Source organism: Sphingomonas sp. CFBP 13706 (genome assembly GCF_014842355.1).
Taxonomy (GTDB): Bacteria; Pseudomonadota; Alphaproteobacteria; order Sphingomonadales; family Sphingomonadaceae; genus Sphingomonas; species Sphingomonas aerolata.
This window is the reverse complement of sequence record NZ_JACYVM010000001.1, coordinates 631,964-688,622: the sequence shown is the minus strand read 5'-3', so window position 1 is coordinate 688,622 and position 56,659 is coordinate 631,964. Positions and strand designations below refer to the sequence as shown.

Genomic DNA, 56,659 nt, shown 5'->3' with positions numbered 1-56,659 from the left:
CGGCCTGGGTACCGAGCTGGGCGAGGGCATCGGCGTAGAGCGGGACATAATCGGGCCGCGCGATGCCGATGAGCTGACGCGTCGTTCGCGCGGGATTGGCGAGCGGCCCCATCAGGTTGAATATCGTCCGCCTGGCGATACGCTGACGGATCGGGGTGATCCGCTTCATCGCCGGATGGTGATTGGCGGCGAACAGGAAGGCGATGCCGATGTCGCGCAGGCTGGCCTCGGCCGTCGCACCCGCGCGGTCCATGTCGAGGCCGAGGACTTCGAGCGTGTCGGCGGCGCCGGCCTTGCTCGAGGCGGCACGGTTGCCATGCTTCGCGACGGGCACGCCGCAGGCCGAGACGACGAGCGCGACGGCGGTCGAGACGTTGAGCGTGTGGTGGCCATCGCCGCCGGTGCCGCAGACGTCGATCGCGCCCGGCGGCGCATCGATCGGGATCATCCGCTCACGCAGCGCACGCGCGGCCTCGGCGATCTCGATACTGGTCTCGCCACGCTCGGACATGGCGATCAGGAATGCGGCGATCGCGTCTTCGCTGGCGCGCGCGTCGAGGATGTCGGCAAACGCCGCACGCGCGGTCTCGCGCGACAGCGGCATCGTGGGATCGGGCAGGAGCACGGTGGTCGTCATCGATCGAGCCCCTCGCGCAGGCGGTCGGGCAGCTGATGCGCAATCCCCGCCAGCGTCAGGAAATTGGCGAGCATCGCGTGGCCGTGTTCGGTCGCGATGCTCTCGGGATGGAACTGCACCCCGTGGATCGGCAGCGTCGCGTGGCGGAACCCCATCACGCTGCCATCCTGCGCGGTCGCGTTGACGACCAGCGTATCGGGGACCGCGTTGACGATCAGCGAGTGATAGCGCGTCGCGATAAACGGCGAAGGGAGGCCGGCGTAGAGGCCGGTGTCGTCATGGACGACCGGCGACGTCTTGCCGTGCATCAGCCCGCCACGTTCGACCTTGCCGCCGAAATGCTGCCCGATCGCCTGATGGCCGAGGCAGACGCCGAGCAGCGGCCTGCCGGCATCTGCGCAGGCGGCGACGAGGTCGAGGCTGACGCCCGCTTCGGTCGGCGTGCAGGGGCCGGGGGAAATGAGAAACGCCTCCGCGCCGGACGACAGGGCCTGTCCAGCGGAGATCGCATCGTTGCGGACGACCTCCACCTCGACACCCAGTTCCATGAGATAATGGACGAGGTTCCAGGTGAAGCTGTCGTAATTGTCGACGACCAGGATCATGCGTTCGCCATAGACGAAGTCGAAGACGGTGCAACGGGGATGCGCATCGGGCGACGCTGCACATTATGTCGGCCATAATCGGTGCAGGGCAAAGCGCGGGGCATGCTATTCAGCACGGAGCAACCTGCGGCGGCAGACGTTGTGCGTATGCAAGGAGTTTTCTACCAATGTTCCGTCTCACCGTCCTCGCCGCGCTGATCGCGCTTCCCGCCCTCGCTTCGGCGCAGGAGCAGACGGCCGAACAAGGCCAGCCCCCGCAGCGCATCCGCAGCGTCACGCTGGGGGCTGGGCAGAAGTGCCCGACGTCGACCAATGGCGAGATCGTCGTCTGCTCGACGCTCGACCAACCCTATCGTATCCCCAAGGAACTGCGCGATACCGCACCGATCGCCGCGCAGAACCAGAGCTGGGTCAACCGGGCTGCGACCGTTGACCAGGTCGGCCGCGTCGCGGGCGGGTTGCCGGATACCTGTTCGCCGGTCGGTACAGGCGGACAGTCGGGATGTGCGCTCGCGCGTGCCCGCGCCTATTCGGCCGAGCGTCGTGCGCAGGCTGCAGGGCAGGCGATCGATCCCTGACGCCACAGCGAGCACCATCGGGATCTTAGGCCGCGGTCGTCACCTGACGCCCGCGGCCTTTTACTGTGTTTGTCGAACGATGGCGGGATTACTGCCCGTAGGCCGTCCCGCCGGCGCGCGCGACCGCTTCGCGGGCGGCGGCGAGGATCGCCCCGGCCTTGGCCTCGCATTCGCGCTGTTCGGACTCGGGATCGCTGTCGGCGACGATTCCCGCCCCGGCTTGTGCATGGATTATCCCGTCCTTCACGACGGCGGTCCGCAATACGATGCACGAGTCCATCGATCCGTCAGGGGAGAAATAGCCGACGCCGCCGGCATAGGCGCCACGCCGTTCGGGTTCGAGTTCGGCAATGATCTGGCACGACCGGACCTTGGGGGCGCCGCTGACCGTGCCGGCCGGGAACCCCGCGAACAGCGCGTCGAGCGCGTCGCTGCCGGGCGCGAGCGACCCGACGACGTTCGAGACAATGTGCATGACATGACTGTAGAATTCGACGCCGTAGCTCGCCGTGACGCGGACCGATCCCGGCGCCGATGCCCGTCCGACATCGTTGCGGCCGAGGTCGAGCAGCATCAGATGCTCCGCGCGTTCCTTCGGATCGGCCAGCAGGCTGGTCCGGTTCGCCTCGTCTTCCGCAGCACTGCGGCCGCGCGGGCGGGTCCCGGCGATCGGGCGGATCGTCACCTCGTCGTCGCGGACGCGGACGAGGATCTCGGGTGAGGATCCGATCAGCGCGAAGCCGGGAAGATCGAGGTGATAGAGGAAAGGCGACGGATTGATCCGCCGCAGCGAGCGATAGAGCTCGAACGGCGGGAGCGTGAACGGCGTGCTGAAACGCTGGGCAAGGACGACCTGGAAGATGTCCCCGGCCACGATATAGTCCTTCGCGCGCGCGACCATCGCGCCGTAGCGATCCGGTGACAGCGCCGGCGTATAGGACGGCTCGGGTGAAACTGCCCGGACCGGCGCCGGCACCGGCGTGGTCGTGAGCGTCGCGGCGACGGCGTCGAGCCGCTCTTCGGCACGCGCGACGATCGTGTCGGGATCCATGGCGGGATTCGGCCAGGCGGGGGCGACGAGAAACAGCGCGTCGGCGAGCCGGTCGAAGACGAGAACCACCGAGGGACGCACGAAGATCATGTCGGGCAGGCCGAGCGGGTCGCTGTCGGGCTGCGGCAAGGCCTCGACCAGGCCGACCGTCTCATAGCCGAAATAGCCGACCAGGCTGGCGAGCGCGCGCGGCAGCTCTTCCGGGACGTCGCTGCGGCATTCGGCGACGAGAGCGCGCAGGGCATCGAGCGTGGGCAGCGCGCAGGGCTCGAACGCCTCGCGATCGGTCGACCAGTGACGGTTGATCTCGGCACGATGACCCGCGGCCCGAAACAGCAGATCGGGCGCGAGGCCGATCAGACTGTGCCGTCCACGCGTTGCGCCGCCCTCGACCGATTCGAGCAGGAAGTCGCCACGCCCCGGCTCGATGAGCTTGAGGGCGGCGGCGACCGGCGTCTCCGTGTCGGCGACCTGCCGTCGCCAGACAAGGGCAGGGCGTCCGGCGGCGAGCGCCGCGCGTGCGAGCTCAGTTATTGGAACCACCCTGTGCCAGCAGTTCGGCCCGGACACGGGCAACCGCCTTCGGATCGGTCTTCACGCCGACCTGCGCGCGGACGGCCTTGACGAACTGGTCGACATATTCGCGGCCCACGCTGCGCGCGATCGAACCGCGAGCGGCCTGGATCGCCGCCTGGTTGCCTGTCGCGTTGCCGCGATCGATCTTGTCGAGCTTGACCACGAACCAGCCATCGGGGCCGGCGATCGTCTTGGCAGTACCCTGCGCCATGCTGAACATCAGGCGCAGCACGGGTGAGGTGTTTTCGGGGTTCTGCATGATCTGCGCGCGCGACGCCGTGACGGGACGCGCGGGCGGGACCGGGAAGCCCGACTGCCCCAGCGCCTGCTGCAGCGGCATGCCCTTGTTGATCCGTGCAAGCGCGGCATTGGCGTATTTGCGGGCAGCCTGACTGGCGCGGTCAACCATCAGGTCGCGCATCACGGCAGGACGGACCTGTGCGAGCGGACGGGGTGCGGCGCGAACGACGCGGCCAAGCGCGACGACTGCGAAGCTGCCGTCCGACCCGGTCTGGACCATCTGCGGCGCATCGCCTTCCGCGGCCTGGAACGCGGCGCTGACGATCGGCGCAAGCGCGGCGTCGGGCTGCGTGCCGGGCGTGTCGGGGTTGGTGCCGTTGGCGACGAGGCCGGGCGTGGTGATCGCGGTCAGCTTGCGGTCCGCGATGATCTCGTCGAACGTTGCATTGTCCGACAGGCCATCGTCGATCGCGTCATGGATCTTGCCGAGCGCTGCCTGCGCCTTTTGCGCGCTGAGTGCGGTGGCGATCTCGCCGCGTGCCTGTTCGAGGGTCTTGGCGGGGACGTTCTGGATCGAATCGATGCGAGCGATCGTCCAGCCGAGCGGCGTACGGACGGGGCCGACGACCGCGGCATTCGCTGCCGCGAACACGGCATCCGCGACCTGCGGGCTGGTCGTGCCGGCATAGGCGGTCTTTTCGACACCCGTCTGGGTCGATGCCTCGAGCCCGGCGGCGCGGGCGGCATCGGCGATCGCGGTTCCGGCCTTCACCTTGGCAGCGATCGCGGCTGCACCCGCCTGATCGGCAACGACGACCTGCGTGATCGTACGCTTCTCCGTCGGGGCGTAGCGCGCGCGATCCTGCTGATATTGCGCGGCGATTTCGGCGTCGGTCGGGACGGCCTGCGCCTTGACCTGTGCCGCGTCGACGACGGCGTAGCGGATGACGCGGCGTTCGGGGATCGTGTAGCGCGCGACGTTGCGACGATAGAAGTCGTTCAGTTCGGCGTCGGTCGGCGCAGGGCCGGCGGGCACCGCGGCGGTCGGGATGAAGCCGACCAGACCGCTGCGCTTCTCGAGCAGCAACGACGCGAAGGGGAGGGCGAGCTGGCTCGGGACCTGCGACGCGCCGCGCGTCGGCAGGATCAGCTGCTGCGCATAGGTGTCGCGGACGATGTCGGCGCGGATCTGCGCGTCGGTCAGCTTCCGTTCGACCAGCACGCGCTGATACAGGGACGGATCAAACTTGCCGGTCGGGCCCTGCAGTGCGGGGATGCTGGCAATCTGCCCGTCGACCGCGCGCTTGCTGACGACCATGCCCTGCTGCCGGCCGAACTGCTCGAGTGCGAGGCTCGCCGTGATGCGGTCCAGCGTGCCGTCGAAGCCGCCCTGCTGGACATAGCTCGCCATGTCGAGCGTCGGCTGCTGCTGGCGGAACCCTTCCATCTCGGTCTGGACACGCGTGCGAAGCTCGTTCGCCGTCACGTCCGCCTTGCCGACCGTGGCGACGTCGTCGGCGGCGATGCCGCTTGTTCCGCCGCCCAACCCGGTCATGTCACCCGCCGCGAAGGCGAGTGCGATGACGCCGAGGAGGCCGAAGGTGATGATCACGCCGAACCTCGACTGGGTGAGGCGGCGGAAGAAACTGAGCATGAATGGCCGATCGACAGGGACTGAGTTCCTTCCGCTTTACGGTGCGCATCGGCGCGCTTCAAGCTTGTGCCGTTCGGTGTCGGCGCTATCCGGGACCGATGATGATCGGGAGAGTGCGATGCGGCGCAAGTTGGTAGCGGGAAACTGGAAGATGAACGGGTCGCGCGCGGCGCTGGCCGAACTCGACGCGATCGCGGCGGCGGCGGCGGCAGCGCCGGACGTCGATGTGGAAATTGCCGTGCCCTTCACGCTGATCGCCGCGGCGGCTGATCGCGCGCCGGCCCTCGCGATCGGTGCCGAGGATGTGCACGAGGCCGATTCGGGCGCGCATACGGGTTGCGTGTCGGCGGGGATGGTGAAGGAAGCGGGTGCGCGCTTCACGATCGTCGGTCATTCCGAACGCCGTGCTGACCAGCACGAAACCAGCCACGACGCCTGGGCGAAGGCGGCGGCGGCGCGGCGGCAGGGACTGCGCGTCATCCTGTGCTGCGGCGAGACCGAGGCCGAACGCGATGCCGATCGGGCCGAACGTGTCGTGCAGGCGCAGATCGAGAAGTCGGTGCCCGACAATGCCGACGGCAGCTGGTTCACGCTGGCCTATGAGCCGCGCTGGGCGATCGGTACCGGGCGCACCCCGACGCTCGACGAGATCGCCGCGATCCATGCGATCGCGCGGGCGAAGCTGCGTATGCTGATCGGCGATGCGGCAGCGGGCGTGCGGATCCTCTATGGCGGGTCGGTGACGGGCAGCAATGCCGCGGCGATCCTAACGACCGCGAATGTCGACGGCGCGCTGGTCGGTGGCGCCAGCCTGACTGCGGACAAGTTCGTCCCGATCATCGAGGCCGCGGCGAGCATCGACAGCGTCGGCTGACCCGCCGAGAGCGCGGCACGCCCTATCGTCGGGCGTGCCGCGTCAGGCCTTTCGTCAGGGGGTGCCGTACCGCGTGCTCAGCATCGCGAAGGCGGCGCGCAGGGCATAGGCCTCGCCCCCCTTGGGGCGGCCGGGCTTCGCAGTCGGGCGCCAGGCGAAGACGTCGAGATGCGCCCAGGCGATGCCGGGCGGCACGAAGCGGCGCAGGAACAGCGCCGCGGTGATCGCGCCGGCAAAACCGCCATCGGGCGCGTTGACCAGATCGGCGATGTCCGACTTGAGCATGTCGTCATACCCGTTCCACAACGGCATCCGCCAGAGCGGGTCGGCTTGGTCATGGCTGGCGGCGATCAGCTCGGCCGCGAGCGTCTCGTCGTCGGTGAACAGCGGCGGAAGATCGGGGCCGAGCGCGACACGCGCCGCGCCCGTCAGCGTCGCGAAGTCGAGGATCAGCGCGGGCCGGTGCTCGACCGCGCGCGTCAGTGCGTCGCCAAGAACGAGCCGCCCCTCGGCATCGGTATTGGTATTCTCGACCGTCATGCCCTGTCGCGTGTCGAGCACGTCGCCCGGGCGGAAGGCATTGCCGGCAATCGCGTTCTCGACCGCGGGGATGAGCAGGTGGAGCCGGACGGGGAGCTTCGCCCCCATCACCAGCCCGGCCAGTGCGAGCGTGTGCGCGGCGCCGCCCATGTCCTTCTTCATCAGCCGCATGCCGGCCGATGGCTTGATGTCGAGGCCGCCCGAGTCGAAGCAGACGCCCTTGCCGACCAGCGCGACGCGCGGGTGCGTGGGGTCGCCCCATTCGAGCTCGATCAGCCGGGGCGCGCGTGCCTCCGATGCTGCCTGGCCGACTGCGTGGATCATCGGATAGCCGCTGGCGAGCGCGTCGCCGCGCGTCGTCGTGACGGTTGCGCCATGCCGGGCGGCGAGCGTCTCTACCGCCGCCTCGAGCTCGGCGGGGCCGAGATCCGATGCGCCGGTGTTGACGAGGTCGCGGACCATTGCGGTCGCCTCGGCAAGACGGATCGTCGGCTCGATCGACGCGACCTCGCTCGTCAGCAACACGCGCGCGGGCTTGCCGACGGGTTTGCGATAGCGATCGAACTGATGCTGTGCGAGCATCCAGCCAAGTCCGGCACCCCCCACGTCGCCCTCTGCGAGGCGGTAGGTGCCCGCGGGAAGCGAGGCACCGAGCGAGGCGATCCGCCACGGCGACGACATCGCCTCGTCACAGACGAGCAGCATCGACCATGTGTCAGGGGCGTCGCCGGGCAGCACGGCGCGGTCGCCGGGCTTGCCGGTCAGGCCATGCGCCGCAACCGCGGTGCGGATGCGCGACGGCTGAGCACCGAGCCAGCTCGCAAACTCCTCCGGTCGGACGACGTGGATCGGCGTGGCGGGCTGGCCGTGGTCGGGCTGAAGCAGGGAAGCGAAATCGGTCATTGCGTGCCAGTTACTGAGAGGGAGCCACGAGGAATTGTTCGTACCGGCCGTTCGCACCGGGTTCGGCATAGGTGCTGAGCGAGAGCGTACGGTCGGGATAGGTGATGCGATAGGTGCGGTTGACGAAGCCGCCGCGCAAGCGGGCGCGGCCGGTTTGCGCAAAACCGGTCGGTTCGCCGAGCGCGCCGAGGCTCGACTTATAGTCCGCGAGCGCGACCGGCTTGAAATAGAAATTGGCGTCCTCGGTCAGGCGGCTGCGGTCGAGCGTGCCGGTGCGGAGCTGATCGTAGACTGCGCGTGCCCTGGGCAGGGCGGCGGCATCTTCTCCGTTCGCGGCGGGGGGTGGCAGGACGATCTTCGCGATCCCGCTCGAGATGCGGCCGACCGCATCGCTGAACCAGCTGTTGGTAAGCACGACGATCGCCGCCTGATCGTCGGGATACACGATGTTCTCGGACAGGAAGCCGACCGCCTCGCCGCTATGCTCGACATAGCGACGCCCGTTGGCGGTGCCGGTCGAGACGCCGAGGCCATAGCCATTGGTCGATCCGTCGACGAGCCTGACCGGGGTCTCCTGCGCCGCCCAGTCGTCTGCGGGCAGCGTGGTTCGGGTAAGGCGCGCGACGTCCCATTTGGCGAGGTCCCGCGCACTCATCGACAGCTCGCCCGCGGCGTACAGCCAGCCGGGCGCACTCGGCGTCTCGGGACGGACGGGCCCGAGCGCGAAACGGCCATAGCCTTGCGGAAAGCCCTTGCCGATCGCCTTGTCCTGATCGAGCGCGCGAATGTCGAGCGGCTTAAAGATGCGCTGCTGCAGGAAGTCGAGCAGCGGTTGTTTCGCGATCTTCTCGACGATCAGGCCCGCGACGACATAGCCGGTGTTGGAATATTGCCACTGCGTGCCCGGCTCGAAATCGAGCGGCTTCTTCCCCCAGCGATCGACGATCTGCTGCGGCGTGACGGGGGTCGCCATTGCCGCAAAGCTGTAATCCTGCGGCCAATAGTCCTGCAGGCCCGAGGTGTGGCTGAGCAACTGGCGGATCGTGATGCGGTCGCCGCCGGTCACGCCGGGGACATATTTTGCCACCGTATCGTCGAGGCTCAGCCGGCCCTCATCCTCGAGCAGCAGGATCGCGGCGGCGGTGAATTGCTTCGAAATCGACGCGATCTGGTAGGGCAACGCCGGATCCGCCACGGCGATCGTTTCCGACGGCTTGCCATAGGCCTTGGCGAATATGATCCGCCCGCCGCGCACGATCGCGATCGATGCGGACGGGACGCCCGTATCGCGGAGCGAACCGGCAACGAGCGTATCGATCTGCGAGGTTTCCGCAGGCGTGAGCGACTGGGCGATGGCGGGCAAGGGAAGCGCGAGCGCGGCGAGCGTGAACAGGCGAAACGGCATGGCGACATCGAAGCAGAAGGCGGGTGGCGGTGCAACGCCGCAACTTAATGTCGAGCCAGCTGAGGAGCTTAACCCATATCAGGTTAAATGGCGGAACACGCCCGCGCACGGGGACGTTTCAGCGGCATCGATCACGTCATCACAACAGATTGGGAACTGCCATGCTCTGGACCATCGCCGTCATCTTGCTCGTCCTCTGGCTTGCCGGTTTCGCCTTCCACGTCGCGGGCGGGTTGATCCACATCCTGCTGGTGATCGCGGTGATCGTGGTGCTCGTGAAGCTGTTCACCGGTCGCAACGTCGTCTGAACGCGTGTGCCCCAAGGTGCAGGTATTTTCGCCTGCACCTTGGGGTAGTATCGTTGCGTCAAGACCGACGCAGGCGCGTCAGACCGGCACGCCGTACAGATCATGGTCGTCGGCATCCTCGATCGTCACGGGTACGATATCGCCGACCGTCAGGTGACCCGCATCGCGCAGGAAGACCTCGCCGTCGATCTCGGGCGCATCCGCCTGTGAGCGACCCGTCGCCCCCTCGTCGTCGACCACGTCGATGATCACGTCGAGGGTCCGGCCGATCTTGGCCTGCAACTTGGCCGCGGAAATCGCCGCGGTCTTTTCCATGATCCGGGCGTAGCGCTCTTCCTTGAGCTCCTCGGGCACATGGTCCGGCAGCAGGTTGGCCGCCGCGCCCTCGACCGGTTCGAACCGGAACGCGCCGACGCGGTCGAGCTGCGCCTCGTCGAGCCAGTCGAGCAGATACTGGAAATCCTCCTCGGTCTCGCCGGGGAAGCCGACGACGAAGGTCGAGCGGATCGTGATGTCGGGCGCGATCTCACGCCATTTGTGAATGCGCTGGAGCACCTTGGCATCATTGCCGGGGCGCTTCATCCGGCGCAGCACCGATGGCGCGGCATGCTGGAACGGAATGTCGAGATAGGGCAGCACGAGGCCCTCCGCCATCAGCGGGATGACGTGATCGACGTGCGGATAGGGGTAGACGTAATGCAGCCGCACCCACGGCGCGATCTTGCCGAGTTCGCGCGCGAGATCGGTCATGTGCGCACGAACCTCGCCACCACCCTTCAGCGGCCAGACCGAGTGGCGCAGGTCGACGCCGTAGGCCGACGTGTCCTGGCTGATGACCAGCAACTCCTTCGTGCCCGCGGCGACGAGCTTTTCGGCTTCGCGCAGGATCGCGTCGGGACGACGGCTGACGAGATCGCCGCGCAGGCTCGGAATGATGCAGAAGGAGCAGCGATGGTTGCAGCCTTCCGAGATCTTCAGATAGCTGTAGTGGCGCGGCGTCAGCTTGAGTCCGGCGTCGGGGATCAGGTTGAGGAATGCGGAGGGCGGCATCGGGGCGGCTTCGTGGACCGCGCCGACGACCTGCTCATATTCATGCGCACCGGTGATCGCGAGCACCTGCGGGAAGCGCGCGCGGATCGCCTCGGCTTCCTTGCCCATGCAGCCGGTGACGATGACGCGGCCGTTCTCGGCAATGGCTTCACCGATCGCCTCGAGGCTTTCTTCTTTCGCCGAATCGAGAAAGCCGCAGGTATTGACGAGGACAATGTCGGCACCGGCATAGTCGGGCGACATCTGATAGCCGTCGCCGCGCAGCTGCGTGAGAATCCTCTCGCTGTCGACGAGGTTTTTCGGACAGCCGAGCGAGACCATGCCGATCTTGGGCGGAGTGGGGAGTATGGTTGCCATGGGAGCCGCGCACATAGGCGCAAAGTTCGGTTTTTTCTAGGCGGTCGAGATGCGATCCGTCATGGCCGGGTCTGAGGACAGGGAAAGGGACCCAAAATGCTGGCGATTGGATTGATGTCGGGGACATCGCTCGACGGGATCGACGCCGCGCTGATCGAGACCGATGGCGAGGCGATGGTCCGCCCCATCGCGTTCCGTGGGGAGCCCTATTCGGATGCGGCGCGCGCGGAACTGTCCGACGCGACACGTATGGCGCTGACGTTCGATCGGCCGCGCGCCAGTCCGCCGATCGTCGCCGCGGGCGATCTCATCACGCGTACGCATGTCTTCGCAGTGCACAAGCTGCTGGCGGATGCCGGTGTCGCCGCAGCGGAAGTAGACGTGATCGGGTTTCACGGACAGACGATCGCGCATCGACCCGATCGGGGCTGGACCTGGCAGATCGGCGACGGCGCGGCGATGGCACGCGCCACGGGGATCACGACGGTATCCGATTTCCGGTCGGCCGATGTGGCGGCGGGGGGGCAGGGCGCGCCACTGCTGCCGGTCTATCATGCGGCGCTGGCGTCCACGCTCGACGGGCCGGTCGCGGTACTGAACCTGGGCGGGGTCGGCAACATCACCTTCGTTCCCGGCGCGACAAATGGCAACGACTCGCTGGTCGCGTTCGATACGGGGCCGGCGAACGGCCTGATCGACAGTTGGGTCGAGGCGGAGACGGGCGCGCGCTACGACAAGGGGGGCGCGCTGGCGGCGGCGGGGCGTGTCGACGAGACGGTGCTGACGGCGATGCTCGATCACCCGTTCTTCGATGCACCGCCGCCCAAGTCGCTCGATCGCAATGACTTCACGATTCAGCCGGCACGCGGGCTGTCGGCGGCGGATGGCGCGGCAACGCTGACCGCATTTACCGCGGAGACGGTTGCGGACGCGGTCCGGCATCTGCCCGCGCGACCCAAGCGGCTGCTGGTCGCGGGCGGTGGACGTCATAATCCGACGATGCTGGCCATGATCGCCGCGGCGACCGGGCTGCGGGTTGAGGCGACTGACGCGCTCGGGTGGAACGGCGATGCGCTGGAGGCGGAAGGTTTCGCCTATATGGCGGTGCGGACGCTCCGCGGGCTGCCGATCAGTTTTCCGGGCACAACGGGGGTGCCGGCGGCGATGATGGGCGGGATCGTTCACCCGGCCTGAGCCCGCCAAGATACAAAAGACTATGGCCCACCGTTGCCGGCGGGCCACACATTTCGCTCAGTGAGCCTTTTTCGGCTTGCCGGCCTTCTTGGGCGCGGGCTTTGGCGGGGTCTTCTTTTCGGGTGCGTCCTTGGCGCGCAGCGCAGGTGCAGCGATCGCGGCGGCAATGCCGGCGACCAGCGTGGCGCCGACCGCGATCGCGGTCTTCGGGTGCGACTTCACCGCGTCGGTGGCGGTGGCTATGCCGGCCTTTGCAGCGTCCGTCGCATCGTCCATCCAGTCGCCCTTCGCCGCGGGGGCCGGCGCGGCGTCATCGTCATGCTTGACCTTGGCATGCGGCATGGCGGAATTCGGGATCGACGACATAAGCTATTCCTCGCACAGGGATGATGCACGCTAAACCGACCGGGTCCATGACGGTTCCGGTACGGGATCGCGCAGGCGGGGCGTTAGCGCTTGCGAGTAAGCTCACGCATCGCGTCGTCGAGACCGGCGAGGGTCAGCGGGTACATGCGGTCGGTCATCAGTTCGCGCATGATGCGGACCGATTGCGAATAGCCCCACTGCGCCTCGGGCACGGGGTTGAGCCATGCCGCAGACGGATAGGTGGTCGTCAGGCGCTGCATCCACACCGCGCCCGGCTCCTCGTTGAAATGCTCGACCGAGCCGCCGGGATGGGTGATCTCGTACGGGCTCATCGATGCGTCACCGACCAGCACCAGTTTGTAATCATGGCCGAACTTGTGGAGCACGTCCCACAAGGGCGTGCGCTCGGCAAAGCGGCGCGTGTTGTCCTTCCACACACCTTCATACGGGCAATTGTGGAAATAATAGAATTCGAGGTTCTTGAATTCGGTGGTCGCGGCGGAGAAGAGCTCTTCGCAGAGCTTGACGAAGGGATCCATCGATCCCCCGACATCGAGGAACAGCAGCATCTTGATCGCATTGCGGCGTTCGGCGCGCATGACGATGTCGAGATAGCCCTGGCGCGCGGTGCCGGCGATCGTGCCGTCGATGTCGAGTTCGTCCGCGGCCCCGTCGCGTGCGAACCGGCGCAGGCGGCGCAGCGCGATCTTGATGTTTCGCGTGCCGAGTTCGCGGGTGTTGTCGAGATTGCGGAACTCGCGCTGGTCCCAGACCTTGAGCGCGCGCTTGTGCCGGCTCTCGCCGCCGATGCGGACGCCTTCGGGGTTGTAGCCGCCATTGCCGTACGGAGAGGTGCCGCCGGTACCGACCCATTTGTTGCCGCCCTGATGGCGTCCCTGCTGTTCCTCGAGCCGCTTCTTGAGCGTCTCCATGATCTCGTCCCACGAGCCCAGCGACTGGATCGCGGCCATCTCGTCCGGGGTGAGGAATTTCTCGGCGACCGCCTTCAGCCAATCCTCGGGGATGTCGGTCGGCGTCGTGCCACAGCTCGTGGCGAGGCCGCGGAAGACCTTGGCGAAGACCTGGTCGAAGCGGTCGAGCATCCCCTCGTCCTTCACATAGACCGCGCGGGAGAGGTAGTAGAATTCCTCGGGCGTCCGCTCGATCACCTCGGCGTCGAGCGCCTCGAGCAGGAGCAGATGCTCCTTGAGGCTGGCCGGGATGCCCGCGTTACGCAGCTCGTCGAAAAAATTGAGAAACATCGCCCTATCCTGCCTCTCCAGCCCCGCGAAGTCGAGGGGCGAGTCGAGGATCGGGTATGCGCGGTCAGCTGCCCGGGACGTATGCGTCGATCAGCGCGCCGACATAATCGGGATTGCGACTGGTCAGTTCGGCCGCGGGTCGCGCATCGCCGTGGATGAAGCCGTAGACGGGGTAGATGCCGCCGCCGAGGCCGTCGACATCCTTGTACCAGACCTTGACGCGGCTCCAGTCATTGGCTGGCGAGACGTCGAACAGCGTGACGTCCTGTTCGGCATGACCGCGTTCGCCGTTCTGGCGCGACCAATTGGCATGGGTCAGCATCACGACGCGCTTCTCGACGACGCGGCTGATGACCGCGACATGCCCCATAGGCAGGCGGGCCGTCTTGGCGAAGACGATGACGGAGCCCGTCTTTGGTCGGTGCGTCCGCTCGTACCGGCCATCGGCCTGACGCCACCAGGTCCAAGCATCGCCATAGATCTCGATCCCCGAGGCCGCCCGCGCAAACGGAACGCACTGGCCGACATAGTCGAGCAGCGATGCCTGTGCAGCAGACCCCGCGCCGATCGTGAGGACAGCGGAGAGAAGGGCGCGACTGAAGCGATTCATCCCGTGATCCTAAAGGCCGTCCCATGACCGCCATGTTGCCGCCTGTGGTTAATGGCATGGCGATGCGCCAGCCTCAATATGGATTAGTCGACAAGGCGTTGCGCGCGCGCGGTAGTCCGTAAAGCGCCCAGTCGGTTCCCGACAGCATCCCCCGGCGGCGCACCGTCCGAAGCGTATAGACGCGTCCGCAGCGTCGCGTCGTGGCCGTCGCTGCGCCGCCGTCGTCGAGATCGACGAAGACGAATTGCACAGGTCGGCAGTCGCTTGTCAGCACGAGCGGATAGCGCGCCGCTGAGGCGGCGACCCGAAGCGGGGCAACCGGCTGAAGGTGATCGACATGAACGCGCGCGCCGCCCGGTGCTTCGATGCGGACGCCGGCGATGGCGGCATCGATATCGCCGCGTCGTCGCGCGATGTCCTGCGCGATGTCGTGGTTCATGCCGATCGCGAGGAGAGTGAGGGCGAGCGCGGCCAATATCTTTGACCGGGGGCCTTTCGTCAGCGCGGTGGCGATCAGGTCGGTCAGGAGCAGCAGTACAGCCACGCTGGAGAGCAGGAAATATCGCGGCATTCCTGTGTTGGCGACGTGAAGCGTGGCGAGGGCGATCGGCAGTCCGGCGATGGCGAGCATTGCCAGCCACGCCATGGGTCGTCGTTGCGCCACGGCGATTCCTGTGACGACGAGTGTCGCCAGCGCGAGCATTGCGATTGACCACCGGGCCAGGCTGGACGCGCCGAAAGTCGTCGCCAGCATGACCTGCAGCGCATTGACGAGGCTCGCGAACGAGAAGGGCACAAAGTCGCCGACCTGCATGCCGCCAGGGCTTGCAGCGGCAGCGCCGAAGACCAGCGTGAAGACAAGCATGACGGCAACGACGCTCGGCAGCATCAGCCGCGCGGTCATCGCAGCGGCCGTCCCTGTGGCAACCCGCTGGCGCAGCGTCAGCGCGACCCAGCCGGCGATCGCGACTACGAAGAACAGCATCGTCAATTGCGACAGGAGTCCGAGAATGGTCAGCAGCGCAAGCAGCCCCGGCGCATGGCGGGGCGCAGGGCCAGGGGCGTTGAGCCAGCGTGCGGCGACCAGGATCGCACCCACCGCGCACAGCAGCATTGGCGCATAGCCGCGCGCTTCGCTGCCATAATTGACCAGGATCGGCGACAGCGCGAACAGCGCTGCGCCGACCAGCGCATGCGCCGTGGAGCGCCGCGCACCGATCGCGGCGACGACCAGCACCGTGGCGGCACCGGTGACGATCGATAGCGCGCGCAGGGCCAGCGGCGGCGCGGCATAGCCGACCGCCTGCATCCACAGGCTGTTCAGATGGTGGTTGTTGTCGTGATTGATCGAGGTGAACACGGCCCAGGGTGTGTCCGCCCTCGCCACCAGCACCGCAGACCACGCCTCGTCGACCCACAGCCCGCCATGGGCCGATAGGATCCGGACCCAGACCGCGACGCCCAGGATCGCAAGCAGAGCGTATGCCGCGGGGAGGGACAGGTTGTGACGCACCCCCGGAGCATTAGCGCGCAACTGATTAAAACCGCGTTTTCAGCGTCGCTCAGGCGGACCGTTCCGGCCGCGGCTGTCTCGTCGCTCCCGAAGCTACCCCTGGTTCTTCTGCCGCTTCGCCATGAAGGCGAGGCGTTCGAACAGCATCACGTCCTGTTCGTTCTTGAGCAGTGCGCCGTGCAGCGGCGGGATCGCCTTGGTCGGATCACGGTTCTGCAGCGTCTCGAGCGGCATGTCCTCGTGCAGCAGCAGCTTAAGCCAGTCGAGCAGTTCGGAGGTCGAGGGCTTTTTCTTGAGGCCGGGGACGTCGCGGACGTCGTAGAACAGGTCCATCGCGCGCGAGACGAGCATGCGCTGGATCCCGGGGAAATGGACGTCGACGATCGCCTGCATCGTGTCGCGGTCGGGAAACTTGATATAGTGGAAGAAGCAGCGACGCAGGAACGCGTCGGGCAGTTCCTTCTCGTTGTTGCTGGTGATAATGACGATCGGACGCTCGACCGCGCGGACGGTCTCCTTGGTCTCGTAGACGTGGAACTCCATCCGATCGAGTTCCTGCAGCAGGTCGTTGGGGAACTCGATATCGGCCTTGTCGATCTCGTCGATCAGCAGGACGGGCGGCGCCGGCTGGGTAAACGCCTCCCAGAGCTTGCCCTTGCGAATGTAGTTGCCGATGTCGTGGACGCGCTCGTCGCCGAGCTGGCCGTCGCGCAGGCGGGCGACCGCGTCATATTCGTACAGCCCCTGCTGCGCCTTGGTCGTCGACTTAATGTTCCATTCGATCAATGGCGCGCCGAGCGCCTTGGCGATCTCATAGGCGAGCACGGTCTTGCCGGTGCCGGGCTCACCCTTGATCAACAGCGGGCGGCGTAACGTCACCGCGGCATTCACCGCGACCTTGAGGTCGTCGGTCGCGACATAGCTCTGCGTGCCTTCGAAGCGCTTCATGCCCATTCCCGTCAGAATCGAATTCCCGGTACGGATAGAAGCTGTTGGGCATCCGACGCAACCCGGACGATGGCGACACCGACAGCGATCGGGTTTCGTTGCAAGGCCTGGACGGTGTACCGAGCATCCGCGCGGCGAAACGACGCGGCTGGAGGAGGCATCACGATCATCATGCTGAACAGGCGGGCTCTCCTGTCAGGCGTTTCCGCAACGCTCGTTACGCGTCCGGCCTTCGCACGCAGCGAGGCTCCTCCGCCCGGCGTCGCCGACTATGAGACCGCGAGTGGCGGCCATGTCGGGCTCTACGCGCGCAACCTGACGACGGGGAGGGCGATCGCCTGGCGTGCCGATGAGCGGTTCGTCATGTGCAGCACGTTCAAGGCGTCGCTCGCCGCGTGCGTGCTGAACCGGGTCGATCGCGGCCGGGCCCGGCTTGCGGACAGGATCGCGCTATCGCCCGCAGACCTGCAGGACTGGCACGCACCCGTTGCCCGTCAGAATCTGGCGCGCGGCGAGATGTCGCTTGGCGAGATGTGCCAAGCGGCAGTCGAGCAGAGCGACAATAGCTGCGCCAACATCTTGTTGCAGCGGATCGGCGGACCCGCCGCGCTCACCGCCTATTGGCGGGGTCTCGGCGACGATGTCAGCCGGCTCGACGATATCGAGCCGTTCCTGAACCGTACGCCGCCGGGTGGGTTGCGCAACACGACGACGCCGAGGGCGATGGCGGCGACGATCGGACGGATGACGCGTGGTCCGGTATTGTCGCCCTCGTCACGCGCGCTGCTCATGCTGTGGCTTCGGCAATGCCGGACCGGCGCCGCGCGGTTGCGGGCCGGTCTGCCGCGCGGATGGGCAATCGGCAACAAGACGGGGAACAACGGCAAGGACGCGGCCGGCGACATCGGGCTGTTGTGGCGCGATCCCGACACGCCGATTATGATCAGTGTCTACACGCGCGGCGGCACGCCGACCGAGGCGCAGTTCAAGACGTTGTTTTCAGAGGTTGCCCGGGGAGTTGCTACGATACTGGCCTAGGCTGCGAGTGCAATCCGTTCAGAGATCGCCGCGCGCGCTGGCGCGGGCTTCGAGCAGCGACCAGAGGCCGCGATGCTGGGCGTAGAGCTGCTGCGCCCCGAAGGTGATGGCGCGCCGTGTACCAGGCGTCGCACCCAGCGTCGCCAGCGCCTTGGCGCTGACGTCAGCGGGCGGGAGCGCGCGCGGCGGCGCGACGATGCCGAAGCGGGTCGCGGCAAGGTCGAGCACATCGCGCGTCACCGCCCAGTCGTGGAGCAGCGCGGCCACCGCCCCCGTGGCGCAACCGGCGCGCTCCGAACCGGACAGGATCTCCAGCGCGTTGCGCACGCCGGCGAGGGCGGCCTCGGTCGCCGCCTGACCCGGTGTCGAGGGCAACGGCCCTACGGCCGCGGTCAGCTGGGCGAGATAGCCGCGTTCGATCGCGAACCCGGTCGCTGCGGTTTCGAGCCAGGGCAGCGAACCCAACTGTGCGCCACGCAGCAAGGCGTCGTCGATCATCCCGGGATGCCGTCCATAGACGTCGCAGAACGCGTGCACCGCATCCGACAGGTTGCGCTGGGCGGGGGCGGATTGGATCAGTCGCGTCGCGTGAGGGTGCGCGACAGCACCGTCGACGGCGCCAAGGCGCGCGACGACGTCCCAGGCGCCGGGCCGTGTTTCGTCAATGGATGCCGTCGTCGAAGCCATTAGTCCCCGGTCATGTCTGGGATGCCCGCGCGCCATATGCGTGCGGACGTCCGATCGCAGGTCCTTGCACGTCACGTGTAAAGACCGCGTGCACATGACGTTAACCGGCTGCTAACCATCCGCCGGCGGGTCCGGTCGGCCTGGGCTTGACGGCTTGGCCGCGGGCGAGCGCATCACGCGGGGTTTACGGCTTTACGGGGGCGGGACGCGCCGCGATAACGCGCGCGGCACCGGCACCGCGCTGGAGCCCGTCCATCGGAGACTATAGGATGCGTACATGGTTGCTTGGGCTTGCACTTGCTTCGGTCGGAACCGCCGCGATGGCTGCTGACGGCGCGTCCGCGCAAACGGCAGGCGCCGCCGACGGCGTTGCCACGCCGAGCGATCCGGCTGCGGCTCCCATGGCGGCTGCAGCCCCGGCCGGCGATCTGACGCTGGCGCGGGTGTTCGGCAATCCCGACCTGTCGGGCCCGCAGCCGCGCGCGGTACGGCTGTCGCCCGACGGTGCGCTGTTGACCTCGCTGCGCAACCGGGCGGACGAGAAGGAGCGGTTCGATCTCTGGGCGGTCGATACCGCCACGGGCCAGGAGCGGATGCTCGTCGATTCGAAGAGTGTAGGCAGCGGCGCCGAGCTGAGCGAAGCCGAGAAGATGCAGCGTGAGCGCGCGCGGATCGCCGGGTCGAAGGGTATCGTCGCCTATGACTGGGCCCCCGATGGCAAGTCGATCCTCGTGCCACTCGACGGCGACCTGTACATCGCGACGCTCGACGGCAAGGTCCGGCGGCTGACTGATACACCGGGTGGCCAGCTGAACCCCGTGATCAGCCCCAAGGGTGGGTTCGTGTCCTATGTCCGCGACCAGAATCTGGTCGTCCAGCCGCTCGCGGGCGGCGAGGCGCGCGCGGTCACCAAGGGTGGCGGCGGCACCGTTCATTTTGGCGAGGCGGAGTTCGTCGCGCAGGAGGAAATGGATCGCCGCACGGGCTATTGGTGGTCGCCCGACGAGCGCTATGTCGCGGTCGAGCGGTTCGACGAGGCGCCGGTGCGCATCTTCACGCGTGCATCGATCGGCGCGACGGGGACCAAGGTCTATGATCAGCGCTATCCCGCCGCGGGCACGCCCAACGCGCTGGTCGACCTGTACGTGATGAAGCCCGACGGGTCGGGACAGGTGAAGGTCGATCTGGGCACCAATCCCGACATCTATCTCGCGCGGGTCGACTGGACGCCGGACGGGACGATGCTGCTGGTCCAGCGCCAGAGCCGCGACCAGAAGCTGCTCGAGATGCTGCGCGTCGACCCGGCAACGGGCAAGTCGACGATCCTGTTCACCGAGAAGTCGGGGGTGAAGAGCTGGCTGAACCTGTCGGACGCCTACCGCGTGCTGAAGGACGGCAGCCTCATCTGGCGGTCGGAGCGCAGCGGCTATGGCCATCTCTACCGGTTCGCGGCAGGGCGCTGGACGCAGCTGACCAAGGGCGATTGGGTCGTGACCGGGCTGGTCGGCGTCGACCAGGCCAAGGGGCGGTTGTTCTTCACGGGCAACAAGGATGATGTGCTCGAGCAGCAGCTCTATTCGGTCGATATCGCCAAGCCGAACGCGATCACCAAGCTGACCGAGAGCGGCTGGTGGAACAGCGCGTCGATGGACGGCGCGGGGACGCGGTTCATCGTCTCGCGCTCGAACCCCTCACAGCCGACCCAGGTCTATCTGGCTGATGCGACCGGCAAGCGGATCTCGTGGATCAACGAGAATGCGGTGAAGGAGGGGCATCCCTATTACCCCTATGCCGCCAGCCATCAGCAGACCAGGTTCGGGACGCTGAAGGCCAAGGACGGCACGACACTCTATTACGAGATGATCACCCCGCCGATCGAGCCGGGCAAGAAATATCCCGTCTTCTTCCAGCATTATGGCGGTCCGGGCACCGGCCAGCAGGTCACGCGGGGCTGGCAGGGGCCCCTGCCGCAATATCTGGTCGATCAGGGCTGGATCTTCTTCCAGATCGACAATCGCGGCTCCTACAACCGCGGCAAGAAGTTCGAGGACGCGATCTATCACGCGATGGGCACGGTCGAGGTCGAGGACCAGCTGGCCGGGGCGGAGTATCTGAAGACGCTGCCGTTCGTCGAGCCGAGCAAGATCGCGACCTATGGCTGGTCCTATGGCGGGTACATGTCGCTGAAGATGCTGGAGAAGACGCCGGGGGTCTATGCCGCCGCGGTGTCGGGCGCGCCGGTCACCGACTGGCAGCTTTACGACACGCATTATACCGAGCGGTATCTGGGCGATCCCAAGACCGATCCGGCGAGCTATGCCACGTCGGCCGCGGTCGAGGATGCGGCGCTGATCAAGGATCCGCTGCTGCTGATCCACGGCATGGCGGACGATAATGTGTTCCTCGACAATTCGACCAAGGTCGCAGCCAAGATGCAGGCGACCGCGACGCCGTTCGAGATGATGTTCTACCCGGGCTATACGCACCGCGTTGCGGGGCCGGGAATCAGCGAACATGTCTGGGGGACGATCCTCAACTTCCTCGACCGGACGGTGAAGGACAGACCGGTTCCCGGCGAAGGGACGAGCTTGCCCGCGACGAAATAAAGTTATCTGGCAGGGCGCGTCGGAGACGTATACGGACGCGCCCGAATGAAAATCAGCAATGTCGCGATCGTTTCGCGGCGGCATCAAGGGACGACATAATGGGTTATCGGATCGTGGTTGCAGGGGCGACCGGCAATGTTGGGCGCGAAATGCTCAACATCCTGGCGGAGCGTGAATTTCCGGCGGACGAGATCGCCTGCGTCGCATCGTCGCGCAGCCAGGGCGAGATGGTCGATTTCGGTGACACCGGCAAGCAGATCAAATGCCAGAATATCGAGAATTTCGACCCCACCGGCTGGGACATGGCGCTGTTCGCGATCGGGTCGGAGGCGACTGCGGTTTATGCGCCGAAGTTCGCTGCGGCGGGCTGCACGGTGATCGACAATTCGTCGCTGTACCGGATGGATCCGGACGTGCCGCTGATCGTGCCCGAAGTGAATGCGGACGCGATCGACGGCTACAAGGTGCGCAACATCATCGCCAACCCGAACTGCTCGACCGCGCAGATGGTCGTCGCGCTCAAGCCGCTGCATGACGCCGCCAAGATCAAGCGCGTCGTCGTCGCGACCTATCAGTCGGTGTCGGGCGCGGGCAAGCAGGGCATGGACGAGCTGTTCGAGCAGAGCCGCAACATCTTCGTCGGCGACCCGGCCGAGGCCAAGAAGTTCACCAAGCAGATCGCGTTCAACGTGATCCCGCACATCGACAGCTTCCTCGACGACGGGTCGACCAAGGAAGAGTGGAAGATGGTGGTCGAGACGAAGAAGATCCTCGACCCGAAGATCAAGGTCACCGCGACCTGCGTCCGCGTGCCGGTGTTCGTCGGCCATTCGGAAGCGATCAACATCGAGTTCGAGAGCGAGATCTCGGCCGAGGAGGCGCAGAACATCCTGCGCGAGGCGCCCGGGGTCATGCTGATCGATAAGCGCGAGGATGGCGGCTATATCACGCCGATCGAATGCGTCGGCGAGTTCGCGACCTTTATCAGCCGCGTGCGCGAGGATTCGACCGTCGAGAACGGCATCAACCTGTGGTGCGTGTCGGATAATCTGCGCAAGGGCGCGGCGCTGAACGCGGTGCAGATCGCCGAGCTCCTGGGTCGTCGGCATCTGAAGAAGGACGCGTAAGCGGGGGAGCGGGAGGGGGAGCCTCCTTCCGCTTATCCGACGTCGAGCGCGGGATGACGTATCGCGGGCGTCATCCTGCGTGGGCGGACACGGGCAAAGCCCGTGTCGTCGACCGGCGCTGAGTGCGCCGTCGGCCGATCTTGCCTATGCGATCCTGCTTCGCTGGATCGTCTTATGGCTGCGATCAGTGACCGATATACCGTCCCGGCCTATGCCAGGCGATCAGGATCAGGCTGATCGCGGCCGCGCTTAGGACTGACCAGCCGAACTGACCCGCGCTGACGACAGGGATCGCGGCGGCTAGGATTACCACGTCGAGTGCGATCTGCGTGCGGCCCGCATTCCATCCCCGCGTGCGCTGCAGCCACAGCGTCACGACCCCGGTGCCGCCGACCCCGGCCTGATGCCGCGCGAGGACGAGGATGCCGAGCCCGATCACCGTGCCGCCTACGATCGCGGCGAAGAACGGGTGCATCTGGTCGACGTGCATCGATCCGCCCGCGAAGGTCGAGAAGGCGGCGATCCCGGCATTCACCAGCATCGTCTTGATTGCGAAGCGGCGGCCCATCGCGTAATGCGCGAACAGGAAGAAGGGCAGGTTGATCAGCGTGAACAGCACGCCGGTCGGCAAGGGCACCAGATAGGACAGGAGCAGCGCGATCCCGGCGATCCCGCCGGTGACGAGCCCCGCCGCCTTCAGGAAGACCAGCCCGATCACCAGCAGGATACAGCCGATGACGAGCGCGTAGAAATCCTCCGCGATGCTGTGCGGGCGTCCCAGGGGAAGGGTGGCTGAGGGGAGGGTGGCGTCGGCAGATGGCGGCATTGCGGGTCCTTGGTCGGGCCCTTCGCGCATCCTCGGTGAATCGTCCGACGCGATCCTTGCCCCTTAGCTAGAGGAGTTTGCGTGCCACACTACCCCTTTTTGTGATCGCGTCGTGCGTTGCGGGGTTTAGCGCCGGTCCCGGTCCCGGTCCCGGTGGCGGTTGACAGCACGGTGTCGTGTGTCGGACGGGGGCGACGACATCCTACGATTATAGGGATCTGGATCCGTGGCACATTCCCCGACCGAGACGCAGTATTTCGAGAGCTTTGACGGCACGCGGATCGCGTGGCGCGAGGTCGGCGAGGGGCGGCCGGTGGTGCTGATCCACGGCTATTTCTCCGACGCGAAGACCAACTGGATCCGCTACGGCCATGCCGCCAAGATCGCGGCCAAGGGGTTCCGCGTGATCATGCCCGACCTGCGCGCGCACGGCGAGAGCGGCAAGCCGCATGGGCTGGAATTCTACCCCGCGGATGCGCTGACGCTCGACGGCCATGCGCTGGTCGATCATCTCGGGCTCACCGATTATGATCTCGGCGGCTATTCGCTGGGCGCGCGAACGACGTCGCGGATGCTGGCGACGGGCGCGACCCCCAGGCGGGTGATATTTTCCGGGATGGGGCTCGCCGGGCTGACCGAGACGTCGCGGCGCGCGGGGCATTTCCGCAATATCCTCACCAATCTGGGCGAGCATGTCCAGGGCACGCCGGAGTGGCTGGCCGAGGCGTTTCTGAAGACTACGGGCGGCGATCCGGTCGCATTGCTCGGGATCCTAGAGACCTTTGCGGATACACCGATCGAGGCGGTCAAGGCGATCGAGCAGCCGGCACTGGTGGTGTGCGGTGCGGAGGACGAGGATAACGGGTCGGCACCGGACCTCGCCGCAGTCCTGCCGCAAGGTCGTTATGTCGCGACGCCGGGCGGGCATATGAGCGCGGTGGTGAAGCCCGAGCTTGGCCAGGCGATCGCGGACTTTCTTGCTGAATAGCCCCCGTCATCCTGACGAACGTCAGGACCCGCAGCCAAGCAGCGCCGTCCCCGGTAACCCTGGGTCCTGACTTTCGTCACGATGACGGGAGGGCGTGGCTAGCGGGTTGACCATCCGGCGGCGGATCATCCATCAGGGCCTCACGATAAGGGGATGATGATGGTTCGGTTCAGCGTTTCGATGTTTGCTCTCGCCGGCGCGCTGTGCGCCGTGCCGTCGGTGGCCGGTGCTCAGGCCACCGCTGCTGTGCCCAGCCCGACCGCCGCGCAGGCGGATGCGTTCGTCGCCGAGGCGGAAAAGGTCTTTGCCGCCAAGTCGGTCGACGCCTCGCGCGTGGCGTGGGTGAACGCGACCTACATCACCGACGATACCGATGCGCTGGCGGCGAAGTCGGGCGCGGAGATGACCGATCTCGGCGTGAAATATGCGCTGGGCGCGGCGAAATACGCCAATGTCCCGGGCCTGTCGGTCGACACCAAGCGCAAGCTCGACCTGCTCCGCGGGGGGCTGACGCTGCCCGCCCCGACGCGGCCGGGCGCATCGGACGAACTGTCGATGCTGACGACCAAGATGTCGTCCTCCTATGGCAAGGGCATGGGGACGCTCGACGGCAAGCCGATCAACGGCTCCGACATCGAAGCGGCGATGGGCGAGAGCCGTGATCCCGCCAAGCTGCAGGAGATGTGGACGAGCTGGAACGACGCGGTCGGCGCACCGATGCGCGGCGACTATGCCAAGATGACCGCGATCTCGAACGAGGGCGCGCGCGAGCTCGGTTACAAGGATGTGGGCGCGCTCTGGCGGTCGGGCTACGACATGAGCCCCGAGCAGTTCGCCGCGCTGACCGACAAGATCTGGAAAGAGGTCGAGCCGCTCTACATGGCGCTCCACACCTATACGCGGTGGAAGCTCAACGAGAAATATGGCGATGCGGTCCAGGCGAAGACCGGGCCGATCCGCAGCGATCTGCTCGGCAATATGTGGGCGCAGGAATGGGGCAATATCTATGACATCGTCGCCCCCAAGGGGGCTGGCGATCTCGGCTTCGACACGGGCGAGCTGCTGAAGGCCAAGGGCTATGACGCGGTAAAGATGGTGAAGCAGGGTGAAGGCTTCTACTCGTCGCTGGGCTTTGCGCCGCTCCCCGAGACCTTCTGGAAGCGGTCGCAGATCACCAAGCCCGCGGACCGCGACGTGATCTGCCATGCCTCGGCGTGGGATATCGACAACCAGGACGATATCCGCATCAAGATGTGCACCAAGGTGAATGCGGACGACTTCGTCACCATCCACCATGAGCTCGGCCACAATTACTATCAGCGTGCCTACAAGGCGCAGCCGATGCTGTACAAGAACGGCGCGAACGACGGCTTCCATGAGGCGATCGGGGATACCGTCGCGCTGTCGATCACGCCGGATTATCTGGTGAAGATCGGACTTCTCGACCAGGCGCGCGTGCCGAGCGCGGACAAGGATATCGGCCTGTTGCTGCGTCAGGCGATGGACAAGGTCGCGTTCCTGCCGTTCGGGCTGCTGATCGACAAATGGCGCTGGGGCGTGTTCTCGGGACAGATCCCGACGACCGGCTATCAGGCGGCGTGGGACCAGATGCGGCTGCAATATCAGGGGATCAAGCCGCCGGTCGCGCGCGACGAGACGAAGTTCGACGCGGGCGCGAAATACCATATCCCGGCGGCGGTGCCCTACACGCGCTACTTCCTCGCGCGCGTGCTGCAGTTCCAGTTCTACAAGGCGGCGTGCGAGCAGTCGGGGTGGAAGGGGCCGCTCCATCGCTGCTCGTTCTACGGCAACAAGGCGGTCGGCACGAAGCTGAACGCGATGCTGAGCATGGGCCAGTCCAAGCCTTGGCCCGACGCGTTGCAGGTGTTCACGGGCAGCCGCGAGATGTCGGGCGCGGCGCTGGTCGAGTATTTCAAGCCGCTCAAGTCGTGGCTGGACGTGCAGAACAAGGGCAAGCCGACCGGCTGGTGAGGCAAGGCTGTCATTCAACCGCCCCATTTCCCCGCGAAAGCGGGGATCCAGGGCTGCGAGCGCGTTTCGGGTTTTAGCTGGGCCCCCGCGTCCGCGGGGGAACAGTCCCGCACCTCCCCGGTCTTAGCCGGGGGGGAACCGGTCGCGCGGTCCCGGGGACGATTATTCCGGGATCGTCCCTTCGTCGGCAATCCCGGCCTCGAACGACTTCGACGAATCCGTTCCGTCCGCCTGATGCGCATGCTTGCCAGCGGGTTTGGGCGTCTTCGGCGTGCTGCCGCGTAGGGTCAGCAGCGCTGCGGCGGCGCCGAGTACCGCGACGCCGCCCGCGATTGCGGCGGCACCCCATTTGCCGCCGACCTTGTCGATCGGCTTGGCGACTGGCGGCGGCGTCTTGCGCGCCGATATCGGTCGCGGCGTGCTGCGCTTGGTCGAGCGGGGCTTCGGGGCGGGCTTGGGCTTGCGCGAGACGGGGACCGCCTTTTCGGATGTCGGCTTGTCGGGTGCCGGCGCGGCCGACCCAACCACTGGCTTTGCCGGCTTGGGTGCACTGGCCTTGCGCGGCGCGCGGCGGCGCGTGACGACGGGCTTCTTGGCGTCCGTTTCAGGCGGGTCGGTGTCGGCCACGGCTATGCTCCCTCACAAATGGTCCCGCGGGCGTAACGCATCGGCATGCGATGCGCTCCGAAAATCGCGCGACAGGCGTTACCGGAACGGCGGCTCGTCGAACGCCCGCAGCTTGCGGCTGTGCAGCTTGGCACCCTCCTGGCGAAGCTGCTCACAGGTTTCGATCCCGATCCGCAGATGCTCGCTGATCGCGCGTTCGTAGAAGCGGTTGGCCTGACCCGGCAGCTTCAGCTCGCCGTGGAGCGGCTTGTCCGAGACGCAGAGCAGCGTGCCGTAGGGAACGCGGAAGCGATAGCCCTGCGCGGCGATCGTCGCCGATTCCATGTCGATGCCGACCGCGCGCGACAGCGAGAACCGCAGCGCCGATTTCGAATAGCGCAGCTCCCAGTTGCGGTCGTCGGTGGTGACGATCGTGCCCGTCCGCAGTCGGCGTTTCAGGTCCTCGCCGGACTGGCCCGAAACGATCTCGGCAGCCTTGGCCATCGCCACCTGGACTTCGGCAATCGCGGGGACGGGAATCTCGGGCGGAAGCACGTCGTCGAGGACATGGTCGTCGCGGAGATAGGCATGCGCGAGCACATAGTCGCCGATCCGCTGGCTGGGGCGCAGGCCGCCGCAGTGACCGATCATAAGCCAGGCTTCGGGACGCAGTACCGCAAGATGGTCGCAGATCGTCTTGGCGTTGGACGGGCCGACGCCGATGTTGACGAGCGTGATCCCGGTACGGTCGTCCGCCATCAGGTGATAAGCGGGCATCTGGTGCCGCCGCCATGCGCTGTCGGAGATGATCTTGTCGATATCATCCCCTGACGAGATCGTGATCCCGCCCGCACCCGACAGCGTCGTGAACCGGCTGCCTTCGCCGAGCTGCGTGCCCGCCCAGCGAACGAATTCATCGACATAGCGGTGATAGTTCGTAAACAATACGAAGCGTTGCGCGTGTTCGGCGGGTGTGCCCATGTAATGGCGCAGCCGTGCGAGACTGAAATCGGTGCGCAAGCCATCGAACAGCGCGAGCGGACGGGTGTCGTCCTGCGCCACCCACAGCCCGTCGGCGATCTCGTCGCCGATATGCGCGAGCTCGGTGGCGGGAAAGAATCGTGCGAGCTCGGTCGCGGAGACCTCGTCGAGGCTCAGCGCGTGGCCGGGGTCGATGACATAGGGGAAGGGGATCTCCTGCCGCCCTTCGACGGCTTCGACCTCGACGTCATAATCCTCGATCAGCAGGGTGAGCTGTTCGGTCAGATAATCGGCGAAAATTGCGGGCTTGGTCACGCTGATCCGGTATTCCCCGGGATTCACCATCCGCCCGAACGAGCGGAGCGGCGTGGGGCGGTCAATGCCGCCTTTGTAGATCAGCCGGATTTCTGGATAGGCGAACGAGCCATCGCTGCGGCTTGCCGGATCGGGCACGGTGCCGTCGGCGATGTACGCACTCATGGCGGACTGGAGCCGCGCGACGGAGGCGCGGTAAAGGCGGTCGAGTTCGGCGACCAGATCGGATGCGATTGTCATCGCCCAGTGTTACGCGGGCGAGATTACGGAGGCAAGACTGGCGCGCGTGCTACGCCCGCTCCGTCATTCCCGCGTGCGCGAGGATGACGGAACGCGACGTTCAATCAGGCACGCGACGCGATCAGATCTCGCTGAGCAAATGCTCGGCGGAGCTTACCTTGAACTCACCGGGGGCCTCGACGTTCAGCCGCTCGACGACGCCATCATTGACGATCATCGAATAACGCTGGCTGCGCGTGCCCATGCCGAAGCCCGAGCCGTCCATCGTCAGGCCGACCGCCTTGGCGAAATCGCCATTGCCGTCCGCGAGCAACGTAATGTCGCCGGCACCGGCGGACTTGCCCCACGCGTCCATCACGAACGCGTCATTGACCGATGTGCAGGCGACCTCGTCGATGCCCTTGGCCTTCAGCGCGGCTTCCTTTTCGACGAAGCCCGGCAGGTGCTTGGCGGAGCAGGTCGGGGTGAAGGCGCCGGGGACCGCGAAGAGCGCGACCCTGCGGCCCGCGAAGAAGGTCTCGGACTCGACCTGATCGGGGCCGTCCGCGGTAGCCTTGACGAGAGTGGTGTTGGGAAGCCGGTCGCCGACGCTGATCGTCATGGAAATTCTCCTGTCGCCGCGAGATCGTCCCGGGCGGACGGTACCTCGTATGGGAGGCGCGCGATTTCAAGCGTGGCGGCGGGGCCGTCGCGACGCTATGGTCTAGGGCATGGACAAGACGGCTTTTCTTTCCGGGCAACTCCTTCTGGCAATGCCGGGGATGAGCGATCCGCGGTTCGCCCGCGCGGTGATCGCGATGTGCAGTCATGATGAAAACGGCGCGCTCGGGATTGGTCTCGGCGCCACCGTCGACGGTCTCGGCTTTCACGACCTGCTCGAACAGTTCGAGATCGCGCCCGGCGACGCGCCCAATGCACCGGTGCACTTCGGCGGACCGGTCGAACCCCGTCGCGGCTTCGTAATCCACTCGTGCGACTGGGGCGGGCAGGATACGATCGAGGTCGCAGGGCTCTGGGCCTTGTCGAGCACGATCGACGTGCTCCGCGCGATCGCGGAGGGGAAGGGACCGTCGCGATGGGTCGTCGCGCTCGGCTATGCGGGATGGGATAGCGGGCAGATCGAGGGCGAACTCGCACGTCCCGGCTGGTTCAACGTCGCCGGCGCCGCCGATCTGGTGTTCGACACCAACGCGGATGAGCGCTGGAGCAGGGCGTTCGAGCGGGCCGGCGTCGACCCGCGGCTGCTGGTGGCGGATACCGGTACGGCCTGACGATCGCGGTGCGCATCCGCGGGTCAAGATGACATTCTAGCGCGGCGAGGACCGTTCCGGGCGTCATATAAAGATATCTTTATATTTGATTTGGGCGGCCCGTTCCTCTATGCGGCCCTGCATCCGGCACGGGCATGAGGCCCGCCGATCAAAGATTTCCAGGAGATATCCTCGTGGCCACCACGCTCGCGCCCCAGAAGACGGACGGCAAGACCGATTACGTCGTCGCCGACATCAGCCTTGCCGATTTCGGCCGCGCCGAGATCAACATCGCCGAAACCGAAATGCCGGGCCTGATGGCGCTCCGCGAGGAATTCGGCGCAGCGCAGCCGCTGAAAGGCGCGCGGATCACCGGTTCGCTGCACATGACGATCCAGACCGCGGTGCTGATCGAGACGCTGACCGCACTCGGCGCCGACGTCCGCTGGGCGACGTGCAACATCTTCTCGACGCAGGACCATGCTGCCGCCGCGATCGCCGCGACGGGCGTGCCGGTGTTCGCGATCAAGGGCGAGACGCTCGCCGATTACTGGAACTATGTCGGCGACATCTTCTCGTGGGATCGCGACGTCGAGGGCCAGACCGCCAACATCATCCTCGATGACGGTGGCGACGCGACGATGTTCGCACTCTGGGGTGCGAAGCTCGAAGCCGGCCACACGATGCCTGAGCCCGAGAATGAGGAAGAGGTCGAGATGCAGCGTGCGCTCAAGGCGTATGTCGCAAAGAACCCCGGCTACCTCACCGAGACCGTCAAGAACCTGAAGGGCGTTTCGGAAGAGACCACCACGGGCGTCCACCGCCTGTACGAGATCGCCAAGAAGGGCGAGCTGCCGTTCCCCGCGATCAACGTCAACGACTCGGTCACCAAGTCGAAGTTCGACAACCTGTACGGCTGCAAGGAGTCGCTGGTCGACGCGATCCGTCGCGCGACCGACGTCATGCTCGCGGGCAAGGTCGCCTGCGTCGCCGGTTTCGGTGACGTCGGCAAGGGCTCGGCCCAGTCGCTCCGCAACGGCGGCGCCCGCGTGATGGTCACCGAGGTCGATCCGATCTGCGCACTGCAGGCGGCGATGGAGGGCTTCGAAGTCGTGACGATGGAAGAGGCCGTGACCCGCGCCGACATCTTCTGCACCGCGACCGGCAATGCCGACGTCATCACCGCCGATCACATGAAGGCGATGAAGCCGATGTCGATCGTCTGCAACATCGGTCACTTCGATTCGGAAATCCAGATCGCCGCACTGTCGAACTATGACTGGACCGAAGTGAAGCCCGGCACCGACCTGGTGAAGTTCCCGGACGGCAAGCAGATCATCATCCTGGCGAAGGGTCGCCTCGTGAACCTGGGTTGCGCCACCGGCCACCCGTCGTTCGTGATGTCGGCCTCGTTCACCAACCAAACGCTCGCGCAGATCGAGCTCTGGACGAAGGGCGAGAACTACAAGAACGAAGTCTATGTCCTGCCGAAGCATCTCGACGAGAAGGTCGCAGCGCTGCATCTCGAGAAGCTGGGCGTGAAGCTGTCGCAGCTGACCCCGAAGCAGGCCGGTTACATCGGCGTGCCCGTCGAAGGCCCGTTCAAGCCGGATCACTATCGCTACTGATCGCCCACGCGATCTGAAGCGGAAAAGGCCGCGTCTACCGAAGGGTGGACGCGGCCTTTTCTTTTGGATCTGACTGTTGCGTGTCGACTGGTATGCCGGTCTTTCCGTTACATCTCGGTCGCTTGTGGTGCTTTCCTGACGTCCGGCTTCAACGCCGGGGCTGCGGCCGCCGCTGGCGTGGCGGGCGTCTTGCGTCGCACACCGTCGAGCTCCTGTGGCGCATCCGCCGGGGGTGCAGCCTTGTCCGCCGCCGCGGGGGCCGCGCGCAGCGTTTGTCGCGCGCGCATGCACTGCGAGGGATCGGGCCGGCGGACCTGCTGGCAGTTCCACAACGCCTTTTCGTAATCAGCCGAACGATCGCGCAGATAGCTGAACGTGATCGCCGCGCTCTGCACCGGCGTCAGCGGCGTGGACGTTGCGGCCTTGGTTTTGTCGGCCCATGCCATGAACCGACAAAAGGCACGGTCGCCGCAGGCGATCGTCGCGAGCGTCGGGTAGGCGTTGGGCAGCACGCCCGGCGAGAAGGTCATCAGCACCGTATCGCCCTCGGCCGTCGCAAAGGGCGTCGAGGCGGCGTTCGCGGCGTCACCGGCGACCGTATCGTCGCCCAACACGAAGCCGAGCGCGGCGGATGCCTCGGCTATCGCGGCGTCGGCTTCAGACAGCGCGGCGGCGGTGCGGTGCGCATCCGAAATAGGCGCGAGCTGCGCGATGACCGGTTCGCCCTGCTCGGGCGCACGCCGGAAGGCTGGGGGCGTGCCCCACCAGCCCGACCAGCGGAAGAACAGGTGTGACCCGACCGCGACGATCTTGTCGAGGCTCGACTGCCAATAGGGGACGACCCAGTCGGTGTGGTAATGCGTGGCATAGCCGACCGGTCGATAGACATTGCCCGACAATGCGGCGGTCGCGACGCTACGCGCCCGGCGCCATGCGTCCTCGGAGGGCTTCCAACGAAGCAGCGCGCCGTCGCAGCTGAAGCTGAACTGGCATCCCGTCGCGCGCGTCTCGCCCTCGAATACGACCCCGCAGACGGTTTTCGGGAAGGCGGGATGCCGTAGACGGTTCAGCACGACCTGCGCGACGGCGCGTTCGCCGACCGTGTCGTCCCCCGCCTCGTACAGCGTGCCGGCCGCGAGGCAGTCGGTTGCGCGTGCGAGGTCGTCTGCGGTACCGGCGAAGCGGAACGGCCGTGCAGCGGGGTTCGGATCGGTCGAGAACGGCACCGTGGCGTTGAACGCCCGCGCATCCTCGGGCGCGAGGTCGACAAACCGGACCGGCTCGACGGGGGGCAACTCCGCCTGCGGCACGACGCGCTGCTTCGGCATCGCGGCGCGGGCCGGGTGCGGTAGCGCCGGGGGATTGGTCACGACGAGCGTCGGCCCGACGATCGCCGCGGCCGCGATCGCGAGTACCGACACGCGCAGATAAACGGCGCCACGCGCATCGGTCATCGTCGTCACTGCTCCGGAAGGAAGTCCGGCACGGACAGATAGCGCTCGCCGGTATCATAGTTGAAGCCGAGGACGCGGACGTCGTCGGGAAGATCGGGCAGCTTCTGCAGGATCGCGGCCAGCGTCGCGCCCGAGCTGATCCCGACCAGCATGCCCTCTTCGGCCGCCGATCGGCGTGCCATGTCCTTTGCGACCGCGGCATCGACCTCGATCACGCCGTCAATCGCCTGGGTGTGGAGATTGGCGGGGATGAACCCTGCGCCGATGCCCTGGATCGGATGCGGGCCTGGCTGGCCACCGGCGATCACGGGCGAGGCGGCGGGCTCGACCGCATAGACCTTGAGCTCGGGCCAGTGCGCCTTCAGCGCCTCGGCGACGCCCGTGATGTGGCCGCCGGTGCCGACGCCCGTGATGATCACGTCGATCGGCGTATCCCGGAAATCTTCGAGAATTTCTTGTGCCGTCGTGCGGACATGCACGTCGATGTTCGCAGGATTTTCGAACTGCTGCGGCATCCAGGCGCCGGGCGTTTCGGCGACGCGCTCGCGCGCGCGTTCGATCGCGCCCTTCATGCCCTTCTCGCGCGGGGTCAGGTCGAAGGTCGCACCATAAGCGAGCATCAGACGCCGACGTTCGACGCTCATGCTCTCGGGCATCACGAGGATCAACTTGTAGCCCTTGACCGCTGCCACCATCGCCAGGCCGACGCCGGTGTTGCCGCTGGTCGGTTCGATGATCGTGCCGCCGGGCTTGAGGTCGCCGGCCTTTTCGGCGGCCTCGATCATCGCCAGCGCAATACGGTCCTTGATCGAACCGCCAGGATTCGACCGTTCGGATTTCACCCAGACTTCGGAATCGGGGAAGAGCTTCGACAGGCGGACGTGCGGCGTGTTGCCGATCGTGTCCAGGATCGAGGAGGCTTTCATGGCTTGGCTTCTCCGTGCTGTGGTTCGGTCTCTAGGATCTCGGGGGGATCAAAGGTCTTCGCCGCCCCGAGTTCCGGGAACAGGCGCGCCCAGCCGATCGTGACGGCAATAGCACCAACCCCGCCGAACACCACTGCGCCGACCGGGCCGAGCAGCGATGCCATCACTCCGCTTTCGAATTCGCCGAGCTCGTTCGAGGCCGAGATCGTCAGCTGCGACACCGCGCTGACCCGGCCGCGCATCACGTCGGGCGTGTGGAGCTGGATCAGCGACTGGCGGACATAGACCGAGATCATGTCCGCCCCACCCGCGACGATCAGCGCGACGAGGCTGAGGACGAAGGCAGGATGAATGGGGAACCCCGCAACCGTGCCGGGGGTGAGCCCGATCAGCTCGACGATCGGCGTTGCGACCCCGAAGGTGAGGATCGCGATACCGAACACGATCACCGCGACCAGCATCTTGACCCCGACATTGCGCGACATCGGTCGAATCGAGAACCAGATCGCAGTGACCGCGGCACCGATCCCCATGCCCGCGGCGAGCACGCCGAGCCCCTGCGACCCGACATGCAGGATATCGCGGGCATAGACCGGCAGCAGCGACGTGGCTCCCGCCAGCAAAACCGCGAACAGGTCGAGCGTGATCGTCGCGAGCACGAGCCGGTTGCGGCGGACATAGGTGAAGCCCTCGATGATCCGCGCGAGTGGGCGATGGTCGGTCTGCGCGGCGGGCTGTGCCACCGGGCCGATCAGGAACATGAACACGAGCGCGACGAGGAAGAGCAGCGTGGCCACGCCGTAAGCGACCTCGGGATGGATCGCGTAGAGCAACCCACCGACGCTGGGGCCTGCGATCGTTCCGACCTGCCACGCGATCGAGCTGATCGCGATAGCGGTGGGGAGCACAGCCCGGGGCACGAGATTGGGCGCGAGCGCCGAATAAGCCGGGCCGGAAAAGGCTCGCGCGACGCCGAAGGCGACCGCGGCGGCGAACAGTGCGCCGAGCGTGAGATGGCCGGACCAGGTCAGCAGCCAGAGCGTCGCGGCGGTGAGCACCAGCAGCGTGGTCGTGCCGCGGACGATCCAGCGCCGGTCGAAGCTGTCCGCGACGAGCCCGGTGATCGGGGTCAGCAGGAACAGCGGCACGAACTGCGCAAAGCCGATCATCCCGAGCATGAACGCCGCCTGGCGGATGTCCATCGTCTCGCGCGCGAGGTTGTAGACCTGCCAGCCGATGACGATCGACATCGCGCTGACCGCGATCGTGCCGGCGAACCGCGACAGCCAATAGGCGCGAAAATTGGCGATCCGGAAGGGATGCTGATGCGGGTCGATCGTCGGGTTCATTGTCCCGGGCTTTAGGAGGTCGGGCGCGGGAAGGGCAACCGGAGCTTTGCTTGGGGCGGGGATAGGGGCGGGGGCGACGGTCCGCGTGTCGGGCACGACGGATCGAGGCTCGCGGGACAGTCGCAAAATCGCATACCCCAGACGGGAATTGATGTTCGGCCCCGTCCGCGCCTATAGGCTGCGGCAACTCCCCTACGGAAAACGAGGTTTCCCACATCGTGGCCAAAGCCCCCCCAGCACGTGCAATCGCCGAGCCCCCGATCACCAACCGTGAACGGCCGGCCGAACCCAAGCCCTATGAGGCCAGCAAGGACGAGCTGCTCGCCTTCTACAAGCAGATGCTGCTGATCCGGCGTTTCGAGGAAAAGGCGGGCCAGCTTTACGGTCTCGGCCTAATCGGCGGCTTCTGCCACCTGTACATCGGCCAGGAAGCCGTTGCGGTCGGCCTGCAGTCCGCGCTCGACGGCGAGACCGATTCGGTCATCACCGGCTATCGCGACCACGGCCACATGCTCGCCTACGGGATCGACCCGAAGGTGATCATGGCCGAGCTGACCGGGCGCGGCTCGGGCATCTCGAAGGGCAAGGGCGGGTCGATGCACATGTTCTCGACCGAGCATAAATTCTACGGCGGGCACGGCATCGTCGGTGCTCAGGTGTCGCTGGGCACCGGCCTCGCGTTCAAGCACAAATATTCGAACGACGGCGGCATCTGCATGGCCTATTTCGGCGACGGCGCCGCGAACCAGGGCCAGGTGTATGAGAGCTTCAACATGGCCGAGCTGTGGAAGCTCCCAATCATCTTCGTGATCGAGAACAACCAGTACGCCATGGGTACGAGCGTCAATCGCGCCTCGGCCGAGGACCAGCTCTATCGCCGCGGCGAATCGTTCCGCATTCCTGGCATCCAGGTCGACGGCATGGACGTGCTGGCGTGCCGCGGGGCCGCCGAAGAGGCGATCGCCTGGGTCCGCGCGGGCAAGGGCCCGGTCATCCTCGAGATGAAGACCTATCGCTATCGTGGCCACTCGATGTCCGATCCGGCGAAATACCGTACGCGTGACGAGGTCCAGGCGGTCCGCGACAAGTCCGACCCGATCGATCACATCAAGAAGTTGCTCGACGAGCAGGGCGTTACCGAGGCGGACCTGAAGTCCATCGAACAAGAGATCAGGAAGACCGTGAACGAAGCCGCCGATTTCGCCGAGCAGACCCCCGAGCCGGATGTCGCCGAGCTCTACACCGACGTTCTGGTGGAGTCGTACTGATGGCGATCGAGATCAAGATGCCCGCGCTCTCCCCGACGATGGAAGAGGGCACGCTCGCGAAGTGGCTCGTCAAGGAAGGCGATAGCGTCAAGTCCGGCGACATCATGGCCGAGATCGAGACCGACAAGGCGACGATGGAGTTCGAGGCCGTCGACGAGGGCACGATCGGCAAGATCATGGTCGCCGAGGGTACCGACAATGTGAAGGTCGGCACCGTCATCGCGACGCTGCTCGAAGAGGGCGAAAGCGCCGACAGCGCGCCGACCGAGGCGCGTGCGGGCGAGGCCGCCAATGCCGCGCCGAAGGAGACGCCGTCGGACGACAAGGCGCCGCCGGTGCCCGAAGGCGCGTCGCCTGCCAAGGCCGAGAGCGGCACGCAGCAGCTCGTCGCCTCGGCCGAGAAGGTCGGCAAGGCGGACCCCGCGATTCCCGAGGGCACCGAGATGGTCAAGACGACCGTCCGCGAGGCGCTGCGCGATGCGATGGCCGAGGAAATGCGCGAGGACGACCGCGTCTTCGTGATGGGCGAGGAAGTCGCGCAGTATCAGGGCGCGTACAAGGTCACGCAGGGGCTGCTCGACGAGTTCGGCGAGCGTCGCGTTATCGACACGCCGATCACCGAATACGGCTTTGCCGGCATCGGTGCAGGCGCGGCGATGGGTGGCCTCCGCCCGATCGTCGAGTTCATGACCTTCAACTTCGCGTTGCAGGCGATCGATCACATCATCAACTCGGCGGCCAAGACCAACTACATGTCGGGCGGCCAGATGCGTTGCCCGATCGTGTTCCGTGGTCCCAACGGCGCGGCGTCGCGCGTGGGTGCGCAGCATTCGCACAACTTTGCGGCATGGTATGCGAGCGTCCCCGGCCTGATCGTGATCGCGCCCTATGATGCCGCGGATGCCAAGGGCCTGTTGAAGGCGGCGATCCGCACCGACGATCCGGTCGTCTTCCTCGAGAACGAGCTGATGTACGGCCGCAGCTTCGACGTCCCCAAGCTCGACGACCATGTCCTGCCGATCGGCAAGGCGCGGATCGTCCGCGAGGGTAAGGACGTGACGATCGTCAGCTATTCGATCGGCGTGGGCATCAGCCTCGAAGCCGCCGAGAAGCTCGCCGAGGAGGGCATCGACGCAGAGGTCATCGACCTGCGCACGCTGCGCCCGCTCGACACCGACACGGTGCTGAAAAGCCTCGCCAAGACCAACCGCATGATCATCGTCGAGGAAAACTGGGCAACCTGCTCGATCGCGTCCGAGATCGTGTCGGTGGTGATGGAGCACGGCTTCGACGACCTCGACGCGCCGGTGCTGCGCGTGACCAACGAGGACGTGCCGATGCCCTATGCGGCGAACCTCGAAAAGCTCATGCTGGTCGATGTTGCCAAGGTCGTCGATGCGGCGAAGAAGGTGACGTACCGGTAATCGGGTGAGCCGTTGCTGATCGCTCCGACCGGGTTCACCGGTCGGAGCGATCATGCTGCGTAGGTCGAGCACAGACTCGGCGTGACTCCCGCAACGGCGGCCAGGGTCTGGTCGTTGCGTTCGCGCACATTGTAAACCGCTTCAGCACGCAGGACCGGGGCGCCGAAGAATCGCTGCGAGACGAGCGGCTGATACTTGTAGGTCACCTCGATGAAGATCAGCGCGGTTCCGGGGGCCGCCGCAATCTTGCGACTGGCCAGTCCCATATATTGCAGGCTTGCATCGGCCTTGCCCTTGTCCTGCAGGCCATAAGCCGGCTGCGAGGCACTTGTGTTCAGCGCCCCCGTGCACCGCTGCCAACGGATCCACTGTCCCGCCTTCGTGCCGGTCTGACCATTGGGTTCGACGCTCGAAATCACGACGCGGCCGTTATCGGCAAAGTCGATATCGGTCCCTAGCAACTTCGGGCTGAGCAGGACCTCGTTGACATCGGCCTCGTTGATCGAATCCCGCACGCGTGCGACGTTGTCGGACGCGGTCGTGGCGATCTGGTTGACGCGCATCTTGGCGATCGACATGTGCGTCAGTTCGGCGCCGGCGAGACCCAGTGTCAGCAGGAACGGCGCAACGATCGCAAATTCGATCATCGCGAGGCCGCGCGTGTCCGCGAGAACCCTTGGCCTTGCGGTGCGGTCCGTCCTCGTCATGGCTTGGTACATACGACCGTCGGTGCCGCACGCGAGGTAAAGGGCTGGTTACGTACCAGCGTCGTTTCCGTGACTGTCCGGGTGCGCGTCCAGCCCATGAGCGGTCCGACCGGCGTCAGATTGGGGTATTTCACGGTCGCCGTGTAGAAGATGACGTCGTCCGCGCTACCAACACCGTCATCGCCCGGCGTCGCGTCGTAAATGCCGTTGTTGTTCGCATCTTCGAAACAGTCCCCGAGATTGAACGTGCCGCGCGGGTCCGTGTCCGACGTGATCTTCTCGGGCTTGCCGACATTCGAGAAGTTGTAATAGCGGCGCGTCGACACTGTGACATATTCTGCCGGGACGACGGCGCGGACCTCGGCCTTGATCGTTGCGCTCACGTTGGCGGCGGTCGTATTGCCGACCGTGGTCAGCCGTGATGCCTTTGCGAGCGCGCCCTGTACCATAGCCTCGACATAATTCTGATACCCGACCTCCAGGATCATCATCAGCAACCCGATCAGTAACGGTACGATCAGGGCGAATTCGACGATTGTTGCGCCCGCGACGTCTGCCGCAATGCGCCACCTTGCCGGCGCTAATCGCGCGATCACTGGCTCACCCGTAGCGATCCGACCTTGGTACCGATTTCCTTAAACTTCTGGATGAGCGCGGCGGACGTGGTGATGCCTGACGCCATGGAAGGCTGTGTCGCGCAATCCCGCATGTCGTTGGTCAGCGTGGTCGAAAACGCAATGACGTACAGCTGGATACCCTGCGCCCTGGCAGCATTGCAGGCCATGCGAAATCGCTGGAGATGGCGCGACAGCTGCGCTGCGGCGAGCTGGGTGGTATTGCCCGTCGTCGTTCCCAGCACGCGCTTGTCGCGCTCCTCCGCGCCATAGGTCGTGTAGACGTCCAGGTATGGCGACAGGTCGCCGTCGGTCATGAAGATCATGAACTTCCTGACCGAGAAGCCGCGAAGCTTTCTTGGATTGTCCGGATCGCTCTGATTGTTCGTTTCGGGCGTTGCCGATGCGAAGATGCCGTCCGACGAGATAAACCTGGCGCCCCATATCATGCCGATATCATGATAAGTGCCGCCAAGAGGTTGCAGGTCATTGAGGTATTTCATGAAGCCGGCCTTGTCGCCGTAATATTCCTTCAGGCGGCTGGCCTCGCTGGCACAGTATTTCGGGTCGGTATAGATGGCGCGCCGGTCGGGATCGAATTCCGTCTCGGGCCACCACGGCGCCCAACGGCTGGCGTCCGAGTTCGGCAACCGGTTGATGTCGAGGTCCCACGCGTCCGACGGTGCCGTCGTCAGCGATCCGCCGTCGATCGTCGTGTTGTTGGTCTGGCGCTCCTCGATGCACCCGGCCCATTTCGATGTCGCCGTGCTGGGCGATCCGCCAGGCGTCTGTACCGATGCGCCCGTCTTGAACGTCGCGGTGTTCAGCGTCGCCTGCTGGTAGGTCCAGTAGTTCGAGCAGACCCCCCAATAGCTTGAATAGCTGCCGTCATACGCGTTGCACCAGTTCAGCGAGCTGTAGATAGGTCCGCCGGTCCGGGCCCGCGTCTGATAGGGTGCGCTGTTGCGGATATAGCTCGCATCCTTGGCATAGACGAGCCTGCCGACATTGACCGTCGCATTATAGGGCACAAAGCCATAGCGAAGCCTGAGGTTGTTGTTGTGCAGTTGGTTCTGTGCAGACTCCAAGGTGTCATAGAGGGACTCGGACGCATCGCGCAGCGCCTGCATCTTCGATCCGGATTGTTCGATCTCGCCGCAGGCGTCATTGGGGCGGCTCGTCGGGCAGTTCATCGATCCCGACATGTCGAGGACGAGCACGACGTCCGTACCGACGAAATCCTGCGTCGCCGCGCAGGTGATCGACAGGGGCAAGGTGTTGAACCCGAAGATTTTCATCACCGTGGTCGGTATCGCGGTCGTCGCGGTGATCCGGACGGTACCAACGGCGGGAACGGTGACCACGGGAGTGAACGGGGTCGTGTCGAAGGCCCCGCTGGGGAAGTTGAAGTTAAAATAGTTTCTGGCTTCGGTTTCGACGTCGCTCGTCAGCGTCGGGCCCGCCAGCAGGCGGCGCGCCGCCAGCGAGCCCGCGTCGCAGGCCTGCTGCAGCCGGTCACGCGCGACATAGGCGCGTGACATGTCCAGCCCGGACCCGACCATGGCCAGCAGCGGCATGATCGCGAAGGCGACGATCACCAAAGTGTTGCCTTTGACGTTCCGTCGCAGACGCGCGAGGAACGTCAGCGCTGCAAATTTCGGGGCAATCGTCTTGGCCATGAATGTCCCACTGGATCTTGATCGCGCACCCATGCCCGGCAATCCGGTAAGCCCGGCTCAAGAGATATGGTTAACGAGAGCGGGGGCGTGCCCTGCGGCGCGTTCGCAGCTATGGCGGCGCGATGGTCGACCCTGCCAACTTACCCAATCCCGAGCGCGCGCTTGCCCTGAGCTACGCCCCCGCCTCGACCCGGCCCGGGCTCGAGGCGCTGTTCGCGCTCGACACGGCGCTCGGCACGATCCTCAAGACGACGCGCGAGCCGATCGTCGGGCAGATGCGGCTGACCTGGTGGTACGAGGCGCTCGGTCGGCTCGATACGGCGCCGCCGCCGGCCGAGCCCGTGTTGCAGGCGCTCGCACGCCATGTCGTGCCGCAGGTCGGCGGCGCCACGCTCGCGACGATCGCCGAGGGGTGGGAGGCGCTGCTTGAAACGCCGCTCGACGATGCGGCGGTTGAACGCTTTGCCCGTCTGCGCGGCGGACAGCTGTTCGCGGCGGCGGCATCTTTGCTGGCGGTGTCGGACGATCGCATCGCGGCGGCGGGCGAGGGATGGGCGCTGGCAGATCTGTCGCTGCGGCTGTCGGATCCGGCACGCGCGGCAGGCGTGGCTGCTATGGCGAACAAACGACTCGACATGGCGCTCCACGGCCGCTGGCCACGACGCGCCCGATCGCTCGGCGCACTCGCACTGCTGGCGCGGGCCGATCTTACCGCGCCGGAGCAACCGGCCGGCAGCCCTAAGCGGGTCGGCCGTCTGCTGCTGCACAGACTGGTCGGATACTGACCGGTTCGTTTGAGATCGGCGCGCTGCGGGACTAGCCTTGCGCCCGGACGGGGACGTCCGGGGGCGGGGGGAGACCGGGGATGTGGCGATACCTGACGGGTGGCGCGGCGCTGATCGCGCTGATCGGTGCAGCGATACTGGGCTTTGGCGGCAAGGTGCGATCCGGGCCAGTGCTGGCACCACAACCGACCGCGCAGGCGCAGACCCAGGCACAGGCGGACGGCGGGACCGATCCTTTGCCACGCATGGCACCGCGCGCGACCGATGCAACGCGCGAACAGCGGCGATTTCAGCGGTATGACAAGGATCGCGACGGCGCAGTGACGCGCGACGAATATCTGGTCGCGCGGCGCAAGGCCTATACGAAGCTCGACGCCGATGGCGACGGGCGGCTGTCGTTCGACGAATGGGCGGTCAAGGCGACGACCAAGTTCGCCGGTGCGGATGCGGACAAATCGGGCGCGATGACCGCGCCCGAATTTGCCACCACCGCGGTCAGGCGGAAGCCGTCGTCTCGGGCTGCCTGTCCGCCGGTTCCGCCGTCGTCTGAGGAGAGTTGAGCCACGCCGCCAGCGCCGCGCGGCCGCGATCGGTGTACATCCGCTTGCGATCGGTCTTCTTGGTGCGGCCGGGGATCGGCGGGAACAGCCCGAAATTGACGTTCATCGGCTGATAGGTCTCGGCCTCTGCGCCACCGGTGATGTGGCCGAGCAACGCGCCGAGTGCGGTCGCAAAGGGTGGCGGCGTCAGCGTCTGGCCGGTCAGTTCGGCGGCGGCGAACCGGCCCGCGAGCAGGCCGATGCCGCAGCTCTCGATATAGCCCTCGCAGCCCGTGATCTGCCCGGCGAAGCGGATGTTCGGCCGCGATTTCAGCCGCAGCGTCGCGTCAAGCAGCTCGGGCGAGCGGATGAAGGTGTTGCGGTGCAGGCCACCCAGCCGCGCGAACTCCGCATTCTCGAGGCCGGGGATGGTCCGGAACAGCCGGACCTGATCGGCATGCTTCAGCTTGGTCTGGAAGCCGACGATGTTCCACAGCGTGCCCTGCGCATTGTCCTGGCGCAGCTGGACGACCGCATAGGGCCAGCGCCCGGTCTTGGGGTTGTCGAGCCCGACGGGCTTCATCGGGCCATAGCGCAGCGTGTCGACGCCGCGCTCCGCCATCACCTCGATCGGCATGCAGCCGTCGAAATAGGGCGTGTCCTTTTCCCAGTCCTTGAACGGCGTCTTCTCGCCGTCGACCAGGCCCTGATGGAAGGCGAGATACTGGTCCTTGTCCATCGGGCAGTTGATGTAGTCCTTGCCCTCTCCCTTGTCCCAGCGCGAGGCGAACCACGCGGTGTCCATGTCGATCGAGTCGCGGTGGACGATCGGCGCGAGCGCGTCGAAAAAGGCGAGCGCCTCGCGGCCGGTCTCGGCGCCGATCCCGGCGGCGAGCGAGGCGGCGGTGAGCGGGCCGGTGGCGATGATCGTCGGGCCGTCGGGCAGCGCGTCGATACGTTCGCGGACGAGCGTGATGTTCGGATGCTGGTCGATCGCCTCCGTCACGCTGTTCGAGAAATTGTCGCGGTCGACCGCGAGCGCGGAGCCGGCGGGGACGCGGTGGATATCGGCCTGACGCATGATCAGCGAGCCGAGCGTGCGGAGTTCCTGATGGAGCAGGCCGACTGCGTTGCTCTCCGCATCGTCCGAGCGGAAGCTGTTCGAGCAGACGAGCTCGGCGAGGCCGTCGGTCTGGTGCGCGGGCGTGGCTTCGCCGCTGCCGCGCATTTCGGAGAGGCGGACCTTGAGGCCGGCTTCGGCGAGCTGCCAGGCGGCTTCGGATCCGGCGAGGCCGCCGCCGATAACATGGATGTCGTGGGTCATTCCCGCCAGATAGCGCCGGACGCTTGCCGTGTCAGCGGTCCAATCCCACTTCGTTCTCATGAAGATCTTCACGATCGGCTATGAAGCCACCACGATGACGGACTTTCTTGCGGCGCTGACGCAGGCCGGGGTCGAGCGGGTGATCGACGTCCGCGCGCTGCCGCTGTCGCGTCGGCCGGGATTCTCGAAGACGTCGCTTGCGGCGTCGTTGCGCGAGGCGGGGATCGATTACACGCATCTGAAGGCACTGGGGACGCCGAAGCGCGGGCGCGATGCAGCGAAGAAGGGTGACGTCGCGACGCTGACCGCGGTGTATGACGAACAGCTCAAACTGCCCGAGGCGCAGGCACAGGCGGCGATCATGCTCGCGCTCGCGGCGGAGAAGCCGAGCGCGCTGCTGTGTTACGAGCGCGACCCCTGCCATTGCCACCGGACCCTGCTGTTGCAGGCGGTGGGCGAGGGGGCCGAGGTGGTCGACCTGTTTACGTGATTTTCGCTCATCCCAGCCCTCCGTCATCCTGACGAAAGTCAGGATCTAGAGCCAAGAGCGAAGCGGTTTAGTAACTCTGGATCCTGACTTTCGTCAGGATGACGGGGGCGTCAGGATGACGGGGGCGTCAGGATGACGGGGGCGTCAGGATGACGGGGTTGTGGAGGAAGCGTGGCAGACCGTGTTGCAATGCAGCACCGTATCCGCTAGCAGGCCCGCATTCGCTTGGACCCGGTGCAATTCCGGGTGGCTATTCCGGCCGCCGATCCGCCGGACAACGCAACGACGCCATTGTGAACACCCGCGACCGAAAGCGTCGCCGCGGTTCGTGCGTCCTATGCGGACACATCCATGACAATTTCTGCTTTTTCTCGTTACCGCGCCGAGTGGTATAGCGGCCCGACGGCCGCGCGGCGTGACATTCTCGCCGGCATGGTCGGCACCTTCGCGCTGATCCCCGAGGTCATCGCCTTTTCCTTCGTCGCCGGCATCGATCCCGAAGTCGGCCTGTTCGCCTCGTTCGTGATCGGCATCGTCATCGCCTTTGCGGGCGGGCGCCCCGCGATGATCTCCGGCGCGGCGGGCTCCGTCGCGCTGGTCGCTGCCGCGCTCGTTCATGCGCACGGGCTGCAATATCTCCTCGTCGCGACGATCCTCGCGGGCATGCTCCAGATCGCGTTCGGGCTCGCCAAGCTCGATGTGCTGATGCGGTTCGTCTCGCGCTCGGTCCATGCGGGCTTCGTCAACGCGCTCGCGATCCTGATCTTCTCGGCGCAGGTGCCGCAGATGGTGGGGGTCAGCTGGCAGGCCTATGCGATGATCGCGGGCGGGCTTGCGATCATCTACCTCGTGCCGCGGATCTCAAGTGCGATTCCGTCGCCGCTGATCTGCATCGTCGTGCTGACCGCAATCGCGATGTGGTTTCCGATGCCGCTGAAGACGGTCGGCGATCTCGGGCGGCTGCCCGATTCGCTGCCATCGTTCGGCTTGCCCGATGTGCCGTTCAGCTGGGATACGCTGCGCATCGTCGCCCCCTATGCGTTTGCGATGGCGGCGGTTGGGCTGCTCGAATCGATGATGACCGCCAATGTCGTCGACGAGATGACCGAGACGCGCAGCTCCAAGGCGCGCGAATGCACCGGGCTTGGGCTCGCCAACATCGCTGCGGGCGCGTTCGGCGGGATTGCCGGGTGCGGGATGATCGGCCAGACGGTCGGCAATGTCCGCTATGGCGGCACCGGACGGCTCTCGACGATGGTCGCCGGCGTGTTCCTGCTCGTCGTGATGGTGCCGTTGCGTCCCTGGGTCGCCCAGGTGCCGGTCGCGGCGCTGGTCGCGATCATGATCATGGTGTCGATCAGCACCTTCTCCTGGGGGTCGTTGCGCGATCTGGTGCGGCATCCCAAGGTGTCGAGCGTGGTGATGCTGGCGACGGTCGTTGTCACCGTCGCGACCCACGACCTGTCGCTCGGCGTCGGGGTGGGCGTGCTGCTGAGCGGCGTATTCTTCGCGTGGAAGGTCACGCGGATGATGGACGTGGCGGTCGAGTACGACGCGACGAGCGATACGCGCATCTACAGCGTGACGGGGCAGGTGTTCTTCGCCAGCGCCGATATCTTCGCAGACCGGTTCGACCTGCGCGAGGAGGCCAAGCATGTGCGGATCGACCTGACGGGCGCGCATCTCTGGGACGTCACCGCCGTCGGCGTGCTCGACGATGTAGTCGCCAAGCTGCGGCGGCATGGTGCGGTGGTCGAGGTCGTCGGGCTGAACCAGGCGAGTGCGGTGCTGGTCGACCGGCATGCACCGTTGATGCGCGATCTGGCGGCGTGATCGGGTAGCGGGGGGCGGATAAACGACGGTCGTCGTTGTCGCCCCTCCGTCACACTTTGCCTGCCACCTCCCCCTGGCGGGGGAGGATGGTCAGGGCTTCAGCCGGCTACGGGAAGCTTCACCTGGCCGGCATCGTCGCGTTCGAGCGGGCCGTAGGACAGCACCGTCTCGAGCAGGAGCGGGCCGTTATAGATGTGCGGGAAGAGCTGGCCGCCGCGCGACTCTTCCCATGTCACGTCGTCGCCGATCGCTTCGAGATCGACTGCGGCGACGTACAGGTCGGACTGGCCGGTGAAATGCTTGTCGACCGTCTCGGTCAGCTGCGCCGCGGTCGACAGGTGAATATACCCATCGGCCAGATCGACCGGCGCGCCGGCGAAGCTGCCGCTTTCCAACGACGCCAGCTGCTCGCCCGTCAGCACCTTGTAGGCGATAGGATCGCGGCTCATTCGCCGTCCCCCTGGCCTTCGGTCGGATCGCCCGCTGCCGTGTCCTCGCCGATCGTCGCGCCGGTGTCGGGCGCCAGCTCTGGCGTTGCGTCGGCCAGGTTCACTTCGGCGTCTTCCTCGGTCTCCTCGATCCGCGCGGCCGAAACGACATGCTCGCCCTTCGCCACGTCGAACAGCTTCACGCCGGCCGAATTACGGCTGATGACGCGCAGCGATGCAAGCGTCGTGCGGATCAGCTTGGCCTGGTTGGTCACCAGCATCAGCTGATGGCCCTTGGCCGCGGCGAAGCTCGCCACGACCTGGCCATTGCGCGCGATATTGTCGATGTTGGTGATGCCCTGACCACCGCGACCCGTGCGGCGATAGTCGTACGCGCTCGACAGCTTGCCATAGCCGTTCTCGCAAACCGTCAGGATGAACTGCTCGCGATCCTTGAGATCATTGTAGCGTTCGTCACCCATCCCGTGATCACCCTCGCGCTCGCCCTTCCAGGGGGCGAACTTCAGGTACGTCTCGCGTTCTTCCGGAGTCGCGCCGACACGGTGAAGGACCGACAGCGAGATGACCTCGTCGTCGCCCTTCAGCGTCACGCCGCGCACGCCGGTCGATGTGCGGCTCTGGAACTCGCGGACGTCGTCGCCGGCAAAGCGGATCGCCTTGCCGAGACGTGTCGCGAGCAGGACGTCGTCATGCTCGGTGAGCAGCGCGACGCCGATCAGCTTGTCCTCCGAACCCTCTTCGAAGCGCATCGCGATCTTGCCGTTCGACGGCACGTTGGTGAACGCATCCATCGCGTTGCGACGGACGAGCCCGCGCTGCGTCGCGAACATGACGTGGAGGCGGCTCCACTCGCTGAGATCCTCCGGCAGCGGGAGCACGGTCGAGATTGTCTCGCCCGGCGCCAGCGGCAGCAGGTTGATCATCGGGCGCCCTCGGGTTGCTGGGCCACCCTCGGGCAGGCGCCAGACCTTGTAGCGATAGACCTTGCCGAGGTTCGAGAAGAACAGCACCGGCGTGTGCGTCGAGGTGACGAACAGCTCGGTGACGACATCCTCGTCCTTGGTCGACATGCCCGCGCGGCCCTTGCCGCCACGTGCCTGCGCACGGAACGTGTCGAGGCTGGTGCGCTTGATATAGCCCTGCATGGTCACGGTGACGACCATGTCCTCGCGCTCGATCAGATCCTCGTCGTCGATGCCGTTGGCGGCAGCGGCGATCTCGGACCGGCGCGGGGTCGCGAATTCGTCGCGGATCGCGATCAGCTCGCCGCGCATCACCTCGTACAGCTTGGCGCGATCGGCGAGGATGTGGAGCAGTTCGGCGATCGATGCCGCGAGCGTCTTCAGTTCGTCGCCGATCTCGTCGCGACCCAGCGCGGTGAGGCGGTGGAGGCGAAGGTCGAGGATCGCGCGGACCTGAGGCTCGGACAGCTTGTAGATGCCCTCCTGCTGCTTGTCCTCGACCGCCTCGACCAGCGCGATGTACGGCGCGATCTCTGCGACCGGCCATTCGCGCGCGAGCAGCTTTCCGCGTGCTTCGGCGGGGCTCGACGATCCGCGGATGATGCGGACGACTTCGTCGAGATTGGTGACCGCGATGACGAGGCCGAGCAACAGATGCGCGCGCTCGCGCGCCTTGGCGAGCTCGAACTTCGAGCGGCGCGTGATGACCTGTTCGCGGAACGTGATGAACGCGCCGATGATGTCGCGCAGGTTGAGCAGCTCGGGACGGCCGCCGCGGATCGCGAGCATGTTGGCGGGGAAGCTCGACTGCGCGGGCGTGTGGCGCCAGAGCTGGTTGAGCACCACGTCGGGGGTCGCGTCGCGCTTCAGATCGATGACGATGCGGACGCCCATGCGGCTCGATTCGTCGCGAATGTCGCTGACACCCTCGATGCGCTTGTCCTTGGCGGCTTCGGCGATCTTCTCGACCAGGCCGTTCTTGCCGGTCTGGAACGGGATTTCGGTGAGGACGATCGAGCGACGGTCGCCCTTGCCTTCCTCGACGACGTGGCGCGAGCGGACGATGATCGAGCCGCGGCCGGTCTCGTAGGCGGACTTCGCCCCTGCGCGGCCGAGGATGATCGCACCGGTCGGGAAATCGGGACCGGGGACGATCTCGAACAGTTCCTCGGTCGTGATCGCGCCATTGTCCATATAGGCAAGGCAGGCGGCGATCACTTCGCCGAGGTTATGCGGCGGGATGTTGGTCGCCATGCCGACCGCGATGCCGCCTGCGCCGTTGACGAGCAAATTGGGGAAGCGCGCCGGCAGCACCGACGGCTCGCGCTCCGACCCGTCATAATTGGGCGTGAAGTCGACCGTATCCTTGTCGAGATCGCCGAGCAACGCATTGGCGACCTTGCCGAGGCGTGCCTCGGTGTAGCGCATCGCCGCGGGCGGATCGGGATCCATCGAGCCGAAGTTGCCCTGACCGTCGATCAGCGGCACGCGCATCGACCAGTCCTGGGTCATGCGGGCCAAGGCGTCGTAGATCGAGCTGTCGCCGTGCGGGTGATATTTACCCATCACGTCACCGACGATACGCGCCGACTTGCGATAGGGCTTGCCCGCGACGAAGCCGCTCTCGTGCGCGCCATAGAGGATGCGGCGATGAACGGGTTTCAGGCCGTCGCGGACGTCGGGGAGCGCGCGCGCGACGATCACGCTCATCGCATAGTCGAGATAGCTCGACTTCATCTCGTCGACGATCGAGATGGTGGCAATGCCGGCTGGCTCGCCGCCGGTGGGTTCGGCGAGCATGGTCTCGTCGGTCAAATCTGAAGGCTTTCGGCTTGTTTCGGTACGATGACACACCTTAGCCGAGGGGGGACCACCTTACTACCCCCGCGCACGCGTACGCGCGGGGAGAGGAGAGGTTTCATCGGTATCTGCGGGTGATTGTGGGTTGTCGGCGCGACGCGTCATACCAACTGTCGCCGGGGTAACGGACCTTGGGGCGGGCGCGGCCCCGGGTCAGGGGGTAATCTCGACCCCGTCCCAGGCGAACAGCTTCCCGCTGTCGGGCGCGCGGAGGCCGTCGATCACGTCGAGCAGCTGGACCGCCGCCCGGTCGGGCTTGAACAGCGTGCCGGGCGTCACGTTGCCCTGGAACGGCTGCGACAGGCCGGTGTCGACAGTGCCTGGATGGAGCCCGACGACGATGCCGCTCGAATTGCGCCGCTTGTCCTCGATCGCGATCGTCCGGACGAGCTGGTTGAGCGCCGCCTTCGACGCGCGATAGCCGTACCAGCCGCCGAGCTTGTTGTCGCCGATGCTGCCGACCCGCGCCGAGAGGACCGCGAACACGATCCGCCCCGCCTTGGGCATCGTCGGCAGGAAATGCTTGGCGACCAAAGCGGGACCGATCGCGTTGATCGCGAAGTTGCGCGCCATCCACACCGGATCGAGATCGCGCATCGCCTTTTCAGGCCCCTTGTCGCCCGCATGGAGCAGGCCCGTCGCGACGATCACGAGAGTCGGCGACCCGACCTTCGTCGCCGCGGCCGCGATGCTCGCTTCATTCTCCAGGTCCAGATGGCGATCGCCGTCCGCCGATCGCGAGAAGCCGTGGACGGCATCGAACGTGCCCTCGTCGCGCAGCGCCTCTTCCAGCGCCTTGCCGATCCCGCCCGAGGCGCCGATGACGACCGCGCTGCTCATCGGCGCACGAACCGCCACTGTGCGTCGGTGCTGCCAGCCGCGTCATAGGCATAGCCGTCGGTGTCGAAGCCCTTCATCCCCTCGATGTCGTCGATGCGGTGCTCAAGCATCCAGCGCGCCGCCATCCCGCGCGCCTTCTTGGCGTGGAAGCTGACGAATTTCTGGGCCTCCCCCTCGCGGAAGTCGAACGCGACGACGCGGATGCCGGCGGGCAGCTTGCCATCGGCTGCCGCCCAATATTCCTGGCTGGCGAGGTTGAGGATCGTCCCTGAGCCTTCGGCCGCGACGTCCTCGGCCAGAAGCTTTGCGATCCGGTCGCGCCACCAGTCGGTCAGCTTCTTCTGACGGGGTGCCCAGCGCGTCCCCATTTCGAGCCGGTAGGGGCGCATCGCGTCGAGCGGACGGAGCAGGCCGTAAAGCCCGGAAAGCATACGCAGATGATCCTGCGCATAGTCCACCGCCGCCTCGTCGAGCGTCTTCGCGTCGAGCCCGGTATAGACGTCACCCGCGAACGCAAACATCGCAGGGCGTTCGGGCAGCGTGACGAAATCGCCGAACCGGTCGGCGTTGAGCTTCGCAAGCGCGGGCGAGATGTGCATCAGCTCGCTCAGCCGCTTCTGCGTCAGATGCGCCGCCGCATGCGCGAGCGTCGTCGCCTCGTCGGCGAACCGCGGCCGGGTGGGGGTGACGGGGGGCAGGGCGGTCTCATAGTCGAGCGTCTTGGCGGGCGAGAGGACGGCGATCATGCGGGTCACCTAGCCGTGCAACCCGGCGCGTTCAATCGGCGTTCAGTGCGCGGGACACATAAGGCGTGTCTTCACCCTGATTCCCGCTGCTTGCTTGAACGCAATCGGCCACACCCATATAGCGTCGCGCCAAGTCGCAGATACGCACGAGGAGAGTTCCCGCATGAAGACCATTTCGAAACTCGCACTGGCCGCGGTGCTCGCCACCGGGGTGAGCGGCATGGCACTTAGCGTTCCGGCCATGGCCAAGGACAAGAAGGAAGAGGCCAAGGGCGGTCTCAAGCTGAGCCCCGAGGTCCTGAAGGCCGCGCAGGTCGCACAGCCCGCGATCGCCGCGAAGGATTTCGCCACCGCAGAGCCCGCGCTCGCGCAGATCGACGCAGCCGCGAAGACCGACGACGACAAATATATCGGCGCCGCGCTGCGCTATGATCTGGAACAGCAGAAGCTGGCCGCCGCACAGGCCGCCAACCCCAATGCTCCGATCAACGAGACGGTTCTGGCCGGGCCGCTCGACGTGCTGATCGCCAATCCCAGCACGCCTGCCGACATGCGCGGGCGCTACACCTATCGTCGCGGCGCGCTCGCGTTCAACGGTAAGCAGTATCCGGTCGCGATCCAGTATTTCCAGAAGGCCAAGGCGCTCGGCTTCACCGATCCCAACCTCGACCTCCAGATCGTCAAGGCGAAGATGGAAAGCGGCGACGTGAAGAGCGGCCTCGCCGATCTCGACGCGTCGGTGACGGCATCGACCGCGGCGGGCCAGAAGGCGCCCGAGGATTTCTATCGTTATGCGATTAGCAAGGCCAATGCCGCCAAGCTGAAGCCGGAGACGTTCGCCTGGCTGCAGAAATACGCGGTCGCCTATCCGTCGCCCAAGACGTGGCGCGACGTGATCGTGACGTTCGGCCTTCAGCAGAACGGCGTCGTCACGCTCGACGAGACGCAGAAGATCGACCTGTTCCGACTGATGCGCCAGACCAAGTCGCTGGCCGATCAGAACGACTATCTGGAATATGCCGACAGCGTGAACCGTCGCGGTCTGCCGAGCGAGGCGCAGGCCGTGCTCAAGGAAGGCATGGCTGCGGGCAAGATCCCTGCGACCAACACCATGGCGAAGACCCTGTTGGCGGATACCGGCACGGCGATCCGAAACGACGGCCCCCTGTCCGGGCTCGAGAAGAAGGCTGCGAGCAACGCCGATGGCAAGCTGGCTGCCGGCACCGCTGATGCCTATCTGGGTCAGGATAATTACGCCAAGGCGATCGAACTCTATCGCCTCGCGCTCAGCAAGGGCGGTGTGAATGCCGACGACGTCAACCTGCATCTCGGCATCGCGCAGGCGAAGTCGGGCGACAAGGCTGGTGCGGCGACCTCGTTCGCGGCGGTGAAGACCACGCCGCGTCTGGAGACGGCGCAGCTGTGGACGGCCTGGATGAACGCCCCCGCCGCCTGAGCGGGTGGCAGGAATGGAAAAGGGGGCGGCAGCGATGCCGTCCCCTTTTTTTGTGCCCCGCGTTGGAGGGGGCGCCGCGGATGCCGCGTTGAGCTTGAGTCTAGTCGAGCGTGACGGGAATGCCGGACAGCGCCTTGGCGGTGCGGATCGTCAGCGATGTCTTCACGCTGGCGACATTGGGGGCAGGGGTCAGGTGCGTGGTCAGGATTTCCTGGAAGCTCTTCAGGTCCGCCGCAACGATCTTTAGGATAAAGTCGATCTCGCCGTTGAGCATGTGGCATTCGCGAATCTCGGGAATGTCGGCGATGTGCGTTTCGAATGCGGCGAGGTCGTGCTCGGCCTGGCTGCGCAAACTGACCATCGCGAAGACGGTGATCGGGAAGCCAAGGCGCCCGGCGTCGAGATCGGCGTGATAGCCGCGGATCGCGCCCGCTTCTTCCAGCGCACGGACGCGGCGCAGGCACGGCGGCGCGGTCAGTCCGACCTGGTCTGCTAGGTCGACATTGGTCATCCGACCGTCAGCCTGCAGAAGCGACAGGATCTGACGATCGATCCGGTCAAAACTCATTACGTGTAACTCCCATGAAACGCGTCAAACACGGCGATCGACCCTCCATAGCGATAAGATTGTTGCGGCGAAACGCAATTGTCCCACATCGCCACGGCATAACCATGCACGCCAATTCTGTTGTTCCTTCCAAGGCCGCGCCGGGGTATGACACCTTGATGACGCAGGCGGTGCAGCGTCCATTCGGGGAACTCCGTGCGCTTCGACGACAGCCTGAAGACCGTGCTATCTGCCGACATGGCCACGGATTTCGGTGCTCAATCGGCTTGGCGTCAGATGGTCGACCTGATCGGACGCGGGCGTAGCCCGGCCGATGCTGAGTCGCTGGAACGGTTGGAGGCGCTGCGCAAGCTCGTCCCCGACACGGTTCGCGCGGCAAGCGCGCGCGCGCTGGCGTTCGCGAAGCCCGACGTCGCACTGGTAGAGTTTTTTGCCGAAGACACCTTGGCGATCGCCGCCCCGGTGTTGCGGACCGCGATGCTGCCTGCGGATGACTGGCTTGCTCTGCTGCCTCAGCTGACCCCGGCGGGCCGATCCGTTCTGCGGCATCGGAAAGATCTGCCCGAGCCCGTCTGCCGCGGTCTTGAGAGTTTCGGATCGACCGATTTCGTCCTCGCGCATCATCCGGCGCCGTCCGAGGCTGCTCCCGCGAGCAACCCCGGTGCAGAGGTGCAGCTTTCTGTCGATGACGTGGTGCCCGCCCCTGCCGTCGAGGCTCCAGCGGAATCACCGTCGTGTACGACCATGCCGCGCACCGCGTCGCCCTTTGTCACGCTCGGCGCGCTTACGCGCGGTCTGCCAGTCGTGGCCGAAGCGCTGCGTCACGCGGCGGTACCGGCGACCGACGCCGCGCCCGAGCCCGTCGCGAAGCCCGAGCGGTTCGAGATTTCCGATCTCGTCAAACGAATCGACGCGTTCAATCGCGATCGGATCGTGCCTGACGCGACGGACTTTGCCGCGGAGGTTGCAGACAGCTTCCGCTACGAAACCGATCCGACGGGCGTGATCCGCTGGGTCGACGGCGTGTCGCGCACGGCGCTGATCGGCGCCTCGCTGGCCTATGCCGCCGTTCAAGGTGAGGTTCAGATCGACGGAGTCGCGGCAGGCGCCTACCGGCGGCGCTCCGCCTTCGACGCGGCGCGGCTCCAGATCGGCGGTTTGTCTAGCGCCGCCGGTGCATGGCGTATTTCGGGTGTCCCGGCCTTCGATCCCGCATCGGGGCGGTTTACCGGGTTTCGCGGCACCGCCCGCCGGCCGCGGCGCGATGAGGTTGCGTCGCTCGGTGAGCCGTTGGCCGCGCCCAAGTCGCCGGTTTCCGATTCGTTGCGGCAACTGGTGCACGAGTTGCGCACGCCGACCAATGCGATTGCGGGCTTCGCCGAACTGATCGAGACCGAATTGCTCGGCCCGGTCCCTGCAACCTATCGCGAACGGGCGGCGATGATCCGGAGCCAGGCGTCCGAACTGCTGGCCGCGATCGAGGATCTGGATACCGCGGCACGGATCGAAGGCGATGCGCTGGAGCTGCGCCCGACGATCGTGCCCGTCCTGCCGTTGCTCGACGGCGTGGTGCGTGACCTCGCGCCGCTGGCAGCGTTGCGCGGCGCCCAGGTCGTCATCGATCCGTCGGCGGCCCATTGCGACATCGCCGGTGACGACCTTGCGGTCGAACGGCTGGTGGGGCGCCTGCTGGCGACCCTCGTATCGGCTTGCAGCGCGGACGAGATGCTGATGGTCGCGGTCCTGTGCTGCGGCGATACGGTGGCGCTGCGCTTCGATCGGCCTCGCGCGATGGCGGTGCACGACACGAACATCCTGCTGAGCATCGACAACGACCGCGGTCACGAGCGCGATGGCGCCCCGTTGCTGGGTACCGGATTTGCGCTGCGGCTGGCGCAGAATTTTGCGGTCGAACTGGGTGGGCACATGGCGTTCGAGTCCGAACACATCATCCTCACGCTACCTGCCGTCGCGGCCGAACGGATGGAGCGCGTTCTCGACCGGTTTCGGTGAACGGCGCGCGGTACAGGCTGGCTTCACCGCCGGAGCCCATCGTCTGGCGGCCGGGTTTTGGCCCGCGCTACACGCTGTTCGTCGATGTCGAGGAGCAGTTCGACTGGAACGCGCCATTCGAGCGTACGCGACATTCGACGAGTGCGATGGCGGCATTCCCCGAGGCGCATGCACGTTTCCGTGAGCAGGGCGTCGCGCTGACCTGTCTGGTCGACTATCCGATCGTCGATGACCCCGCCGCCGTCGAGATCCTGCGCGACGTCGTTGCCGATGGCCGGTCGGAGATCGGCGCGCAGTTGCACCCCTGGGTCAACCCGCCCTTTGGTGAGCCGCTGACCCCGGCGATGAGCTTTGCGGGCAATCTTCCCGAGGGCCTCGAAGCCGCGAAGCTCCGCTCTCTCACGAATGCGATCGCCACGGCGTTCGGTCGACGCCCGCGCGCGTATCGCGCCGGTCGCTACGGGGTTGGCCCGGACACGGTCGCGACGCTCACGGCGCTCGGCTATCGCCTCGATAGCTCGGTCCGGCCCGGCTATGACTATTCAGCCGAGGGCGGGCCCGACTTTTCGTCGAGCGACCCGCGTCCCTGCCGCCGGGGCGCGCTTCTCAGCGTGCCGTTGTCGACGCTGTATGTCGGTGCGCTGCGTGGTGGCGGCGCGGGACTGTACCGCGCGCTGGGGCGAGTGCCCTATGCGCGCGGTGTCGCGTCGCGACTGGGGCTGTTGTCGCGGGTCGCGTTGACGCCGGAGGACATGCCGATCGGCGTCGCGCTGGAGGCGGTGACGATCGCGGTGGGCGAGGGGGTCGAACTGCTCAACTTCGCGTTCCATTCGCCGTCGCTCGTCCCCGGCAATACGCCCTATGTTCGCGACGCCGCCGATCTGCGCACGTTCCATGCCTGGTGGTCGGCGATGCTGACCCGGCTCGACCGGCTGGGCGTGCGCAATGCGTCGCTCGACGACATTCTGGAGAATGCCCTGTGACGACCCACCCTTCGCGCTGTGGCTGGGCGGGGCATGATCCGCTGATGTGCGCCTATCACGACACCGACTGGGGCGTTCCCGAACGCGACGGACGCGCGCTCTGGGAGAAGCTGATGCTCGACGGTTTCCAGGCGGGACTTGCCTGGATCACCGTGTTGCGCAAGCGCGAGGCGTTTCGCGCCGCCTTTGCCGGGTTCGACCCGGAACAGGTCGCGCGCTTCGACGAGGCGGACATCGCCCGGCTGATGGGGAACGCCGGCATCATCCGGTCGCGGGCCAAGATCGAGTCGACGATCGGCGGCGCGCGTGCGGTCCTCGCGATGCGCGAGGCGGGTCTGGATTTCGCGACCTATTGCTGGTCGTTTACCGATGGCGCGGTATTGCTCGGCGACGGTGCCAAGCTGGTGACGCAATCGCCGCTATCGGCCCAAATCGCGGCCGATCTCAAGAGTCGCGGGTTCAAGTTCGTCGGTCCGACGATCGTCTATGCCTGGATGCAGGCGGTCGGGATCGTCAATGATCACGAAACCAAGTGCTTCCGACGCGCGGAGCTCGGCGGCTAGGACGCGACAGGTCGGCGCGGTCAGAACGCGCGACGGTGCTTTCCGCCATAGCGACGGCCGATATAGTCGCCGATGTGCGCGACCTCTATCGCCGCTTCGCGCACTGCGCCGTTCTGGCAAGGCATCGGGTCGCTGGCCGGTTCGGCGGCGCGGCGCTGGACCGTGGCGCAAAGCTCCTCGATGTCGGCGCGCGACAGGATGTTCTTCTCGCGCAACAGGCAGATCAGGCTTTGCAGGATGACGAGGTTCTTGTCCTCGGGATCGGCTTCGAGCCGTAGCGGCGTCGTCACTGTCTCTCTCCTTATGTTTATCCAGTGATGATATGCTCATGAGGTTCAGGCGCAAGGATTGATTTTCGCTGTGTTGCAAAGGCTTGCCGGTAACGGGTGACGCATCGCCCAACGCACCCTATCTGGTGGGGATGTACAAACCGAAAGCCGGTCTTCCGACCCGCCAGCAGATCCTGGACTTCATCGCGTCGTCGGACGTCCCCGCGGGTAAACGCGAGATCGCCAAGGGCTTCGGCCTGAGTGCGCAGGACAAGATCGGACTGAAGGCGTTGCTGAAGGACATGGCGGACGAGGGGCTGATCGACAGCGCCCCCGGCCGCGCGTTTCACAAGATGGGCGGCGTGCCGAAGGTCACCGTGCTGCGGATCGCCGACGTCGACGATGCCGGCAATGTCTGGGCGGTCCCCGAGCGCTGGGAGGCCGAGGGCGTGCCACCGCCGCGGCTGCGCGTGCGCGAACGCAAGCGCGGTGCGCTGGGGGTCGGCGCGCGCATCCTCGCGCGGACCGAGGAGGCCGGCAATGGCTGGACCGCGCATCCGATGAAGGTGCTCGCGCCCGCGTCCGAACAGGTGCTGGGCGTGC

52 protein-coding genes and 1 other annotated feature (2 of these 53 cut by a window edge) are annotated in these 56,659 nt (G+C 66.2%); of the genes, 22 read left to right on the top strand and 30 right to left on the bottom strand.

All coding sequences use genetic code 11. The annotated features are described in order from the left end of the window. Positions 1-637, bottom strand: the 5' portion of a protein-coding gene (trpD, locus tag IFS44_RS03000) for an anthranilate phosphoribosyltransferase (protein WP_192097423.1). It extends 356 nt beyond the left edge of the window; 637 of the gene's 993 nt are visible here — the first part of the coding sequence; it begins with the start codon at positions 635-637; the stop codon falls past the left edge of the window. Continuing rightward, positions 634-1,242, bottom strand: coding sequence for an anthranilate synthase component II (locus tag IFS44_RS02995; protein ID WP_192097422.1), 609 nt, complete (start codon positions 1,240-1,242; stop codon positions 634-636). Before IFS44_RS02995 ends, trpD begins: the two co-directional genes overlap by 4 nt. A gap of 167 nt (positions 1,243-1,409) precedes the next feature. Between IFS44_RS02995 and IFS44_RS02990 the strand changes: the two genes are divergently transcribed. Beyond that, positions 1,410-1,820 (top strand): hypothetical protein, encoded by a 411-nt coding sequence (locus tag IFS44_RS02990; RefSeq protein WP_031440380.1) that lies wholly within the window; start codon positions 1,410-1,412, stop codon positions 1,818-1,820. 88 nt (positions 1,821-1,908) lie between these two features. On the opposite strand, the gene IFS44_RS02985 is transcribed toward IFS44_RS02990, so the two are convergent. Further along, on the bottom strand, positions 1,909-3,414 hold the full coding sequence (locus tag IFS44_RS02985) for a chorismate-binding protein (RefSeq protein ID WP_192097421.1): 1,506 nt from the start codon (positions 3,412-3,414) through the stop codon (positions 1,909-1,911). Continuing rightward, positions 3,398-5,341, bottom strand: coding sequence for a peptidylprolyl isomerase (locus tag IFS44_RS02980; RefSeq protein WP_192097420.1), 1,944 nt, complete (start codon positions 5,339-5,341; stop codon positions 3,398-3,400). The genes IFS44_RS02985 and IFS44_RS02980 overlap by 17 nt, the downstream gene beginning before the upstream one ends. Before the next feature lie 118 nt (positions 5,342-5,459). Between IFS44_RS02980 and tpiA the strand changes: the two genes are divergently transcribed. Beyond that, on the top strand, positions 5,460-6,215 hold the full coding sequence (gene tpiA, locus IFS44_RS02975; protein WP_031439877.1) for a triose-phosphate isomerase: 756 nt from the start codon (positions 5,460-5,462) through the stop codon (positions 6,213-6,215). A gap of 54 nt (positions 6,216-6,269) precedes the next feature. Here the strand turns inward: tpiA and IFS44_RS02970 are convergent, their stop codons facing one another. Both IFS44_RS02970 and IFS44_RS02965 read right to left on the bottom strand, forming a co-directional pair. Then, on the bottom strand, positions 6,270-7,658 hold the full coding sequence (locus tag IFS44_RS02970) for a leucyl aminopeptidase family protein (RefSeq protein WP_192097419.1): 1,389 nt from the start codon (positions 7,656-7,658) through the stop codon (positions 6,270-6,272). 10 nt (positions 7,659-7,668) lie between these two features. Beyond that, complete coding sequence (locus tag IFS44_RS02965) at positions 7,669-9,063, bottom strand: serine hydrolase domain-containing protein (RefSeq protein WP_192097418.1); 1,395 nt, start codon at positions 9,061-9,063, stop codon at positions 7,669-7,671. Between the two features lie 161 nt (positions 9,064-9,224). On the opposite strand from IFS44_RS02965, the gene IFS44_RS02960 reads away from it, so the two are divergent. Further along, complete coding sequence (locus IFS44_RS02960; protein ID WP_107045915.1) at positions 9,225-9,371, top strand: lmo0937 family membrane protein; 147 nt, start codon at positions 9,225-9,227, stop codon at positions 9,369-9,371. Between the two features lie 78 nt (positions 9,372-9,449). On the opposite strand, the gene rimO is transcribed toward IFS44_RS02960, so the two are convergent. Beyond that, a complete protein-coding gene (gene rimO / locus IFS44_RS02955) occupies positions 9,450-10,778 on the bottom strand; it encodes a 30S ribosomal protein S12 methylthiotransferase RimO (RefSeq protein ID WP_192097417.1) in 1,329 nt (442 codons plus the stop codon). Positions 10,779-10,874: 96 nt separating this feature from the next. Between rimO and IFS44_RS02950 the strand changes: the two genes are divergently transcribed. Continuing rightward, a complete protein-coding gene (locus IFS44_RS02950; protein ID WP_192097416.1) occupies positions 10,875-11,972 on the top strand; it encodes an anhydro-N-acetylmuramic acid kinase in 1,098 nt (365 codons plus the stop codon). 57 nt (positions 11,973-12,029) lie between these two features. Here IFS44_RS02950 and IFS44_RS02945 read toward each other — a convergent pair whose 3' ends face one another. The 5 genes from IFS44_RS02945 to IFS44_RS02925 form a co-directional block, all read right to left on the bottom strand. Then, positions 12,030-12,338: a hypothetical protein gene (locus IFS44_RS02945; protein WP_192097415.1), complete on the bottom strand. Its 309-nt coding sequence runs from the start codon at positions 12,336-12,338 to the stop codon at positions 12,030-12,032. 83 nt (positions 12,339-12,421) lie between these two features. Then, on the bottom strand, positions 12,422-13,600 hold the full coding sequence (locus IFS44_RS02940) for a vWA domain-containing protein (protein WP_192097414.1): 1,179 nt from the start codon (positions 13,598-13,600) through the stop codon (positions 12,422-12,424). Positions 13,601-13,664: 64 nt separating this feature from the next. Next, positions 13,665-14,210 carry a CHAP domain-containing protein gene (locus tag IFS44_RS02935; protein WP_031394952.1) on the bottom strand — a complete coding sequence of 182 codons (546 nt, stop codon included), beginning with the start codon at positions 14,208-14,210 and terminating at the stop codon, positions 13,665-13,667. 73 nt (positions 14,211-14,283) lie between these two features. After that, entirely contained in the window at positions 14,284-15,723 is a 1,440-nt protein-coding gene (locus tag IFS44_RS02930) for a hypothetical protein (RefSeq protein WP_192097413.1), read from the bottom strand. A 93-nt stretch (positions 15,724-15,816) separates the two neighbouring features. Next, positions 15,817-16,671, bottom strand: coding sequence for an AAA family ATPase (locus IFS44_RS02925; protein WP_031394950.1), 855 nt, complete (start codon positions 16,669-16,671; stop codon positions 15,817-15,819). A gap of 171 nt (positions 16,672-16,842) precedes the next feature. On the opposite strand from IFS44_RS02925, the gene bla reads away from it, so the two are divergent. Continuing rightward, positions 16,843-17,709, top strand: a complete 867-nt coding sequence (gene bla, locus IFS44_RS02920; RefSeq protein WP_192097412.1) for a class A beta-lactamase — start codon at positions 16,843-16,845, stop codon at positions 17,707-17,709. Positions 17,710-17,727: 18 nt separating this feature from the next. Here bla and IFS44_RS02915 read toward each other — a convergent pair whose 3' ends face one another. Beyond that, positions 17,728-18,396, bottom strand: a complete 669-nt coding sequence (locus IFS44_RS02915; protein ID WP_192008601.1) for a DUF6975 family protein — start codon at positions 18,394-18,396, stop codon at positions 17,728-17,730. A 401-nt stretch (positions 18,397-18,797) separates the two neighbouring features. Between IFS44_RS02915 and IFS44_RS02910 the strand changes: the two genes are divergently transcribed. Then, complete coding sequence (locus IFS44_RS02910) at positions 18,798-21,002, top strand: S9 family peptidase (protein WP_244649898.1); 2,205 nt, start codon at positions 18,798-18,800, stop codon at positions 21,000-21,002. 98 nt (positions 21,003-21,100) lie between these two features. Further along, complete coding sequence (locus IFS44_RS02905; RefSeq protein WP_056407645.1) at positions 21,101-22,129, top strand: aspartate-semialdehyde dehydrogenase; 1,029 nt, start codon at positions 21,101-21,103, stop codon at positions 22,127-22,129. Positions 22,130-22,313: 184 nt separating this feature from the next. Here the strand turns inward: IFS44_RS02905 and IFS44_RS02900 are convergent, their stop codons facing one another. Further along, entirely contained in the window at positions 22,314-22,955 is a 642-nt protein-coding gene (locus tag IFS44_RS02900) for a YitT family protein (protein ID WP_031394464.1), read from the bottom strand. Between the two features lie 226 nt (positions 22,956-23,181). Here IFS44_RS02900 and IFS44_RS02895 point away from each other — a divergent pair, with 226 nt between their 5' ends. Together IFS44_RS02895 and IFS44_RS02890 are read left to right on the top strand one after the other, a co-directional pair. Further along, a complete protein-coding gene (locus tag IFS44_RS02895) occupies positions 23,182-23,943 on the top strand; it encodes an alpha/beta fold hydrolase (RefSeq protein ID WP_056407648.1) in 762 nt (253 codons plus the stop codon). 159 nt (positions 23,944-24,102) lie between these two features. Then, positions 24,103-25,935, top strand: a complete 1,833-nt coding sequence (locus tag IFS44_RS02890; protein ID WP_192097410.1) for a M2 family metallopeptidase — start codon at positions 24,103-24,105, stop codon at positions 25,933-25,935. Between the two features lie 162 nt (positions 25,936-26,097). On the opposite strand, the gene IFS44_RS22075 is transcribed toward IFS44_RS02890, so the two are convergent. The 3 genes from IFS44_RS22075 to IFS44_RS02875 all read right to left on the bottom strand — a co-directional run bounded on the left by IFS44_RS22075 (position 26,098) and on the right by IFS44_RS02875 (position 28,678). Beyond that, the gene (locus IFS44_RS22075) at positions 26,098-26,562 is read right to left on the bottom strand and encodes a hypothetical protein (RefSeq protein ID WP_244649846.1); all 465 of its coding nucleotides are present in this window, start codon (positions 26,560-26,562) and stop codon (positions 26,098-26,100) included. 78 nt (positions 26,563-26,640) lie between these two features. Beyond that, positions 26,641-28,077 carry an AMP nucleosidase gene (locus tag IFS44_RS02880; RefSeq protein ID WP_192097409.1) on the bottom strand — a complete coding sequence of 479 codons (1,437 nt, stop codon included), beginning with the start codon at positions 28,075-28,077 and terminating at the stop codon, positions 26,641-26,643. Positions 28,078-28,198: 121 nt separating this feature from the next. After that, the gene (locus IFS44_RS02875; protein WP_192097408.1) at positions 28,199-28,678 is read right to left on the bottom strand and encodes a peroxiredoxin; all 480 of its coding nucleotides are present in this window, start codon (positions 28,676-28,678) and stop codon (positions 28,199-28,201) included. 109 nt (positions 28,679-28,787) lie between these two features. On the opposite strand from IFS44_RS02875, the gene IFS44_RS02870 reads away from it, so the two are divergent. Beyond that, positions 28,788-29,348, top strand: a complete 561-nt coding sequence (locus tag IFS44_RS02870; RefSeq protein WP_192097407.1) for a YqgE/AlgH family protein — start codon at positions 28,788-28,790, stop codon at positions 29,346-29,348. A 173-nt stretch (positions 29,349-29,521) separates the two neighbouring features. Then, on the top strand, positions 29,522-30,955 hold the full coding sequence (gene ahcY, locus IFS44_RS02865) for an adenosylhomocysteinase (RefSeq protein WP_192097406.1): 1,434 nt from the start codon (positions 29,522-29,524) through the stop codon (positions 30,953-30,955). A 107-nt stretch (positions 30,956-31,062) separates the two neighbouring features. On the opposite strand, the gene IFS44_RS02860 is transcribed toward ahcY, so the two are convergent. From IFS44_RS02860 to IFS44_RS02850, 3 genes are read right to left on the bottom strand one after another with little or no spacing between them, the layout of a single operon-like run. Beyond that, positions 31,063-32,409 carry a cell wall hydrolase gene (locus IFS44_RS02860; RefSeq protein WP_192097405.1) on the bottom strand — a complete coding sequence of 449 codons (1,347 nt, stop codon included), beginning with the start codon at positions 32,407-32,409 and terminating at the stop codon, positions 31,063-31,065. 5 nt (positions 32,410-32,414) lie between these two features. Further along, the gene (gene cysK / locus IFS44_RS02855; RefSeq protein WP_031439897.1) at positions 32,415-33,335 is read right to left on the bottom strand and encodes a cysteine synthase A; all 921 of its coding nucleotides are present in this window, start codon (positions 33,333-33,335) and stop codon (positions 32,415-32,417) included. Continuing rightward, a complete protein-coding gene (locus tag IFS44_RS02850; protein WP_192097404.1) occupies positions 33,332-34,684 on the bottom strand; it encodes an MFS transporter in 1,353 nt (450 codons plus the stop codon). Before IFS44_RS02850 ends, cysK begins: the two co-directional genes overlap by 4 nt. A 218-nt stretch (positions 34,685-34,902) precedes the next feature. On the opposite strand from IFS44_RS02850, the gene pdhA reads away from it, so the two are divergent. Further along, a complete protein-coding gene (pdhA, locus tag IFS44_RS02845) occupies positions 34,903-35,952 on the top strand; it encodes a pyruvate dehydrogenase (acetyl-transferring) E1 component subunit alpha (protein ID WP_031394777.1) in 1,050 nt (349 codons plus the stop codon). Beyond that, positions 35,952-37,376, top strand: coding sequence for a pyruvate dehydrogenase complex E1 component subunit beta (locus tag IFS44_RS02840; RefSeq protein WP_183935694.1), 1,425 nt, complete (start codon positions 35,952-35,954; stop codon positions 37,374-37,376). The genes pdhA and IFS44_RS02840 overlap by 1 nt, the downstream gene beginning before the upstream one ends. Before the next feature lie 50 nt (positions 37,377-37,426). Here IFS44_RS02840 and IFS44_RS02835 read toward each other — a convergent pair whose 3' ends face one another. Genes IFS44_RS02835 through IFS44_RS02825 form a run of 3 tightly spaced genes read right to left on the bottom strand, consistent with a single transcriptional unit; the run spans position 37,427 to position 40,376 of the window. Continuing rightward, positions 37,427-38,083 (bottom strand): TadE/TadG family type IV pilus assembly protein, encoded by a 657-nt coding sequence (locus tag IFS44_RS02835; protein WP_183935693.1) that lies wholly within the window; start codon positions 38,081-38,083, stop codon positions 37,427-37,429. Further along, entirely contained in the window at positions 38,080-38,679 is a 600-nt protein-coding gene (locus tag IFS44_RS02830) for a TadE/TadG family type IV pilus assembly protein (protein ID WP_192097403.1), read from the bottom strand. The genes IFS44_RS02835 and IFS44_RS02830 overlap by 4 nt, the downstream gene beginning before the upstream one ends. Continuing rightward, the gene (locus IFS44_RS02825; protein WP_192097402.1) at positions 38,676-40,376 is read right to left on the bottom strand and encodes a TadE/TadG family type IV pilus assembly protein; all 1,701 of its coding nucleotides are present in this window, start codon (positions 40,374-40,376) and stop codon (positions 38,676-38,678) included. The genes IFS44_RS02830 and IFS44_RS02825 overlap by 4 nt, the downstream gene beginning before the upstream one ends. A gap of 122 nt (positions 40,377-40,498) precedes the next feature. Between IFS44_RS02825 and IFS44_RS02820 the strand changes: the two genes are divergently transcribed. Further along, the gene (locus IFS44_RS02820; protein WP_192097401.1) at positions 40,499-41,161 is read left to right on the top strand and encodes a squalene/phytoene synthase family protein; all 663 of its coding nucleotides are present in this window, start codon (positions 40,499-40,501) and stop codon (positions 41,159-41,161) included. Positions 41,162-41,241: 80 nt separating this feature from the next. Further along, positions 41,242-41,721 carry an EF-hand domain-containing protein gene (locus tag IFS44_RS02815; protein ID WP_192097400.1) on the top strand — a complete coding sequence of 160 codons (480 nt, stop codon included), beginning with the start codon at positions 41,242-41,244 and terminating at the stop codon, positions 41,719-41,721. Here the strand turns inward: IFS44_RS02815 and trmFO are convergent. Further along, the gene (gene trmFO, locus IFS44_RS02810) at positions 41,657-43,024 is read right to left on the bottom strand and encodes a methylenetetrahydrofolate--tRNA-(uracil(54)-C(5))-methyltransferase (FADH(2)-oxidizing) TrmFO (RefSeq protein ID WP_192097539.1); all 1,368 of its coding nucleotides are present in this window, start codon (positions 43,022-43,024) and stop codon (positions 41,657-41,659) included. The two genes, IFS44_RS02815 and trmFO, sit on opposite strands and share 65 nt — an antisense overlap. Positions 43,025-43,082: 58 nt before the next feature. Between trmFO and IFS44_RS02805 the strand changes: the two genes are divergently transcribed. Beyond that, a complete protein-coding gene (locus IFS44_RS02805) occupies positions 43,083-43,514 on the top strand; it encodes a DUF488 domain-containing protein (RefSeq protein ID WP_192097399.1) in 432 nt (143 codons plus the stop codon). Between the two features lie 224 nt (positions 43,515-43,738). Continuing rightward, positions 43,739-43,794, top strand: a sequence feature (sul1 is cis-regulatory element that is thought to sense ions involved in sulfur or methionine metabolism; They are found in Alphaproteobacteria). 71 nt (positions 43,795-43,865) lie between these two features. Then, positions 43,866-45,347 (top strand): SulP family inorganic anion transporter, encoded by a 1,482-nt coding sequence (locus tag IFS44_RS02800; RefSeq protein WP_056407674.1) that lies wholly within the window; start codon positions 43,866-43,868, stop codon positions 45,345-45,347. Between the two features lie 98 nt (positions 45,348-45,445). On the opposite strand, the gene IFS44_RS02795 is transcribed toward IFS44_RS02800, so the two are convergent. The 4 genes from IFS44_RS02795 to yaaA all read right to left on the bottom strand — a co-directional run bounded on the left by IFS44_RS02795 (position 45,446) and on the right by yaaA (position 50,204). Further along, positions 45,446-45,796, bottom strand: a complete 351-nt coding sequence (locus tag IFS44_RS02795; protein WP_056407676.1) for a DUF952 domain-containing protein — start codon at positions 45,794-45,796, stop codon at positions 45,446-45,448. Beyond that, a complete protein-coding gene (gyrA, locus tag IFS44_RS02790) occupies positions 45,793-48,573 on the bottom strand; it encodes a DNA gyrase subunit A (RefSeq protein ID WP_056407678.1) in 2,781 nt (926 codons plus the stop codon). Before gyrA ends, IFS44_RS02795 begins: the two co-directional genes overlap by 4 nt. A 198-nt stretch (positions 48,574-48,771) precedes the next feature. Next, positions 48,772-49,458: an SDR family NAD(P)-dependent oxidoreductase gene (locus tag IFS44_RS02785; protein WP_192097538.1), complete on the bottom strand. Its 687-nt coding sequence runs from the start codon at positions 49,456-49,458 to the stop codon at positions 48,772-48,774. Then, on the bottom strand, positions 49,455-50,204 hold the full coding sequence (gene yaaA, locus IFS44_RS02780) for a peroxide stress protein YaaA (RefSeq protein WP_192097398.1): 750 nt from the start codon (positions 50,202-50,204) through the stop codon (positions 49,455-49,457). Before yaaA ends, IFS44_RS02785 begins: the two co-directional genes overlap by 4 nt. Before the next feature lie 163 nt (positions 50,205-50,367). Here yaaA and IFS44_RS02775 point away from each other — a divergent pair, with 163 nt between their 5' ends. Beyond that, positions 50,368-51,660, top strand: coding sequence for a hypothetical protein (locus IFS44_RS02775; RefSeq protein WP_031439911.1), 1,293 nt, complete (start codon positions 50,368-50,370; stop codon positions 51,658-51,660). 100 nt (positions 51,661-51,760) lie between these two features. Here IFS44_RS02775 and IFS44_RS02770 read toward each other — a convergent pair whose 3' ends face one another. Next, complete coding sequence (locus IFS44_RS02770; RefSeq protein WP_031393257.1) at positions 51,761-52,228, bottom strand: Lrp/AsnC family transcriptional regulator; 468 nt, start codon at positions 52,226-52,228, stop codon at positions 51,761-51,763. A gap of 195 nt (positions 52,229-52,423) precedes the next feature. On the opposite strand from IFS44_RS02770, the gene IFS44_RS02765 reads away from it, so the two are divergent. The 3 genes from IFS44_RS02765 to IFS44_RS02755 are packed head-to-tail and all read left to right on the top strand — an operon-like array spanning position 52,424 to position 55,787. Further along, positions 52,424-54,241: a histidine kinase dimerization/phospho-acceptor domain-containing protein gene (locus IFS44_RS02765; protein WP_342366311.1), complete on the top strand. Its 1,818-nt coding sequence runs from the start codon at positions 52,424-52,426 to the stop codon at positions 54,239-54,241. Next, a complete protein-coding gene (locus tag IFS44_RS02760) occupies positions 54,238-55,224 on the top strand; it encodes a polysaccharide deacetylase family protein (protein WP_192097397.1) in 987 nt (328 codons plus the stop codon). Before IFS44_RS02765 ends, IFS44_RS02760 begins: the two co-directional genes overlap by 4 nt. Next, a complete protein-coding gene (locus IFS44_RS02755; protein WP_192097396.1) occupies positions 55,221-55,787 on the top strand; it encodes a DNA-3-methyladenine glycosylase I in 567 nt (188 codons plus the stop codon). The genes IFS44_RS02760 and IFS44_RS02755 overlap by 4 nt, the downstream gene beginning before the upstream one ends. Before the next feature lie 20 nt (positions 55,788-55,807). Here IFS44_RS02755 and IFS44_RS02750 read toward each other — a convergent pair whose 3' ends face one another. Then, the gene (locus tag IFS44_RS02750) at positions 55,808-56,077 is read right to left on the bottom strand and encodes a hypothetical protein (RefSeq protein ID WP_031439915.1); all 270 of its coding nucleotides are present in this window, start codon (positions 56,075-56,077) and stop codon (positions 55,808-55,810) included. A gap of 131 nt (positions 56,078-56,208) precedes the next feature. Between IFS44_RS02750 and IFS44_RS02745 the strand changes: the two genes are divergently transcribed. Further along, positions 56,209-56,659, top strand: partial view of a ribonuclease R family protein gene (locus IFS44_RS02745; RefSeq protein ID WP_192097395.1) — the 5' portion only. It continues 1,766 nt past the right edge of the window; 451 of the gene's 2,217 nt are visible here — the first part of the coding sequence; the start codon lies at positions 56,209-56,211; the stop codon falls past the right edge of the window.

Excerpts from the sequence above, each read along its gene's own strand:
- IFS44_RS02950 (WP_192097416.1), top strand. The coding sequence starts at position 10,875 with ATGCTGGCGATTGGATTGATGTCGGGGACATCGCTCGACGGGATCGAC.
- IFS44_RS02835 (WP_183935693.1), bottom strand. The coding sequence starts at position 38,083 with ATGACGAGGACGGACCGCACCGCAAGGCCAAGGGTTCTCGCGGACACG.
- IFS44_RS02770 (WP_031393257.1), bottom strand. The coding sequence starts at position 52,228 with ATGAGTTTTGACCGGATCGATCGTCAGATCCTGTCGCTTCTGCAGGCT.
- IFS44_RS02875 (WP_192097408.1), bottom strand. The coding sequence starts at position 28,678 with ATGACGATCAGCGTCGGCGACCGGCTTCCCAACACCACTCTCGTCAAG.
- IFS44_RS02910 (WP_244649898.1), top strand. The coding sequence starts at position 18,798 with ATGGCGGCTGCAGCCCCGGCCGGCGATCTGACGCTGGCGCGGGTGTTC.
- IFS44_RS02795 (WP_056407676.1), bottom strand. The coding sequence starts at position 45,796 with ATGAGCCGCGATCCTATCGCCTACAAGGTGCTGACGGGCGAGCAGCTG.
- IFS44_RS02960 (WP_107045915.1), top strand. The coding sequence starts at position 9,225 with ATGCTCTGGACCATCGCCGTCATCTTGCTCGTCCTCTGGCTTGCCGGT.
- IFS44_RS02880 (WP_192097409.1), bottom strand. The coding sequence starts at position 28,077 with ATGACAATCGCATCCGATCTGGTCGCCGAACTCGACCGCCTTTACCGC.
- IFS44_RS02980 (WP_192097420.1), bottom strand. The coding sequence starts at position 5,341 with ATGCTCAGTTTCTTCCGCCGCCTCACCCAGTCGAGGTTCGGCGTGATC.
- IFS44_RS02820 (WP_192097401.1), top strand. The coding sequence starts at position 40,499 with ATGGTCGACCCTGCCAACTTACCCAATCCCGAGCGCGCGCTTGCCCTG.
- IFS44_RS02870 (WP_192097407.1), top strand. The coding sequence starts at position 28,788 with ATGGACAAGACGGCTTTTCTTTCCGGGCAACTCCTTCTGGCAATGCCG.
- tpiA (WP_031439877.1), top strand. The coding sequence starts at position 5,460 with ATGCGGCGCAAGTTGGTAGCGGGAAACTGGAAGATGAACGGGTCGCGC.
- IFS44_RS02890 (WP_192097410.1), top strand. The coding sequence starts at position 24,103 with ATGGTTCGGTTCAGCGTTTCGATGTTTGCTCTCGCCGGCGCGCTGTGC.
- IFS44_RS02915 (WP_192008601.1), bottom strand. The coding sequence starts at position 18,396 with ATGGCTTCGACGACGGCATCCATTGACGAAACACGGCCCGGCGCCTGG.
- trmFO (WP_192097539.1), bottom strand. The coding sequence starts at position 43,024 with ATGACCCACGACATCCATGTTATCGGCGGCGGCCTCGCCGGATCCGAA.
- IFS44_RS02805 (WP_192097399.1), top strand. The coding sequence starts at position 43,083 with ATGAAGATCTTCACGATCGGCTATGAAGCCACCACGATGACGGACTTT.
- yaaA (WP_192097398.1), bottom strand. The coding sequence starts at position 50,204 with ATGATCGCCGTCCTCTCGCCCGCCAAGACGCTCGACTATGAGACCGCC.
- IFS44_RS02775 (WP_031439911.1), top strand. The coding sequence starts at position 50,368 with ATGAAGACCATTTCGAAACTCGCACTGGCCGCGGTGCTCGCCACCGGG.
- IFS44_RS02945 (WP_192097415.1), bottom strand. The coding sequence starts at position 12,338 with ATGTCGTCGATCCCGAATTCCGCCATGCCGCATGCCAAGGTCAAGCAT.
- IFS44_RS02825 (WP_192097402.1), bottom strand. The coding sequence starts at position 40,376 with ATGGCCAAGACGATTGCCCCGAAATTTGCAGCGCTGACGTTCCTCGCG.
- IFS44_RS02815 (WP_192097400.1), top strand. The coding sequence starts at position 41,242 with ATGTGGCGATACCTGACGGGTGGCGCGGCGCTGATCGCGCTGATCGGT.
- IFS44_RS02965 (WP_192097418.1), bottom strand. The coding sequence starts at position 9,063 with ATGCCGTTTCGCCTGTTCACGCTCGCCGCGCTCGCGCTTCCCTTGCCC.
- IFS44_RS02995 (WP_192097422.1), bottom strand. The coding sequence starts at position 1,242 with ATGATCCTGGTCGTCGACAATTACGACAGCTTCACCTGGAACCTCGTC.
- cysK (WP_031439897.1), bottom strand. The coding sequence starts at position 33,335 with ATGAAAGCCTCCTCGATCCTGGACACGATCGGCAACACGCCGCACGTC.
- IFS44_RS02970 (WP_192097419.1), bottom strand. The coding sequence starts at position 7,658 with ATGACCGATTTCGCTTCCCTGCTTCAGCCCGACCACGGCCAGCCCGCC.
- rimO (WP_192097417.1), bottom strand. The coding sequence starts at position 10,778 with ATGGCAACCATACTCCCCACTCCGCCCAAGATCGGCATGGTCTCGCTC.
- IFS44_RS02925 (WP_031394950.1), bottom strand. The coding sequence starts at position 16,671 with ATGAAGCGCTTCGAAGGCACGCAGAGCTATGTCGCGACCGACGACCTC.
- IFS44_RS02840 (WP_183935694.1), top strand. The coding sequence starts at position 35,952 with ATGGCGATCGAGATCAAGATGCCCGCGCTCTCCCCGACGATGGAAGAG.
- bla (WP_192097412.1), top strand. The coding sequence starts at position 16,843 with ATGCTGAACAGGCGGGCTCTCCTGTCAGGCGTTTCCGCAACGCTCGTT.
- IFS44_RS02940 (WP_192097414.1), bottom strand. The coding sequence starts at position 13,600 with ATGTTTCTCAATTTTTTCGACGAGCTGCGTAACGCGGGCATCCCGGCC.
- IFS44_RS02860 (WP_192097405.1), bottom strand. The coding sequence starts at position 32,409 with ATGACCGATGCGCGTGGCGCCGTTTATCTGCGCGTGTCGGTACTCGCG.
- IFS44_RS02800 (WP_056407674.1), top strand. The coding sequence starts at position 43,866 with ATGACAATTTCTGCTTTTTCTCGTTACCGCGCCGAGTGGTATAGCGGC.
- IFS44_RS02785 (WP_192097538.1), bottom strand. The coding sequence starts at position 49,458 with ATGAGCAGCGCGGTCGTCATCGGCGCCTCGGGCGGGATCGGCAAGGCG.
- IFS44_RS02905 (WP_056407645.1), top strand. The coding sequence starts at position 21,101 with ATGGGTTATCGGATCGTGGTTGCAGGGGCGACCGGCAATGTTGGGCGC.
- IFS44_RS02900 (WP_031394464.1), bottom strand. The coding sequence starts at position 22,955 with ATGCCGCCATCTGCCGACGCCACCCTCCCCTCAGCCACCCTTCCCCTG.
- IFS44_RS02935 (WP_031394952.1), bottom strand. The coding sequence starts at position 14,210 with ATGAATCGCTTCAGTCGCGCCCTTCTCTCCGCTGTCCTCACGATCGGC.
- IFS44_RS02850 (WP_192097404.1), bottom strand. The coding sequence starts at position 34,684 with ATGAACCCGACGATCGACCCGCATCAGCATCCCTTCCGGATCGCCAAT.
- IFS44_RS02990 (WP_031440380.1), top strand. The coding sequence starts at position 1,410 with ATGTTCCGTCTCACCGTCCTCGCCGCGCTGATCGCGCTTCCCGCCCTC.